The sequence below is a fragment of the Streptomyces sp. NPDC107562 genome (assembly GCF_055657325.1).
Window position 1 is genome coordinate 110,944 of the sequence record NZ_JBVKBE010000015.1, and the last position, 57,671, is coordinate 168,614.

The window sequence follows — 57,671 nt, forward strand, 5'->3', positions numbered from 1 at the left end:
CGCCACCGGCTCCCACGGGCGGCCCGTCCCACTCCGAGACTGCTCCCAAGCCTTCCTCCGGGTCCGGGTCGGTGCCCAAGCCGCCACAGATCGCCGAGCCGGTCGCCTACGCCAAGGCAGCGGCTCAGATGCTCTGGTCCTACGACACCCGCGACACCAGCCGTGACCAGCAACTCGCTGGCATGCGCGCCTGGATGACCACCGAGACCAAGTACGCCGACTGGACCTCGGTCGCCGGCCAGGTCCCCGACCCGGTGCTGTGGTCGCGGATGGCCGACCAGGACCAGCACGCCACCGCCCACATCACCGAGGGCCACTACCCCGGCGCGTTCAAACAGGCGCTGGCCGAGGATCCGTCCGCGATCACCGAGGCGTACATCTACGTCGTCACCGTCAACGGCAAGCAGGCCCTCAGTTGGAAGCAGGGCGGCGGCGGAGCCGAGGAACGCGCCGTGACCCTCGCCGTGCAGTGCCGCCCGAACCACGACTGCACCCTGGCCGCCATCGCCCCGAGCGTCACGCAGTGACCCGCGCCTGAGACACGAAAGGAGGAGTAACTCCTCGTGGGCTTCTGTGATTTCCCCTTGGCGGACAAGCTGTGCGCCGTCGGCGACGCGGTGGATTTCGCCTCGGACCCCGGCAAAGCCATCGGTGACTGGATGGCGAAGTCCGCCGGTGAACTGGCGGCCGCAGCTGCCGACCTGGCCGCCGAGGCCGTCAACACCACCACCAAGGTCGATCTGAACGCCGGGTGGTTCCGCGACAACTACGAAATGCTGTTGCCGCTGGGCCTGGTCCTGCTGGTCGCCACCTTCTGCGCGCAACTGGTCCGGGCCGCCATTAGACGCGACGGACAAGCCCTCACCCAAGCATTCACTGGCACCGCGTCCGGAGTCCTGTTCGCCTTCTGCGCCATCGCCCTGACCACAGTCGCCATCGAGGTCGTGGACGCCGTCAGCGACGGCCTGTTCAAAGCCGCACACCTGGACCTCGAATCGGCCGTGCGCCGCGTGGTAAAGGTCAGCCAAATCGGGGCACTGTCCGGTCTCGGCTGGCTCGTCCCGGTCGTCACCGGCCTCGGCGCCGCCATCGGCGCCTTCCTCTACTGGTGCGTGATGGTGGTCCGCAAGGTCGGCATCCTCGTCATGGTCACCCTCGCGGTCTTCGCCTCCGCCGGCGGCGGCTGGGAAGTCGCCCGACGCTGGCGCAAGGGCTGGATCGAAGCCACCGCCACCCTCGTCGTCAGCAAACTCTTGATGACCGTGATCTTCGTGCTCGGCATAGCCGCCATGGGCAAGACCGAAGCCAAGGACGGCATCGCCGCGCTCGCCGACGTCATGTCCGGCATCGTGATCATGCTCCTGGTGCTGCTGTGCCCGTACGCCGTCTTCAAGTTCGTGCACTGGGCAGCCGACAGCACTGACGGCGAGTCCATCCACCGCACGGGCGGCGCCGGGGCACAGATCGCGAAGGCCCACGCCGAGAAGGCCGCCCGCAAGGCCGCCGCAGCTGCGGCCACCGCCGGAACCGGTGGGGCCGCAGCCGGATCGCGCGCCGCACCGCAGGGTCCCGATGCGGGCGGAGGATTCCCCGGCGACGTCGCCGCCAACCTGACCGGCGGAGGCGCAGAAGGCAAGGACGGTGCGCAGGGCGGCGGAACGGGAGGCTCGCCCGGCGGCGATGCCGTCAAGTCTGGCCTAGAGAAGGCCGTCCAGCCCGCGCCAACCAGCGTGTCCGACGACACCAGCGGCCAGGTGGGAGGCAGCCCCGGCCCAGGCGGATCCGGCGCGAATGCCGCGTCCGGCCAGGGCGGCGGATGGCAGACCACTCCGCCGACGACGACACCGCCTCCGCAGGGCGCACCCCCGTCCTCCGGCTCACAGAACGCCGCGTCGAGCGGGTCGGCTCCGCCGCCGCCTTCGACCGGCCTCTGACCCCTGCCCGACTCCCGGGGGCGGGACGTGCACACCACCTCCCGCCCCCGGACTCCACCCGCGCCACCAGGACCCGCCCCCATGACTGATCCTTCTGTCGCCCCGGTCACGGTGAAGTTCCCACACCGGAGCCGCCGCGGCATCCTCCTCGGCCTCTCCCTGCCTCAACTCGTCCTCGTCTCCTGCACGCTGGCCCTGCTGCTGATGACGGTGATCTCCACCGGACTGCTCGGCGCCCTCGCCCTGGCACCGCTGTGGGCGGCATCCGGTGCACTGGTCGCAATCCGCCGGCACGGCCGCTCCCTCATCGACTGGGCACCGATCGTCACCCGGTACGCGCACCGCCGCCGCACCGGCCAGGCCCTCTGGCTCGCCCGGCCCGTCACCCGGCCCCGACAGGACGGCATCCTCCATCTGCCCGGCGCCGCCGCTTCCCTCAAGGTCGTCACCCCCGGCGATTCCGCCAACGGAGCTGCGGCCGTCCACGACCCGCACCAGCAGACCCTGACCGCCATCGCCCGCGTCAGCAGCCGTGCTTTCGCCCTCCTCGACCCGGCCACCCATAACCACAACGTGAGCAGCTGGGGGCGCGCGCTGGCAGGCATCGCCCGCAACGGGCACGTCGCCACCGTGCAGGTGCTGGAGCGCACCGTGCCCGACAGCGGTGACACGCTCACCCGCCACTGGACCCAGAACGGGCAGCCCCAGGCCCCCGTCGCCGGACAGGTCTACTCCGAACTGGTCGCCTCAGCCGGACCGGCCGCCGCCCCGCACGAGACCTACCTCGCCATCTCCCTCGACCTCAAGGCCGCCCGGCGCCTGATCAACCAAGCCGGCGGAGGACTGCCCGGGGCGTTCACCGTCATGCAGCAGACCACCGCCTCCATCGCCCAGGCCGCCCGCAACGCCGGCCTGATGGTCACCGGATGGCTAAGCGCGCGGGAGATCGCCGCCGTCATCCGCACCGCCTACGACCCGAAGGCGCTCGCCGCGCTCCAGCAGTGGTCCGAGACCGGCCGTGCCGAGGCCGACCCTGCAGCAGGCGGTCCCGTCGTGCAGTTCGAGGAGTACGACCGCCTCGCCACCGACAGCGCGCGGCACGCGACGTACTGGGTGGAGAACTGGCCGCGCACCGAGATGGGGGCCGGGTTCCTGCACGGGATCATGTTCACGGCCGGCGTGCGCCGCAGCCTCTCCCTTGTTTACGTGCCGCAGGGGCTCGAGTCCGCACTGCGGGACGTCCAGCGCAAGAAGGTCGCGATCATCGCCGACGCCAACGAGCGCGCCCGCCGCGGACAGGTCGACTCCGAAGAGGATTCCGTCGAGTACGCCGACGTCAAGACCCGCGAACGCCAGCTCATCGCCGGGCACGCGGACGTGGCCCTCACCGGCCTGGTCACCGTCACCGCCGAGACCGACGCCCTCCTGGACGCCGCCTGCGCACAGATCGAGACCCACGCCGTCACCTCCGGCGTCGACCTCCGCAGACTCAACTACCAGCAGCCGGACGCCTTCGCCCTCTCCGCGCTCCCACTCGCCCGCACCGCCCTGTGAACCAGCAGCTCCCGTGCACGCCCTGGCCCACTGCACTCCGGATCACCCGCGACGGAACACCCGTCGCCGCCCTGCCGACCGGCAGGAAGGACCACCACCTTTGACCTCTCCCCCGCGCCCCGACGACGCGCACCCCTACCTCCGCGCCGCGAGCGCCGGCATCCGCCACCACACACGAAACCTGGCGCCCTCGGACGCAGATCCGCCCAGGCCCGTGAACCGTCTGCACATCGACGTACTGCACGCCCACCTCACCGCCCTGCTCCAGCTCCTGGACCGGCTCGCCGACCACACCCGGCCCCCGCACCCAGCCGCCGGACGCCACCTGGCCACCGCCCACACCAGGCTCTGGCAGGCCACCACCGAAGTCCACGCCGCCTTCCACCTGCTGCCCGGCACAACCGAGGCCACCACCGCGACGAGCGCCTGTCATCCGGAACGGCTCCCCGAGGGCCCGCCCGTGCTGACGATCTGCCAACGCCACCTCGCTGCCGGACACGTCGTCCGCCGCAAGACCACCCCCACCGACCTCCGCCCGCACGCCACGGCCTGCGTGCGATGAGCACCACCCGCAGAATCGAGGGCCCCCGATGAGCCACCGGCCCGCCCGTCGCGCCCGCCGCGCGTCCGCCAGCCCGCTGTTCACCCCCCACGGCACCGACCGCGCCAGCCGCAAGGCCGCCCGCCGCCAGCTCGCCGAGGCCGCCGCCAAAGCCCGCGCCGAAGCCAGCGCCCACCCGAGCGAAAGCACCCGCCCCGAGCAGCAGATGCCCGCCCCGCTCTACCCACCGAGCGGACGCCCCGGGCCCACCTCCGCCCGCGGGAACCGGCTGAAACTCCCCGCCCACCGCATGACCACCGCCGTCGCGGCCGGCGCATACCCCTTCCTCGCCGAAGGCGGACTCGGCGCCGAGGGCATCTACATAGGCCGCGACGTCCACGCCGAAGCCTCCTTCGTCTTCGACCCGTTCGCTCTGTACGGCAAGGTCGAGGGCTTCACCAACCCGAACCTGCTCCTCGCTGGCGTGATTGGCCAGGGCAAGAGCGCGCTGGCCAAATCCTTCGCGCTGCGATCGGTCGCCTTCGGATACCGCGTCTACGTCCCGTGCGACCCAAAAGGAGAGTGGACTCCGGTGGCCGAAGCCCTCGGCGGCCGGTCCGTCGCTCTCGGGCCCGGACTGCCCGGACGCCTGAACCCCCTGGACGCAGCCCCTCGCCCACAGAGCGTGTCTGAGGCCGACTGGGTCGGCGAGATCCGCAAGCGGCGCCTGCTCCTCCTCGGCTCCCTGGCCCAGACCGTCCTGGGCCGGGACCTGATGCCCATGGAACACACCGCCCTGGACGTCGCCCTCGACGCCGTCGTCACCCGCGCCGCCGACACACACCGCACCCCGCTCCTTGGTGACATCGCCGCCACCCTCAACAACCCGAACGGCCTCGACGAGGCCGCCGGGATGATGTCGGGCCAACTCGGCGACGCAGCCCGCGACCTGGCCCACGCCATGCGGCGCCTGGTCCACGGCGACCTGGCCGGCATGTTCGACGCCCCCTCCACCGTCGCCTTCGACCCGAGCGCGCCGATGCTCACCATCGACCTCTCCCGCCTCGGCGGCTCCGGAGACGACACCGCCCTCGTCCTCGCGATGACCTGCGCGAGCGCCTGGATGGAGTCCGCCCTCTCCGACCCCAGCGGCGGCCGGCGCTGGATCGTGTACGACGAGGCATGGCGCCTTATGCGGCACGTCGGCCTCCTCCAGCGCATGCAAGCCCAATGGAAACTCTCCCGCGGCCTCGGCATCGCCAACCTCATGGTCATCCACCGGCTGTCCGACCTGCTCACCGCCGGTGACGCCGGATCACAGGGCCGCGCCCTGGCCGAGGGCCTCCTCGCCGACTGCTCCACCCGCATCATCTACCGCCAGGAGACCGACCAGCTCCACGCCGCAGCCTCCCTGCTCGGCCTGACCTCGGTTGAGATGGACGCCATCGCCCACCTCAACCGAGGACGCGGCCTGTGGAAGGTCGCCGGCCGATCCTTCATCGTGCAGCACCTCCTGCACAGCCACGAACTGGCGCTCTTCGACACCGACGCCCGTATGCACTGAGGAGCAAAAGGCCCGTGAAGCCCTATTTCCAACGCGACCTGATACCGCGCGACGACGCGCTCCACCTTATCGGCGCACTCAACGCCATGAAGGACAAACTGCACGACGCCGCCCAGCGGTGGGAGCTGCTCGACGAGAACGGGCACGTTCCGGCCGCGCCGTCCTACACCGCGCTGCTCCAGCACGCCACCGACGCGCAGGACCTCTCCCACGATGTCCTCCGGCTGGCCGCTGACTTCGTCCACAGCCCCCACCACACCACCCGGACCGGCCAGACCGTCCTGAAGCAACTCGCCTCGGCGGCGACAATCTCCAGCCACGCAGCCCCACACTTCACCGAGACCGCGGAGAACGCCCTGGCCCTGCCCCGGACCGCCAACCCCACCGACCGGCACTACCTCACGAATCGCATGGTCATCGACCACGCCTCAGCACGCGCTTTTCTCCGGCGTGCCTCGGAGTCCCTCCGCGACGCAGCCAAGGAACTCGACGACCACCTCGGCGTCCAGCGCTTCCTTGCGCCACTGACCCGCCGGGAGGGGCCGCCGGAGCCTCCGCCGTCCCGGCCTGGCGGTCTCCACCGCTGACCGCGCCAGAGCCGTGAACTGCTCGTGCAACAGATCGCCACCCCGGCGCAGTCCGCCCGCAACGACCTGCAGCCCGCATCATCCCGAAGGACTCCTGCATCATCCCCCGCGACCCAGACTTCGAGCTCTACGACAACGTCGGCCGCGACGCCGACCAGATCCATGCCGCCCGGTACAACCTCGCCACCCGCGGCGACCTGAAGCGGTGGGCACGACGCGACGCACAGCCCTTCCGCGCCGCGCACCCCCTACCCGACCAGCCCTGGCCAGCGCCCGACCTCACCCCGTACCTGGACGCCCTCGCCGCAGCCCAGACCCCGGCAGAGATCGACGCGGTCACCGACCACGTCCTGGACGCCGCCGAACCCGCACTGCGCGCCCTGAGCGACTACCTCGTCGCCGCCGCCCGGTGGAAGCAGGAGAACCGCGACGCGGCCAAGGGATCGCCTTCGCACCTGCTGATGACAGCGGCCAGCCGGGCACTGTCCGCCCTCGCTCTCGCCGACGAAGCCGGTCTGAACAGGCTGCGCGCCGCCTATGACCCGGCCCCCGCCCCCACCGCGCCGGCCAACGCCTCGCGTGGAGCTACCGCGAGCCTGCCGCCCGCTCCCCCCTCCACCGGCCCCGCGCCTCGCCGCTAGCTCTTCTCCATCGGCCGTGCCCGTGCGCTCCCTGACCCAGTGCACTCCGGATCACCCCGACGCCACAGCCGTCGCCGCTCTGCCCGCCGGCAGGAAGGATCACACCCTTTGACCTCTCCCCCACGCCCCGACGACCCGCACGCCTACCTACGGGCCGTAAGCGGCGGCAGCCGCAGGAGGAGCCATGGCCGCTGACGAAACGAGAATCCCGGAACCCGGCCAGGTACCGCTCGCGCCGCTGCCCGACCACCGCAACGTGCACACGCCGTGGTGGCAGGAGCTGTGGCGTCGCCACGCACACGTCATCACGCCGCTTCGGGCACGCGGACTGCAGTGCGACATCGAATTCGGCCTCAGCACCTACAACGTGCGCGTCTCGCTCCCCGACGACAGCTACCTGGTCATCAGTCCGCCGCACGACCCGCCCTCCGAGCGGCCGCCCGGAGACCCAGAGGGCTGGATCGCCACTCGCGAGCACCCCGACGACCAGACGCTGTTCGAGGTCATCTACGACTCGGCGCCCTCCAACGATCCCGGTGCTCCCCAGCGGCCCGAAGCCCGCCACGGCGGCAGCGCCCAACCTCTGATCGAGGCGATCGACCACCGCCTCGCCCAGCTCGGGCTGCTACCGCACCCCGTCTTGCCCCACGAAAACTCACACGTGCCCCCAGCCCGGGCCCTCCCGCCGGCATCGCCGAAAGCCGCCCCACCGGCCAGGCGCACTCCCTGATTCCTTCCCCCTGCGAACCCTTGGAGCCTCCATCCGCACCGCCCGCCGTACCCTGCCGCTGATCATCGGCGCCGCCTGCCTCACCCTGGCCCTCGGCTGCTCCGGCGAAGACGGCCCCACCCAGGCCCGGCAGACCCCCACCGCCAGCACCACCCCCAAGCCCGCGCCCGCTCTCAGCACCGCCCAGGCCCGCGACGTCATCACCCGCTATTCCAAGATCAACAACGAGGCCAACGCCGACCGCGACCGGCGCCTCCTCGACACCGTCGAGGACGGACCCCTGTACGCGATGTCCGTCTCGGACTACACCGAGACCGAAGGACTCCCCGCCAAGGACCGCGAGCCGTACGAGGCGTGGTCCTACGACCTCGCCAGCGCCAAGCTGTACATCCCCCGCCTGGCCGACGGACAGGAACGCTGGTTCGCTGCCGCCCTCTCCAGCGAGAAGGGCAAGGCCCCCTCTCGCCTGGCCGTGTTCGCCGAACAGCCCCAGCACAAGCGCTGGGAGATGGTGTCCGTCGTCGACCTCGACAGCCAGAAGCTGCCCGACGTCCCCTGGACCGCGAGGGATACGCGACGGCCGTCGCCGCCAACGACAACAAGCAGCTGGCCGCCGACGCCGACCTGCTGCGTACTGCCGTGCTGGACAACTTCACCACCGGAGGCACGAACACCGGAAGCAAGGTGTTCGCGCCGACCAAGGCCAGCAAGCGGCAGGTCAAGGTCCACAGCGATGCCGCAACACGCTTCGGCGACCAGGGCACCAGCGTCTTCGACGGAGCCGACAACCGCTTCACGGACGCCTACGCCCTCAAGACGGCAGACGGCGGCGCGCTGGTCCTCTCTCCCACACGCACACCCAGACCGACGCCGTCGCGCACCCCGGCCTGCAGATCAACCCCGGCAAGGGCGACCGGGCCTGGCTGCACGATGTGCCCCGCATGTCCATCCAGTACACGTTCGTGTGCAACGACGCCGCCACCGTCCCCGCGAAGGCCGAACCCTCCCGCCTGATCGGCTACACCTGCCCCCGCACCGACGCCTCCGGCCCCCCGGTCCCCTCCTGGTCACACCGCGCGTAGCCGCACCCGCCCGCCACTTCGACGGCCGCCGAGGACATCCCCCGCCCCCTGCTCGCTCCGGAGAACGCCCTGTCCACGCACTCCTTCATCGCCCGCCCCACCGCCGGCACGGGGTACAGCGGCATCCACGTCCAGCTCGACGGCGTGCCCAGCCACCACCTCCCGCTCCTCCTGGCCGCCTACCAGTACAAGTTCGGACGCGACGTCGAGGCCATGGCCCAGCACCTCATCGACGACATCGCCGTCGGCTGGGACGAACTCGGCACCGACCTCCTCGACGGCGCCCCGCCCACGCTCGTGGCCGCGTTGACCGGCGGCGAACACTGGCCCAGCCGGACCCTCGATCACCTGATCACTCCGGACGGCTCGCCCCCGGTGCGCATGACGGTCACCGACACCACCCCCGGCGGCCTGGGCATGCCGTGGGGCTACGTCCTGCATCCGCAGGGCATCGAAGTGATCAGCATGGCTCACACAGGCACGGGCCCCCTCGTGGCCTGGGACACCGACCCCAGCACCCCCTTCAGCGACCACCCGGCGCACTGGCCCGCCATCACCACACGCCGGACGCCCAACACCTCGCGCACCGCGCGCCCGCCGCGGCCCGCTGCCGGTGCAGCGCCGACCGGGCCCCGCACGGTTGCCCGCCGCTGACCCCCACCGCTCTCATTGCCGGAGACTTCCCTGCCCGCTCCCCTGATTACGGTCGTCATCGCCACCCGCCTGCGCGACGACCGCCTCGACTACCTGACCGCCATGCACGCCAGCCTCACCCGGCAGTCCGTGCCGTGGGAGGCCGTGATCGCGCTCGACGGCACCACACCCGAACGCCTACCGGCCGCGCTCGCGCAGGACTCCCGCATCCGCACACTGACGCTGCCCCGGCCGGTCGGCGCCGCCTGCGCCAGGAACCTGGCCCTCACTCACGTGCGCACCCCCTACGTCAACTGGGCCGATGATGACGACCAGTTCACCGATGACGCCATGTCCGTACGGCTAGACACCCTGGAATCCACCGGGGTCGGCTGGTGCGCGGGCTGGAGCGAGGACCAGCACCCCGATGGCTCGACCCGTCTGTGGCGCTGCCCGACCCCGCCCGGCCGGCACGAGGCCGGCGACGTGTGGACCTATTGGAAGTCGCCGACGGACACGATCCCCATCGGGCCGACCACGATCCTCGCCCGCACCGACCTCGTGCGCGCCGCGCCGATGGGCGGTCTCGTCCAGGGCGAGGACTATTGCGCGGCCCTCGGCGTCACCACGCTCGCACCCGGAATCCTGCTGCCGGTCCCTGTGTACCGGTACCGCAAGCACCCCGGACAGATGACGGCTCAGGACGGATACGACCAGCTGGAAGCGGCGGCCCGGGAGCACGCCTGGGCGTACGGGCGCAGCCTGCGCGCCGTCCTGCAGGGTGGCGAGGACCTGGTCCGTGGCTGAGGCCCAGATCATCCTGTCGCACAGCCGGGAGTCGGGGATCGTCGCCATCGCCTCGGGCGAGCAGTACCCGTCGGCGCACACCGCCCTCGCCGAGAGCGGCTTCCAGCGAGACGACGACGGCGTCTGGCACCTGCCCGCGGACAGCACCCAGACCACTGTGGTCGATCTGGTCACGTGCGCGAAGCGGCACCGCGCCAGCGTGCACACGAGCAGCCGCCGGTTCATCGGCGACGCCGCCCGCGACCTCACGCGCCTGCTGCCCGGCCAGTGGCACGCCTCGGTCGAGGTCAATGCGCACCCGGCCTGGCAGGAAGACCTGCTCCCGTGGATCTGGGACAGCGGCGAACTCAGCCGCGCCGTCCAGAGCGAGCGGATCCCCTACGCCGCGCTCCTCACCGACGCGGAGCAGGGCACCACGCTGCTGTTCATCAAGCGGCCCGGCCGTCAACTCGACTACCTGGTGGGCGCCTTCTCGCCGGAAGGGGTCGAAGGAGGCTACGGCGATCCCCACGCTCCGCCCAGCATCGTCCTGCCACAGTTCCCCGGGCGGGCTGCCCAGGCCCTCACCGACCGGTACCTTCCCTCCTACGAGCAGGCCGTCCATGCCCGCCAAACGGCGTCCATCGCCGGCGTGCTCGGGGACATCCGCTCCGAGCACTACACCTGGCAGGCCATGAACGCCTCCGGCCGCTACAGCGACGCCACCCCGCTGAGCGCCGCCGCCCTCGGCGCCGCGACGGAGCTGTTCCTCGACCACGCCTGGCGCCGTTTCCTGACCGTCGTCGACCACGCCCCGACACTGCTCGACCGGTGCCGGCCCGCGAACAGGCCGTGGCCCGACGACGCCGCAGCCCTCTCCCGTCTGGCCGACGCCGTGATCGATGCCGAAGCCCTGCTCGACGAGATCGTCCACGGTGGTGCCGTGCCGGAGCAGGAGCGCCTAGCACGCGCGTGGCCATCGAGACCTGGCTCACCGACGGCGACGCGTTCTTGCGCCAGGCCCGCCTGAGCGCACCCCACCGCCGCCCGGCCCTCCCCGTCACAGCGCCAGCCCGCCCCCTCGCTGCGGCCCGGTCGGCGTACCGCAGCCACTGACCGTTCCCTCGACAAGTCTGGAGATTCCCGCCCCTTTGCAACCCAGCACCCACTTCTCCTTCGGCGACCACAAGGAACACGGCTTCGTCGCCTCCTTCACTTCCTCGATTCCCCAGCACCTCGCCCACTGGTTCCTGGAGCGCGAGCAGTTCGAGCCCGTTCCCGGTGAACCCGGGCTGTACCGCCTCAGCGATCCCGAGCGCGACGGAGTCCGACGCACCCGCCAGGCCGTCCACGACCTTCGCCGCCACGGTTACACCGTGCAGGCCGACATCCGCCTCAACCCGGCCCTCTCCGCCGGTCCGCCGCGCCCCGTCCGGCCCCCCGGGCTCCAGGAGCGCCGCAGCAGGCTCGTCCAGGCCGCCGCCGGCCGAACGACGCAGCGCTCCACACCGCCCACCACTTCCCCGCCGTCGGCCCGGCCGATCCCGCCGAAGCCCACCTACGCTCCCACCGTCCACCTGACGGCCGCAGCCGGCGGGCGGTCCCGATGACACCCGCGAACAGCCCGGCCCCCGACAGTCCTTTGCCGACAGCGTCCGCACTGGCCGGCAAGGCACGCGACTTCCGGCTGCGGATGGCCGTCATCGACTGCGAGACCGATGCCGCCCTCGACATGACACGCGACCGCCACGGCCGCACCGTCCACGCAGACGCCGCCGCAGCCGCACGAGCCCACCGTGACAAGGCGGCGGTGGAGGCGTACGTCACCCACCTCGCCCCGCACGCTTAGGCTCTCCTCGATGCCGCCCGACTCGCGCTCGACGAGTCGCCGCCCGCCCGGCACCTGGCCGGGTGGCGGGCCGTCCTGGACGGCCTGGCATCGTCCGCCGCCGAGATCCGCCGGGCCCTCGACCGGCCGGCCGCGCCCGGCTCCCCCGGCGAACGTGCTCAGCACGCGGCTCTGTGGCCGCACCTCACCGCCTGGGCGGACCACAGTCCGATCGCCAGCAATCTCGCCGACCAGCGCGAGGGCCAGCACCACCAGGCTCCGCTGACCGACGAGGAACAGCAGCTGTGGACCGACAGGGCCCGGGCCGCACAGACGCGTGGCGCGCTGGAGCTGACCGAGTCGTGGTATGCCGCCGACGGGCAGCCGATCACCCTCGCTTACCTGGTCGAAAACGACGACTCCACAGTGGTCGCACTGCGCGGCGACCCGGGCGTACCGGGCTGGCAGGTGATCGGGCACTTCGCCCACGAATACGAGGCGGGCAAGGCCCTGCCCGCTCCGGTTCCGCCCGGCGTGCTGCGCTCGGACATCTCCCGGTTCAACCGTCCGGCACCGGCCCCGGAGCTGTCCCTGCAGGACCTCATCCGCGACGTCGTCGAAGGCCACAGTGCCGGTGACGCATCGAACGCTCTCCTGGGAGCCGTCCAGCGCGGCTACGCCGCCGGCCCGATGGTCCGCCTGCAGGAACTTCTGGAGACGACCAGCCAGTTCGCCAGCGCCCTGGAGACCGTCCAGGGCCGCCAGATCGCCGCCCGCCTCTCAGCGCTGGGCCGGCAGATCGAGTTCCTCACCCGCGAAGTCGAACAGGCAGCCGAGGACCTCGGTGCGACCGTCGCCGTCCTGCCTCCGCACCGCACCCCCGTGCTGCGCGCCCGCCCGCGCCCGGCCGTGGACACCACGTCGCCCGCGCCGCCGCCCCGCGCCAGCATGACCGCCCGCCACCGATAGGAGATCCGCGTTGCCCGAAGCAGCAGCAGAGCCGTTCATGCCGATCCGGCACACCATCACCGGCGAGATCACCACCACCGGCTACAACGCCGCCGCCCGGCGGATCCTGCTCCAGGACGGCTTCGAAGAAACGCCAGGCTGCGCCTGCCAAGCGACGGAACCCGGTACGGAGCTCACGCACGGGCCTGCTCGCTAGCCAGCCAGCTGCTCATCGCCGGCCATCCGGTGCCCTTGGACCGAGCCCTCGGCCGGCCGGTGAGCGCCGACGGAAGGCCCCGGTCGGCCAGGTCGCCGATGCCGGCACAGCCCGTAATCCCCTCCGAGAGCGGCCGGCCTCTTTAGCGCATCGCCCACCCCGCCCCCACCCACACCTGTTGAAGGGTTCTCGTTTTGACCACACCCGGGCCTACCAGACCAGCGCGCACCAAGGGCGGCGAACTACGGGCCAAGGTGGCCCGACTGCTGACCGACCGGCCGGCGGACAAGCTCACCATCGGGGACATGGCCAGGCAGCTGGGCCACTCCCACGGGGCCGTCCGCAACGCCGCCCTCACCCTGGTGCGACGCGGCGAGGCCGACCAAAGCGGGACCGGACAACCGCAGTTCCGCGCGAACGCGAAAACCGCCGCAGCCGCGCTGAGGGCTGTGATCAGCCCACCGGGCACCCACTCTCCCCGCGCCCAGGTGGCCACGACCCGTACGACCTACACCGCAGCAGCCGCGCCCAGGCAGACCGGCCCGATCCGCCGCGCGGGGGGCCAGCTCTACCACCCCCGGGAGCTGGCCGATCTGCCCGACGTCGAGGCGTTGAATCGCTTGCGCGACGCCGACGTGCCCGTGCTGCTCTACGGCCCTCCGGGCACCGGCAAGACGAGTCTGGTCGAGGCGGCGTTCCCGGACTTGCTCACCGTCGCCGGCGACGGCGACACCACGGTCGGCGACTTGATCGGCGAGTACACACAGGACGACGCGGGAGCCTACGTCTTCCAGTACGGTCCGCTGGTCACCGCGATGACCGAGGGCCGCGCCCTGCTGATTGACGATGCCACCTTGATCTCACCAAAGGTCCTGGCGGCGCTGTATCCCGCGATGGACGGGCGCAGGCAGATCCAGGTCAAGGCCCACAAGGGCGAGACCATCAAGGCCGAGCCGGGCTTCTACGTGGTGGCAGGCCACAATCCCGGCGTCCACGGGGCGGTATTGACGGAGGCGCTCGCGAGCCGGTTCAGCGTGCAGATCCAGATCGGCACGGACTACGACCTCGCCCTGGCCTTGAGGATCGATGCCCGGGTGGTCCGGGTCGCCCGACACCTCGCCCAGCAGGTCGAACTCGGCGAGCTGGGCTGGGCCCCCCAACTGCGGGAACTGCTCAGCTACCAGAAGACCGAGGCCGTCCTCGGCACCAAAGCCGCGCTCGCGAACCTCGTCGGCATCGCTCCTGTGGAGGATCGCGACGCCGTCGCCGACGCCGTCACCAAGGCTGTCGGCATCAAGAAGATCGCACCCCTCACCCTCGGCAAGCAGCTCCCCGCCTCAGCCGCCCGGCAGCCCCCTAGCAGCACCGGCTCCGCACACCGGGGCCGCCCGCGATGAGCGCCCACCACCACATCCAGTCCACGCCGGAAGACGACGCCGACCTCGCGCGCTGGGACGACGACGGCGCCCCGCCCGCGCAACCCCGCTCCTCCCCGGCCGCGTGGCTGCGCGTGGGAGCCGAACTCGGCGACCGGCTGGTCGCCCTCTCCGGCCGCCAGGACCTCCTCGTCACCTGTCGCCCCGGCACGCGCAGCGGCGCACCGGCCGCGTTCTTCCCCACTCTGGGCGAGGTCGAGTTCGACGCCCGCCTGTTCGCACCCCTCCAGCCCCACGAGATCCATCCGCGGATCGTGGGCGACGAGGACCGGTATCCCGCCGCTTGGGGCGTGTTCGTCCACGAGGCCGCGCACGCGGCCCACTCCGTCTGGACACAGCCTGCCGGAGCCAACCCCCGCGTCGTCGAGGCCGCGCTCCTGCTGGAGGAGAGCCGCGTCGAAGGCGCGCACCTGATCACGCGGCCCACGGACCGCACGTACCTGCGCACCAGTGCCCGAACCCTGGTCATGCCCGACATCGCCCACCCCACCCTCCAGGGCATCGAGCAGGCCGCCGCCGTGGCGGCCCTGATCCTCGGCCGCCGTGACGTCGGCATCCTGGATGTCGGCGAGACCCGGGCCGTCGCCGATCTGTGCGAAAAGGCGCTGGGCGCAGACCTGCTGACCACCCTCACCCGCATCTGGGCCGCAGCTCACCAGTGCGCCGACCACGACGCCACGACCATGCTCGCGCGCGGTCAAGAATGGTGCGACGCTCTGGACGCCGCGGCCCCCGCCCTGCCCGTGCCGGAGAGCCTCTCCGATCTGCTGTCCGGCGCGGTGGGGGTCGTCATGGACAGCACGGCAGCCACCGACGCGGCCGACCTCGCGGTACAGGACGCAGCGGCCAACGCCATGGCGTCACGGTCCAAGGCGCAGGCTCAGGACCGCGCCCAGCGAGCCGCTCAGCGACGCAAAGCCGCCGCCACCGCCAAGTCGGTGTTCAACGCCCGTAGCACCACCGTCAACCCCGACGGCACACCGGCGCCCTCCGGCAACCCGGTTACCGGCACCCGCAGGCCCACCGCCGCCGAGCAGAGCGCCGCCGCGCGCCTGAGCCGCGCCCTGCGTGCCGCCGCCTACCGCGAGCGGACCGAGGAGCGGACCACCAGCCCCACCCCGCCCGGCCGCCTCAACATGCGCGCGGCCCTCGCCCGCGACGCTCAGCGCGCGGCCGGGTCGGTCCCCACCACAGAACCGTTCACCCACACCCGCCGCCGGAACTCCCCCACCCCACCACTGCGTGTGGGTATCGCCGTCGACGTCTCCGGCTCCATGCGTGCCGCCTGCGCGCCCGTCGCGTCCGCTGCCTGGATCGTGGCACGCGCAGCAGCCCTGACCGACCCAGACTCCCGTACCGCCACCATCGCCTACGACAGGCACCTGACCGCACTGACCCGTCCCACCCACCGAGCACCAGAGCGCGTGACGACGTTCGATGCCACCGGCGGCCACCACAACCTCGGCGACGCCATCGACGCACTCGACCACGGCCTCGAACTCCGCCGCCCCGGCGCCGGCCGCCTCCTCGTGATCGTCACCGACGCCCGGTACGGCAGCGACGAAACCGCTCAAGCCGTCACCCGCGTCAAGCAGCTCACGACCGCCGGCTGCGCCGTACTACAGCTCACCCTCACCGCGGAATCCCGCCACTTGCCGGGGACCACCTTGCTGCACCTGCCCCAGCCCTCCAGCGCTCCCGTCGCCATCGCCACGGCGGCCACAGACGCCATCCGCAGGACCCGCTGAGACGACGCAGAAGGCGGAAGCGTCCCCGAGACCACCACCAAGCACTCCAGGCCACCTCCGCCCGCCGCATGAATCGTGCAACCCCAACCGTCAACGAAAGGCACTCGATTTGAAGCCCCAGACCAGCAGCCCGACCTCGAACGTAACGCCCATCAAACGGAATTCCCCGGGGGTGAGTACGCACTGGACCGTGGAGCACGCCTGCTCCCACCGGGTAGATCATGACCTGTCCAACCGCCCCGCCGACAAGCGGGCCGGCTTCGCCCGTTGGCTCGCGTCGAAGGACTGCAGCGACTGCTGGAAGGCGGCGCGCGACGCCGACTCCGAGTCCAAGGAAAAGTGGCTCGCGGAGAAGCGCGCCGAGGAGCAGGAGGCAGCCGCCACCTGGGCCAAGCAGTTCGACATGCCGCAGCTGGAGGGCCCGGAGAAGGCCCTGGACTGGGGTGAGCGCTCCCGCCATCAGCTGATGACGGCCGCGCACACCGCCCTGGTTGTCGAGGGCAGTTGGGACGACGCGGACTGGGCAGAGCTGGAGGAGAAGGCCCGCTCTATCACCCGTGCCGGATGGTGGATCGACCAGCGCGACTCCGAAGGCACTGACCTGCTCGAACTCCTCGACGCAGCCACCGAGGCGGACCGCGGGGCGGAGAACCCGTTCCGCTGACGACGGGGCAACATAGCCGGGAAACGCCGGTTAGCCAAACCGGCGTTCCTCCGGACTATTGATGCTCCCACCCCGCCAGCCATCGCGTGGAAGGAACCGCGTGCTCCCTCCGTCCAGGGACCATCAACCCACCCCCGTCACCGCCCTCACCCCCGACCCGCTCACTCCCACCCGAGATATCACCCACACCCACTTTCAGGCCGGAGACACCGTCGTCGTCCTCAAGGGGGTGGCCGGCGGAGAACTGTGGGGTGACTCCATGCGCATCGTCGCCCCCTCCTGGCACACCCCCACCGACGAGGACGGATGGCGACTACGTGATCCCACCGGCGGTGCCCAGTCCTACGTCACCGCTCACCCCCGCTACCTCGTGCACCTCTCGCGCCGCTGCCCGGACTGCCTGATCTACCTGCGGGCCATGGAAGACGCCCTCCTCGCACGGTTCGCCGACCGCGACGAGCTGATCGACTGCGGCTGGTACACCACCACCGCTCTGGGCCAGCTCGTGCACACCGCAGACGCCAGGGGCGGCCGGTGACTTCCCCCACGGACCGCGCCGACCGTGCCGCTGCGCTCCGCAAAGCCAGGGCCCGAGCCACCGCAACTGCGGACGATCCTTCCTGGCCGCTGCGCCTGGCCGAAGACCTCCACGGCATCCGGGCCGACTGGAAAACCTCAGCCGAGGTGTGCGCGGATGCCGCCTGGGCGGCACGGTCAGCCGGCCGCAGCGTCCTGGGCCTGCTGTCCCCGGAGGATGTCCTCGCGACGCACCGTGATCCGATCACCACCCGCACATTGGCGCATCTGTACCTGAGCGCCCTGCGGTTCGACTTCCGCTGTCCCACCCTCCAGCGCCTCGTCGAGCAGCTCGCGCAGACCGCGCGTCAGCCGCTGGACTGCTACACCCGTGCCGTGTACGCCTTCGCGCTGCTTGGCCAGTCCCGCCCCGAGGGCCTGATGGTCATGGACGAGGTCCTCGCCACGGCCGAGGAGCACCCCAAGACCTTGCACGTCCTGCTGCACGGGCTGTGGCTCGGCCAGGACCTGGACGAGGGTGCGGAGCGTCTCCTGGCCCTTAGCTTGCGGCCCGCCCTCGCCACCGGCACCGACCCGATCGTCCTCTTCCGCACGGCGGGTGCCCTGCGCCGGCTGGGCCGGTACGACGAGGGGCTGAGCGCCATCGACAGGGCGATCGACTGTCTGCCGCCGGGAGACATCTCGGTCCACGCCGACCTGGTGCGCGAGCGCTCGCTGCTCTGTGCAGCCCGCGACCTTTATCAGCGCCGGTCACCCGCCCGCGCGTCGAGCGGGGTGCCGTCGTGATCCCTCGCCTGCACCCAAGGGCTCACTCGCCGCACGAGCCGCTGGCCGAGGCGCTCGGGCGGCCCCTTTCCCCGAACGAGGGCCTGACGGAGTACACCGTGGTCGCCCACTGCCCGGGCCTGGACTACTACACCCCGGACGACGAGCAGAGGACCTGGACGTCCGTTGAGTTGGCCGAGCACCTCGAAGGCCCGTACCTGGAGCACCCGTTCGCTGCCAGCCCGGACGACGACCGGCGCGCGATCCTCCATCTCGACGTCCGGCTCCATCCGGACGACCGGGAGCTGACCGGCCCCGAGTGGTCCGAAACTGCCCACCGGTTCGCGCGGGCCGCTGGTATCGAGGTGCCCGGCGCCGCAGAGCACGGGTGGCGGTGGATCGCTGTCCAGGGCCAGCCCGGACGTCTGGATCTGATCGCCAACCTGATTCACCTCGACGGCACTTTGCGCACCCCTCCCGCCGACATCCTGCGACGGCTTGCGGACGAAGCACGCCGTATCGAGCAGGACCTGAACCTGATTCCCGTCCGCACCGGCACCACGCAGTGGTCCGCTGCCCGTACGGTCCCGACCGCATCGGCGCAGCTCGCGGGCGTCCTCGCGCAGCTCGCCGACGAACAGGACGGCCCGCTGGCCACGGTCCGCGGACTGGTCGAGCACACCGCGTACCGGATCGCCCGCCAGCCGGGGGCTGCCGGCACGGACACGGCGCACCGTCTGGAGCTGATCGCCCGCCGCCTTCATGCGATTCAGCAGGACCTGGACGCCACTGCGGCCCATCTGGCCCAGCGTCGGGCCGTCGCTGCACCGGCCGCGGCCCGGCGCACCGCCCACCGATCTTTGTAGGAGAAGCGTCTCTTTGCCCCGCACCACCGGCCGCTTCCTGGATATCCGCCGTGACCCGCACTCCGACGAGGTCCTCGCCCGCGGGGGCGACGCTGAGGCGCACAGCATCCTCCAGCGCGCGGGATTCGTCGCTGTTGTCCGCCTCCACGAGAGCTACCACCGCGCCCCCGCCGGCCTGACCGAGGACGAGGAGTCCCGTCTCGCCATCGATGCCGTAGGCCGCCTTCGGGCTGTCGGGTACCACGTCGACTGCGACGAGCGCTTCGACACCGAAGCCCGCCCCGCCAGCTATCCCACGCTCGGCGCCTCGGTCTCCCACCTCGCAGAACGCCTGCGCGAGGCCACCGACACCGCCGAGGCAGCCGACATACTCACCGAACTCACCGCGCCCCACGACGGCATCCTCGCCGGGTTCGAGGAAACCCTCGGCGCCCTGGCCCAGTTCTTCGACGGCCTCGGCGACGCGAGCGATCCGTAAACCGCCGGGCGCCTGCGCTACCTCGCCGACGCATACGTCCGCGTCATCCGCTCCGACCTCGCGCACACCCGCGGACGGCTGGCCGACCGGCACGCCCCTCACCCCGGCCGCCGCGCCTGCACAGAGCAGGTTCCCGACCATGAGCCCGAACGCTCCGCGGTGTGCGCCTGCCCGCCCCCGCCGCGTGCCCTGCCAGCCCCGGCACCGCCACCCGTCGGTGCCACCCACCTGCGCCGCTAACGCCCCTGCAACTGCCCAAGGACACCATGCACGACCACGACATATCCGAGCGCCTTGCCTCTTACGCCGACGTCCTCGCCGGCGAACTCCCCGACACCTGGACCAGCACCCACCTGACGGGCGACGACAAGGACGACCTCGCCGAACTCACCGACCGCATCTGGGACCTGGACCTGGTCGCCGCCTCCCTGGCCGAACATCCCCTGCAGCAGGCCGCCGTCCTCAGCCGCCCCGACGGCGCCCAGCTCGTGCTGATCGACCGGCACGACGAACGCGACGGCTTCCTCCTCGCCGCCGTCGCCCCGCACGCCCTGCCGGACGAGGCGTACCGCGCCGTCCCCGAGCCCAACGGCATCGCCCTGACCGATGACCCGTTCCTCGGCGCCGAGCAGGTCGCCGGCGATCTCCTCGTCCGCTACGACCGTGCGCTCGCCCAGGTCCGGCACAACGCCCTGGACGGCATCCAGCCCTCCCAGCCGGACCGGGTCGTCCTGACCTGGCAGCCGGACGGCAGCGTCGCCACCGCCCCCGCCGACGACCGGGCCGGCACCATCCTCGCCGCCCACGGCTTCATCCAGGACCCGCACAGCGGCATCTACCGCCTGAGTGGCGACGACACCCAGGCCCAGGCCCGCGCGCTGCGCGAGATCGGCCCGCAGCTTGACGCGCTCGGCATCGGCACCGCCCTCCAGCACCACGCCGGACGCCAGGCGCCCACCTCCGCCCGGGCCTCCATGCCGCCGGCCCCCGCCGGCGCCCGCACACCCACCGCCAGGGCGCGATGAACCAGACGGAGCCCGACTTCTGGGTCCTGGAGTACGTCACCATCACCAAGGACCCTCGCACCGGTCTGGTCGTGGCCATCGGCGGCACCGAGCAGGCAGCAGACATCCTTCAGCGGACCGGCGGCTTCCTCACCTCTCCCGGACCCCGCGGTGACTACCACCGTCTTCCGCACGGCCTGCCCATCGAGCAGCAGCGCCTGAAGGCGACCACCGCCTCGCACGCCCTGCTCGCCGCCGGCCACAGCGTCCACCTCGACCCCGCCCTGAACATGCTGGCCGCCGCCGACGGCGACCGTGACGCAGCCCTGCGCTACCTCACCCAACTCGCCGAGCGGGCCTCGGCCGCCGAGACCAGCAGCGCGGTGGCCGAGGTCCTGACCGAGGTCGCTGCGCCCGTGCACGGGCTGCTGCCCCTGACCAGAGAAGTGATCGTCCGCGCCTGGATCGCCGCCAGTGATCTCCACGGCGCCGCGCCCGGCGAGGAACCCGAGCCCGTCGCACGACTCGGTAACACCGCCAACTCCCTGAGCGAAGCCGCCCGCGTCATCCTGCACGCCCGCAACCACGCCGCCCGCCCGGCGCAGCGGCCCGCGGCCGCACCGGCCCCGACACCGGCAGCGGGCCGTGCACAGTCCCAGGTTTCCCGCCGCCGCTGACCCCGGAGAAGAAACGTATGGCCAATCTGGCCGACGAGTACGGCACAGACGTAGAGATCTACATCAAGGCCCTGACGACCACCATCCACGCCGACACCCCCACCGGCGCCCCCGCCGGCCTCCACGACCTGCTGGAACAGCTCGGCCTCGAACGCCACGAATACCCCACAGGCGAGCCGCTCTACGTCTGGCACACCGTGCCCGATCACCTCGGTGCCGAGGAGCAGAAACGCCTGGCGAACCGCGCCATCCCCGCCCTGCTCCTGGCCGGATACACGGTCAACTGCGACCCCGAGGTCTTCGACGAGGCCCTCTACCAGCAGGCCGTGCACCGTCTCCGGGCGCGCGCGGCCCGCCCTGCCCCGCAGCAACCGGCGCCCGCCAGTCCCTCCTCGTACTCCGCACCGGCCCGCCGCACCCCGTAAGCCCGGGCGGCCCCGGCACCACGCCGGGGCCGCCCACCGCCCCGCCGCCCGATTCCACGGAGAAACCCGTAGCAGAACGCACACCCGCACCGATCAGCCATCGGCTCAAACCCCGGCTCGCAACCGCCCTGTTCCGCCGCTATCTACGCGCCTGCATCACGGCCGGCCCCGACCGCGCCTCCCCACTGGCCGGCGTCCGCCCGGAAGCCGTCCCCACCGAGGCGCAACGCGTCGGGCAGCGCCACCACCACTGACCGTCCACGCACCCGGAGGAGCATGTCCCACCCCGCCCCCTACCCGGTGAGACTGGCCGACGAGATCACCCGCCAGCTCGGCCAGCTCTCCGACCACCTCTCTCAGCTTCCCCCGCCCCAGGCAGCGCAGGTCATCGCCGGCGTCCTCGACCCGGACAACGGAGTCCTCGGCGGCGTCACTCACCTCGTCATCACCGGCAGCCACTTCGCCAAGATCGAGGCGGAACGAGGCGCCCTGCCAGCGGAGGTATGGCTCGCCTTGGGCCGTGCCGCCAACGAACTGCACGACATCAGCCTGGACCTGGACGAGCACCAGGACCTCCTCCAGCACCTCGGCACCCGACCGGCCACCAGCGCGGCGAAGCCTCCGGCTCCTGCCCGCTCGTCGTACGGCGGCGCCGGTGAAGAAGAAGCAGTGGCAGGGCTGGGGGCCGGGCGAGCAGGCCGAGCAGCACCACCTCGTCCAGCCCCGTGCCCTGGCCGGCGGCGGTGACGTCCGGCACGTCTCGGAGTTCCTGCGCGCCTCGGGCTGGCGGGACAAGTCCAAGAAGGACGGCCCGCTGCTCATGGAGAGCCCGGACCGCACCGTCCGCGTCGCCTACGACCCCTACATCCTCCCAAGTGGATGGACCATCCACGGCCGGGCAAGTGGGCAGAACGCCGAGTGGTCTGCGCACCTGGGCCGGCAGACGCCGGTGGAGATCGTCGCCGGTCTAACCGACGCCCTCACCCGCCCCCGCTCCGCACACGCCCCCAACGTCTGGGAACCGTTGCAGGAGCAGAGCTGGCACACGCGGTTCGAGGGCCAGGACTATATGGCGACCAGCCCCGACGGCACCGCGTGGATGCAGTACCACCAGCGCGCCTCCGGCTCGGCGATGTGGTGGACCGGAGCGCAGGACAAGCAGGGCAACGGCTGGACGGCCAACTTCACGCCGAACACGCCGATGCACCTGATCCAAGCCTTCTCAGCCGAACTTGCCGGCCCCGACCCCGTGATGCGCCCACGCGGACGTGTCCCGCACAGCACACAGATCCGGACTTGGTCGGTCTCCGTCAAGCCCTCCCAGCTCAGCGCGTGGCAACAGGCCCGGATCACAGCTGCCCGCGCCGCCACCTGGGCCCGCAGCAGCGCCCGAAGCGCCCGGCCACACACCACCGCCCGCCCCTATACCCCGTCCGGCGGTGCCCGGACCCGCCGCTGACCACCCTCCCCCTCTCAAGGAGTCCGATGCCCGCCCCCACCCCTGAATCCCTGCGCACCCTGACCGAAACGCTGTCGGACGTCACCGAGTACCTGCGCGAGAATCCCGACTCCGCCGAAGCCCTCGCCCTGGTCGAGCCGCTCCTCGACGAGTACACGGGCCTGCCCGTCCAGCTCGCCGACACCCTGCGTGCCCTCGCCCGCACCGTCCAGGAACACCAGGCCATCCCGCGCACCGCGCACGTCAACGTCCTGATCGCCGAGCTGCGCTCCGCCGCCTGGGAGCAGACCGATCAGCACACCCTCCACTACGTCCTGGACGAGCTGCGCGCGCTGCACGACGACGCCGAGAGCGAGCAGGGGTGCAGCCGGTGCCGGTGAGCGAACGGCAGCTCTCGGAGTTCGCCGACAAACACGCCTGGCAGATCCCCTTCGACACCAGCCCTCGCCACCTCGCCGGCCCCGGTGACGCCCGGCACGTCACACACGGTCTCGCCGCCGCCGGTTGGACTCGCACCTCCGATCCGTTGAGCCCGCGCATGGTCATGACCAGCCCCAACCACCGCTACAGCCTGCGCTTCGCCCCGGAGTCCGGGTACATGTCCGCGTGGTGGCACCTGACATGCGAACCCTTCGGTGCCGAGCCCTACTGGTACGCCGCCGTCGGCGAACTCGTCCCCGCCGAGGTAATCGCTGCCGTAACCGACGCCCTGGTCATCCCGCCACCGGCCGCACAGCCGGACCCATGGCAAACACTCGACGCAGCGGGCTGGGCTCGCGACGACAGCGGCGCAGCCCGCTCCACCGACGGCATGTGCACCATCGAACACCGCCCGGTCAGCGAACTCCACGACACGCCGGAATGGCACATCGAAACCCACGAGACCAACTTTCACGAGCTTGGCGGCCGACGCATCTGGCACGCGCACTTCCACCAGAACGTCCCCGCCCACTTGGTCAACGCCTTCGTCACCGCGCTGACCGACACCGCTCCACTCCAACGCGGCATGCACGAACCGACCGCCCATTACAGGGCCGTTCAGGAGCCAAGCCCACTCTCCCCTCAGCAGGTGGTCGACGCCCACACCGACCGACTCAAGGCCATCACGGCACGCGTCCGCGCAGCCCGCCGACGTCAGACGAAGCCCGCACCGGCCCCGGTGCACACCCGAACTGCCCAGCCGGCCGCCCGCCGCTGAACCGACAGGAATTTCCCATCTCCCCCTCTCACCGCCGCACCTCACTGCGGCGCCTCAACCGCTACCTGCGCCACAGTGAACGGATCCTGGCGTCCTGGGACGCCTTCACCGCGTTCAACACGGACCTGGACGGCTGGCCCTTCGACCAGGACGCCTACGGCCGCCGGGCCGCCGTCCGTGACGCAGACACCGCCGCAGCGTTCGCCGGCATCCGTCCTGGCGCTCGCCAATTGCTGGCCACCGCCCGGCTCCAGCTCCAGCACCTGCCCGCACACCTCACGCGGGACAGCTGGCCCGGGCAGCTGACCATCCTGGAGGAGGCACTGAGCCATCTCGACGCCTTGGACGCGCAGTGGCGCCAGACTCGGGCCCAGCTCCCCGAGGGCGCCGGTCCGGGCAGCGACGCGTACGTCGACGCGCTGGATGAGCACCACGCATAGTGCTGGAGCTATCTGGACGACTGGGCCTGCCACGGTCGCGTCATCCTCGACATCCAGGCCGCCGCACGCCGAGCACCGTCCCGGCCGAAGCGCCCGCAGCTCCCCGCCCTGACGTCCCGGCGCAGCGGACACGGCGCGAGGGGGCGGTGACCATGCCCGAGGTCCCCGTCAACGTCGACATCGACTACGTCGCCCCGCGCCATCTGGCTGGCGGCGGTGACCCCGCCTGGGTCACCGTCCCTCTCCACCGTGCCTGCGGCTGGAGCTACGGTCACGACCCCCTGATGCCCCGCGTGCTGCTTTCCAGCCCCGATCAGAAGGCCCTCCTGCGGCTGGAGCCTGACCCCGACGGACGGTGGTGGACTCTGCATCACGCCCCCGCGCCGGACCGGCCCGCCTGGTTCGCCAGCTTCGATGCCCGCACCCCCATAGAAATGATCGCGACGTTCACCGATGCGCTGACCGATCCCACTGCCGATCCAGCAGACAACTGGGATCCGCAGGAGCCGCTTCTCAAAGCAGGCTGGATTCCGGCCTACAACCACCACCGGCTCGCCTCACCCGACGGCACCGTCCGCGTCGAGGCCGACGAGACAACCCGGGCCTGGTGGGTCGACACCGCCCTTCGCGACTTCCGGACTCTGCTGTGGCAAGCCCACTTCAGCGAGCACACCCCACCCCACCTGATCACCGCGTTCACCACCGCACTCACCGACCCCCGACCGGTGCCGCGCACCGCCAGCCCCTCCAGCCTCCCAACTCGCAACCCGGACCTCATCACCCGCTCGCACCGGGAAGTACCCGCCCAGCAGGTTGCCGGCGCCCTGGAAGAACGCATCCGCTCCCTCGCCGCAAGCCGATCCGGCCCGCCGACGACGAGCACGCATCCTCCGCAACGGCCGCAGACCGAGCGCCACCGCCAGCGCTGATCCCTCCGTCCCCGCCCGGAAGCTCATAGCCCTTGCCCCCCTCCTCCTCCAGCAGCAGCACCGACGGATACGACCTCGTCCTGCGCCTCCTGCTCGGCGTGCTCGCCGTCGTCGTCCCCCAGTCCCACCTGGCCTGGCTGTGCGGCAACATCACCGCCTACCTCGCCGGCACCAGCTGGGCCCCCTACCAGCCGACCAACGCCCTGCTCCACCCCGAGCGGGTCTGGCCCGCTCTGGGAGAAACGTCCCTGCTCATCGGGGCACGCATCGTTCCCGTTCTGCTCCTCCTGGCTCTCGGGGTGACGACGGTCGCCCTGTGGCTCCGGCACAAGAACCGCGGCGGCGGCCGGAAGCAGATCACCGGCATGGCCAAGGCCCGGGACATCGAGCCCTTGATGGCCAAGGCGATCACCGACAAAGCCCGCTCGCTGCGCCCGAGCCTGAAAGACGCCAAGCACATCGAAGCCCGCGACACCGGCATCCTCCTGGGCAACCTGCAGAACACCCGGCACGAGGTGCGCATGGGCTACGAAGATGTAGCCGTCGCCATCATGGCGCCCCGCTCGGGCAAGACCACCTCGCTCGCCATCCCCTCGATGCTCGCCGCGCCCGGCCCCGTCCTCCTGACCTCGAACAAGGCCGCAGGCGACGCCTTCACCGCCACATACGAGGCCCGCTCCCGCGTCGGGCAGGTGTGGACCATGGACCCCCAGCAGATCGCACACGCCGCACGCGAGATGTGGTGGAACCCCCTCGCCAGCGCGAAAACCCTGGACGGGGCGAACCGGCTCGCCGGACACTTCCTCGCCGCCTCGGTGGACGCCTCCCAGCAGGGCGACTTCTGGTCCAAGGCCGGCAGCAACATCCTCTCCCAACTGCTGCTGGCCGCAGCGCTCGACGAGCGGCCCATCACCGACATCATGCAGTGGCTCGCCTTCCCCGCCGACCGCACCCCGCTCGACATCCTCCGCGACCACGACTTCGCCGCCGTCGCAGCACAGCTCAAGGGCACCGTCGAGGGCCCCCCGGAGACGCGCGACGGCATCTACGAGACCGCCCGCCAGTACGCCGCCGCACTGCTGAACAACGAGATCGCCGCCTGGGTCACCCCACAGAACGACGTTCCTGAGTTCCGCCCGTCGGAGTTCGTCACCTCCACCGACACACTGTTCCTGCTGAGCAAGGACGGCGGAGGCGGCGCCTCGGCACTGATCGCCGCATGCGCGGACTCCGTGATGCGCGCGGCCACCGCCCAGGCCGAACGCGCCGGCGGACGCCTGGACCCGCCCATGCTCGCGATCCTCGACGAGGCCGCCAACGTGTGCAAGATCAGCGACCTGCCGGACCTGTACTCCCACCTCGGCAGCCGCGGCATCATCCCGATCACCATCCTGCAGTCCTACCGCCAGGGCCAGAAAGTTTGGGGAGACGCGGGCATGGACGCCATGTGGTCCGCCTCGACCGTCAAGGTCATCGGCTCCGGCATCGACGACCCCGACTTCGCGGACAAGCTCAGCCGCTTGATCGGCGACCACGACGTGGAGACCACGTCCACCTCGCACTCGGAGTCCGGGAAGTCGACCTCGGTCAGCATGCGCCAGGAGCGGATCCTGCCTGCCGACGCGATCCGCGCCCTGCCCAAGGGCACCGCGCTGTGCTTCGCCACCGGCATGCGGGCCGCGATGCTCGACCTGCGGCCGTGGTATCGGGAGCCAGGAGCGGAGGAGTTGTCCGCGGCGTCCGCCCGCGCGTCGAAGGCGATCACGGCTCGCGCCATCGCGAAGCACGCGCCGACGCAGTCCGACTTCGGGACGGCCGCGTGAGCGACGCCCCGCACCTAGTACCGGTCCGCTCCCGTGAGGCGAAGGACTTCGTGCGCGCCTGGCACCGTCACCATCCGCCGCCCGCGGGCCAGATCTTCGCGGTCGGCGCCGCCGACGAGACCGGCACGCTGCGCGCCGTGGCCATCGTCGGCCGGCCGGTGGCCCGTCACCTGGACGACTGCGCCACCCTCGAAATCACCCGGACCGCCAGCGACGGCACCCGCAACGCGAACTAAGACGGCACGCGCAGTGAGCCGTTGACCATGCCGCTCACTCCAGCCGTACAGCACACCCTGCCGTTCCTGCCGACCTGCAGGCCGCCGAACTCCCTGGACCACCACCGTGTCACTTCTGGACATCCCCGACGTTTTCATCGGGTCCCCCGACGACGGGCACACCTTCGTCATCCTCAACCGCCGCATCAGCGACGCCGACCGGCTGCTCACCGAAGCCGGCTTCCACCCACGTGAACACCACGGCCGCAGGCTCTACCTGCTGCCTCCGGGTACTGCGCAGGACGTCCACGAGCGCGCCGGCGTCGCGATGTACGGGCTCTTGGCCCACACCCACGACCTCGTCGACCTTTCCTGGACCACCCGCTGGAGTCCCGACCAGCCGGCCGGTGGACCAGACCTGCGCTTCCAGTTCGGTGACGGCACGGCTGCCGTGACCGCCTCGACCACCGCCGCCCGGTTGCTTCTGGAGCAACACGGCTTCGTCTCCAGCAGACGGCGAGTCCTACCGCCCGCGGGACGGGCTTGACGAGCGCGGACTGCTCGGCGCCGTCACCGCTGCCGAGGCACACGCGTACACCCACGGTCTCAGCGCACGTGTCCACCTGGGCATCCCCACACCCTCCGACATCCCCGCCAGTACCCGCCGCCGTTCAGCTCCCGTGACCGGTCCGCGAACCACACCATGGGCCCCTCGCCGCGCCCGCTGACCATCCCCGCCGCATCCGGTACCGCCATCCGAGGAGCCTCCACGTCCTCCGACACCCCCACCGTGCATGATCTCGCCCGTGCCCTCGCCGACCAGCTCAACCCCGGGGCCGCTCCCCGGGACGTGACCGTCAGTTTCGGCGCCCGCCGGCAAGCCCCCGTCGAGTACCGCAGCCGCGGTCGGGGCGGACCCGTGACGGTCTACGCCCAGGCACTGCACGCCGCCCTCTACGGCCTTCCCACGCCCGACGAGTCGCTGCCCACCGCCCTGGACGCGCTTCTGCAAGTCACACACACCGCGACCGCCCCGGAACAGAAGACCGCCGTCCTGCTGCAGGTCGCCGAGCAACTGCGCAACGCCGCCGAGATCATCCAGCGCTACCAGTACCGAGCCCAGTGGGACCGGTTCCCCACCGATGTCGCCGAGCAGCTCGCTACTGCTCACGACCAGGCCCAGCAGATCGCCCAGGCCCTCGACCGCGTGGCCCCCGCCTTCAGCCACAAGCCCACCACGCCCCGTACCCAGCCCGCCCACTCCCGGAGCGCCACCACCCCCGTGGCCTCCCCGCCATCACGAGCCCCACACCACCGCTGACCTGCCGCGACAGCCCGCCCTCCGAGAAAGACATCTCCTGGCCACCACCGACTCCCTCCAGGCCCTCCTCGCCCAACATCGCTGCGCGCTCGGCGTGTTCGTCCCCGCCGGACTGCATCCGGCCCGCGCCGAGCGCCATCAGCTCGACCAGATCGCAGGGGCCGGCGCCGATCTGTTCGAGATCGGCCTCGCCCACCATGACGCTGGCCTCGACGGGCCCGTCATCCAAGCGGCCTACCGCCGCGCCCTGAGCCGCGGAAACGTCCTCGCCCGCGCCCTGCGCGCGGTCGAGCACGCCGCTGGCCTTCGGCCGACCGTCGTCATGACCTACTGGGATCCCGTCAGCCGGCACGGCCCCGAACGCCTGGCCCGGCTGCTCGCTGACGCGGGTGCCGTCGGCGCCATGGTCGTCGACCTGCCCGACGACCAGGCAGAGCGCTGGCAGGCCGCAGCGAAGGCCGCGAACCTCTCCACCCCACGCCTCGTCCCGCGCCACCTCGCCGACACCGGCCTCTCCACCGTTGCCGCCGGCGCGTCGGGATGGCTCTACGCACCCGCCAGCACCGCCCCCACCGGCTACCGCGGCCCACTCGACGTCCCCGCGCTCGCCGACTTCACAACACGCCTGCGCGCCGCGAGCCCCCTACCCGTCGTATCGGGCGTGGGCATCTCCACCCCAGCCCTCGCGGAACGCGTCGCGCCACTGGTGGACGCCGTCGTCATCGGCACCCCCGTCGTCCGCGCCCTGATGACCGCCCCCGAGCAGGCCCCGGCACTCACCGCCGCGTTCGCCCAAGCCCTGAACCCGTACGCCACCACGGAGACCCGTGCCTGATCCCGCCAACCCGGCCCCGGTCCTGGCCCGCATCTCGTCCGACGCTTCCTGTCTGCACCAGGCCCTGCGTGCCCTGCCCGCCGAACGAGGCGCATCCACACTGGCCGCGCGCCTCACTGACGCCCAGGACCTCGCCGGCACCGCTTTGCGGCTGTTTCTCACCCGCAGCCGCCAGGCGTCGCGGCCCTCCCCTACGGACCTGCTGCTCCTCCACCGCGTCGCGCAGATCGCCAAGGCCGCCCAGGACGCCGCCGCCGAACTGACGGCTGCTCTTGCCCGCACCGTGGAGAACCAGCGCCGCCAGGCCGCCGCCACATCACGGCGGGTCGTCCTAATCGGGCCGGCACCGCAGCAGTTCATCGAGTCGGCCGCCGACCTCCTCGACCGCATCCCCGCCCTCTGCGACGCCGTATCCCGCGACCGACCGGAATACCCCTGCCGCTGACGCGACAGCCGCAATGCGAGCGCGCCCTCCCTTTTCCCTACACCCAGGACAGACCATTTCAGATCAGCCCCGATTCCGCGCCCTCTCCCTCGGCGCGGGAGTTCAGTCCAGCACGCTTCTCGCCCTGTCAGCCGAGGGCATTCTCCCCAGGGTCGACTGCGCGATTTTCGCCGACACCGGATGGGAACCCGAAGTGGTTTATGCACACCTTGACCGCATGGAAGAAGAGATAGCCGCGCCCGCCGAAATACCCGTACTCCGCGTGTCGGCCGGAAATATCCGCGACGACGCACTGAACCCGGATCACCGTTTCGCCTCCATGCCGCTCCACATCCTCAATCAGGACGGGCGACCTGGAATGACCCGACGGCAGTGCACCGGGGAATATAAGGTTAAGCCGATCAAGCAGAAGGTTCGCGAACTACTCGGCTACCCCTACCCGGCCCGCATCCCGAAGGGCGTTTTCGTCGAGCAGTGGGTAGGAATCTCCACGGGTGAATGCCACCGCGCGAAGGACGCGGACGTCAAGTACATGCGTAACCGGCATCCCCTTCTCGACATGTCCTGGAGCAGGGCCGACTGCGTGCGTTACCTGACCTCTCTCGGTCTCGCAGATACGCCTAAGTCGAGTTGCCTGGGATGCCTTATGTGGAATCGAGCGTGGGCAGCCTTGAGCCATGGTCGACGTCCCGTGGGGCAAGTTCCCCATCCTGGCAGAGGATCAAGAGGCCCCTCGTTGGCTGCAGTTCATGGCGAACATCGGTCGGGCACCCAACACGATCGACGCGTACGGCCGTGCGGTCGAGGACCACCTCCGGTTCTGTGCCGCGGAGGGTGCAGAGCCGCTGTACGCGAAAGCGGACACGGTGGCGGCGTGGATCGGCGAGATGCTGGAGCGACCACCCAGCAAGCTGTGTGGAAAGGGAGCCGCCCGGGCGGCTCCCGGGCTGGCGAACGCGACGATCCAGCAGCGGATTGTGGCCGTCCGGTCGTTCTACGAGTTCCTGGTGGAGGACGGACTGCGCGAGCGCAACCCGGTACGCCGTGGACAGACGGGCCGAAGCGGACGGCGGCCCAAGAGGGGGCTGGTCCGGCGGGTTGAGCAGGCGCCATGGATACCTGCCGAGACCGACTGGCAGCGGATCCTGGAAGCGGCCATGGCCGAACCGCTTCGGAACCGGCTGATGGTCTCGCTCGCCTACGACGGCGCTCTCCGGCGCGAGGAACTCGTCCAACTGTCCGGAGACGACTTCGATCCCGCTTACAGTCTGATCCGACTGCGGGCCGAGACGACCAAGTCCAAGAGGTCCCGGGAAGTCACCTACGGTGCGGCCTCCAGCCAGTTGTTCATGGCCTATCTCGGCGAACGCCGCAACTCCTTCGGCCGGCTCACCGGCTCGCTACTGCGGTCCACGTCGAACCGGAACCCGGGCGACCCTCTCAGCGCGTCGAGCTGGTCCAAGATCGTCGAACGGATCAGTCGCACCTCCGGAGTCACACGCCTGTCCACGCATACGTTCCGACACCTGCGGCTGACGGACCTGGCTCGCGCCGACTGGACCATCGACCAGATCGCCCAGTACGCCGGCCATCGCGACCTGGCCACGACCATGCGCTACATCCACCTCTCCGGCCGTGAACTCGCCGCCCGGTTTCATCGCGCCAACACCACCCTTCATGCCGACCGCGAACGGCTCCTCGCCCGCCTCCTGGAGACACCGTGAACTCGAAGCAGGCACATCCGCTGACCGAGCACCTACTGCCCGACCTGATCCCCAAGGAAATCGCCGCTCTGGAGCACATCGCCCCGCTCAACGCGATGCACGCGAGGGCAGCAGCCGACCTTGCCCGTCTGATCATCCCGATCGACAAGGTCACCACCACCTGGGACCCGGGCAAGGCCAACTCAGCACGATTCCGCCTTCTGAAGGAGGTCCATCGGCAACAAAAGCCCTACTGGACGTGGGACGAGGCCACATGGGTGGAGGCTTCCGCGAACGCGGGAAGCTTCCGGTTCCACCTCGTAGCCCTCGGGCACCAGCTCGGCGGCCACCATCGGCTTCACGACACCGTAGGCATCACCAGCCTGGCTCGACTCGCCGACCTCACCTTCGGTCGCCGCGCCGTACAGCCTGCCGTGGAAGACATCGAAGCGACCCTCACCGCCTGGCGGAACTCCACCCACCTGCTGGCATGGCAAGTCCGCAACGCCCTCCTCGACGTCCTGCTGAGCAACAACAGCCCCCATCTGGAGGACCTCCGCCTGCCCCTCCTGCACGACCTGCTGGAGCACTACAGGTCCATCGGAGCCACCAGCCGGCGGCGCGGCTTGTTCAAGATCTCCAGGGTCCTGGCCGACAAGGGCATCATCCCGTCGCCTCTGCGCACCAACCAGGACAAGGCAGGACCGGAGGAAGCCTCGCTGGCCACAGTCCCGCCGGAGTGGCGTGAGCCGGCGCTCCGCTGGATGAAGCTCGTCACGCACGAGCCTGGGACAAAGAGGCCGATGCTCTCGGCCATCCTCGTCGCCGGCCGGTGGGCCGCCGAGAAGCACCCGGAGGCCGTCGCTCCTGAGCTGTGGACCCGCGACATCGCTGCCGAGTACATCGCGGACACGATGACCGCGGTCGTCGGGCAGTGGGCCGGGCACAGCCGCAACCGCAGCCGCGTCGGCCAGCCCCTCAGCCCCGGCGGGAAGGCAACCCGCATCGACAGCGTCCGGGGGTTCTTCTCCGACCTCATCGAATGGGAGTGGATCAAGCCCCGGTTCGACCCGCGCCAGGTGCTGAGCATGCCGCTGTCCCTTCGCGCGCTCATGGGCCCGAACCCGCGGATCATCGACGACGCGACCTGGGCCAAGCTGATGGCGGCCGGACTGACCCTCAACAGTGAAGACCTCAAGCCGTACGGCACGCCGCGTGCCCGCTCCGCGGGGTGGAAGGCCACCTACTACCCGGTCGAGATGGTCCGGGCCATGGTGGGTGTCTGGCTCTTTGCCGGCTGCCGTATGGATGAGCTGCGCCGCCTGGACCTGGACTGCATTACCTGGGACGAGGGAACGGACGAGCGGACCGGCGAGACCTACCCCATCTGCTTGCTGCACATCCCGCAGAACAAGACGAGCCGTCCGTTCGCCAAGCCCGTCGACCCACTGGTCGGTGAGCTCATCGACGCCTGGAAGCTGGTCCGGCCACCCCAGCCCGACCTTGCGGACCGAAAAACCGGCCTACTGCGCCAGCACCTCTTCTGCCACCGCGGTCAGCTCGTCGGAAGCGCCTACCTCAACGACAACATCATTCCGGCCCTCTGCCAGAAGGCCGGAGTGCCACAGCAGGACTCCCGCGGCGCCCTCACCAGCCACCGGGCCCGCAGCACCATCGCGACGCAGCTCCTCAAGGCCCGTGACCCACTGACCCTCGGCGACCTCCAGCAGTGGCTCGGACACAAGCACCCGGCCAGCACCCGCTACTACGCCAAGATCCTCCAGCGCACCCTGACCGCCGCCTACAAGAAGGCCGACTATTTTGCTCGCAACGTCCGCACCATCGAAGTCCTCATCGACCGCGACAGCATCCTCACCGGCGCCGCCACCGGCGGCGAACAGCCGTGGAAGTACTACGACCTGGGCGACGGCTACTGCAGCTACGACTTCTTCGCGAAGTGCCCCCACCGCATGGCCTGCGCCCGGTGCCCCTTCTACGTTCCGAAAGAGTCCAGCAAGGGCCAGCTCCTCGCCGTCAAGGAGGGCATCAACACGATGCTTGAACAGGTCGACCTGACGGACGACGAACGCGCGGCCCTTGAGGGCGACCGCGACGCTGTCGCCGCCCTGACCGAACGACTTGCTCACGTTCCGACTCCAGCCGGCCCGACTCCCAGCGAGCTGGGAAACAGGTCCGCCTTCATCCCCCTCACGCAACTCGCCGACACAGTCACGAAACGCCCGGCTAGCGACAAAGCCCCAGAAGGATCAGCAGACAAGTAGTCCGCACTCACGCAGAAGGCGGCCCGGACCCACGAAGGAGCTGGAGGAGTACGCCGGTGACAGCGGCTGGCGCTGCCACAGGATCGATAGGAAGCGGCTGGGCCTCGTGCACAGCAGCATCTCCGTGGACGTCGAGCGGCACAGAATGCCAGCCGTCCCTCATTCGCCAGAACACCAGCAGCCCATACGGCCACAAATCGCGGCCCTCCGTCCAGTAGAGGGCGACCGCTCTCGACTCATCCCATCGCTCATCCGGAGCGCAGCCGAAGCCGTGAAGAGCTTCCACGACGGCACCGACGTATCGGACCATCTCCGGGTAGTCGAGCAGCTCCGTACCGTCCGCGGCAGCCACGGTCTTCTCCATATCGCGAGGTCTGCGGATCACAGTTCCGCGGTCCATACACCCTCGGGGTGGTCGCCCGGTGGCAGCCACAGCCGCGGCTGCGAATGCCAGTAACTCTCCTCGGCCTGTTCCTCCCAGTAGAAGCGGCCGCCCGCATCGGGCCACGCAGCTTGCAGGAAGGGGAAAGGAGGCCGCCGGTAGAACCGGATCGCCCTCCCGAAGAACGTCCTGTACCACCGCAAGTCGACGGCCCTGAGCACCAATCGATGGCCCTCGACCACGCCCTGATGCTCTTGGCCAGCCTCCAGTACCGCACCGCCAGCGGCCCGGCCTCCGACCGCGTTGAGAATGCGGTGCATGTCATGGACGTCGAGCCCGAACATGGCGAGCTCAGGAGCACCGTACGTGTGCGCCAGGCCGACGGTGTAGGCAAACCCGGGGCCGACCTCGTCCTCGGGAACCATCACGACGTGCCAACCGTGCTGCCGCACGTTCTCAATGATCGTCAGGTCTACCCGGTCCGCTTCGTCCCGGTCGCCATAGTCGTGGCAGAGGACGCAGCGGCACTCGAATGAATCACGGGACATGCGCTGAGGCTACGGGGACCACCTGCAGGAAGTGCAGGCAGGCCCCGCGAGCTCCCTACACGGCGCTCTCGTCGATGAAGGCCATGAAGGTGCCATGCCCCGCGCCTGCCAAGTTCAGCAAGCCCCAGCTTGAGGGCTTGCCACGCGTCCCCTTCGCACCCCCGTACCCCCTATCGAAAGGTCACATCCTTGTCTCGATTCTCAATAACTTGCCCGTTCCACGGGAATGCGCAGTGGCGGCATATCAGGGACACTTCTCCGTCCGAGTGGGCGGACGTCGTCGAATTCGACGCGGCCATCCGACAGGGCAACGCCCGTGCCAACGCCTCGGGCAGCCGCCTGATCGGCGAGGCGTTCCTGCACCGCTCCCGCGTCCCGCTCAGCGAAGCCCCCATCGATCACGTCACGGCTGCCGAGCGGGCCGCCCTGCGGATTAGCGCGGACGACGCCGACGCCCTGGAGAACGGTGTCGAGGACGGCTGCTCGCCCTGGGCGTGCCGCGGCGACGCCGACGCGTTGACGCAGGACGACTTCGGGCTGGCCACGTGATACTCGACCTCTTCGCGGGGCCGGGCGGCTGGAGCAGAGCGCTGCACGTCCTGGGCGCGCGCGACGTCGGCCTGGAATGGGACGAGTGGGCGTGCAAGACCCGCGCTGCGGCGGACCAGTTGACCATCCGGTGCGACGTGGCGAGGTATCCGACCTGGCCGTTCATCGGCCGCACCCGCGGCGTGATCGCTTCGCCGCCATGTCAGGCGTGGAGCATGGCCGGCAAGCGCCTCGGCCTGCTCGACCAGCCGCTGGTGCACGCAGCAGTCGAGGACCTAGCGGCCGGGCGGGACACCCGCGAGCGCCTCCTCGCCGCGTGCCGTGACGAGCGCTCCCTGCTCGCCGCCGAGCCGATGCGCTACTTGTACGCGCTGAATACAGTCGGCGAGCCCGACTGGGTCGCCATGGAGGAAGTACCGGACGTGCTGCCCTTGTGGAAGCAGTACGCGGCCGTCCTGCGGGGGTGGGGGTTCTCCGTCTGGTGCGGGATCCTCAACGCCGCCGACTTCGGCGTCCCGCAGACCAGGAAGCGAGCGATCCTCCTGGCCTCCCGCGTCCGTACGGCGCAGCCGCCCACGCCCACGCACGCCCGGCTCGCCGAGCCGGAATCGCTGTTCGGTCCGGGCCGTGCCCGCTGGGTCAGCATGGCCGAAGCTCTGGGATGGGGCGCGACTGACCGGCCCGTCCCCACCGTCTGCGCAGGAGGTGGGCACGGAGGCGGACCCGAACCGTTCCCGTCGGGCTCCCGCAAGACGCTGTCCGATGCCCGGGAGCGCGGCACTTGGATGCCCCGGCCGGACGGGGTGGTTCTGCAGTCCCGCCGCGAAGGCACGGGGTGGGCGGCCCGGCACGGCACCCGAGACAACCGTGCGGCCGACGCTCCGGCGCCCACGTTCACCGCCGAGGCCCACCGCTGGTCCTGGTCCCTGCGCAGCAACAACCAGGCCAACGCCACCGTCCGGTCCATCCAGGAGCCGGCTGGCACGCTGTTCTTCGGGCACCGCGCCAACGAGTGCACCTGGGTCGCCGAACCCGCCACACCGCCAGCCGAAGAAGCCGATGCGCCGGCCGTTCCCGAGCCGATCCGGATCACCGCCCGCGAGGCCGGCCTCCTACAGACCTTCCCCGCCGACTACCCCTGGGCCGGCAACAAGGGCCAACAGTTCTCCCAGATCGGCAACGCCGTACCCCCGCTGCTCGCCGGCCACCTCCTCGCCCCGCACCTCGGCCTCCCCCTCGACCCCGACGACTTCACCCTCGCCGCCTGATGCCCCACACCCCCGGTCCCGACGAAGACGACCTCGCCGCCATCGCACCGCCCCAGCCGGTGTTCCACGTCGAGCAGGCCCTCCTGGGGGCCCTCCTCCTCGACCCGCACCGCCTGGACGACGTGAGCGGCATCACCGCCGACTCCTTCTCCACCGCCGCGCACGCCGCCCTGTACGCCGCGATCAACACCCTGCCGCGGCCCGACCCCGCCGAGCACGCGAAGAACACCACGTGGCTCGACCGCGTGCTCACCGCGGGCCGGGAGCAGGCGCGCGGTCTGACCGCCACCTACCTGCACACCCTCGTCCAGGTCTGCCCCCGGCCCAGCCACGCCCCCGCCTACGCCCGCATGGTCGAGGCCGAACACGCCCGCCGCCGCCTGCTGACGGCCGCCGAACGCCTCGTCCACACCGTCCACGACGTCTCTCTCCCCCACCCCGTCCAGACGGTGCTCACCGAGGCCGACTCACTCGCCGCGGTCGTGGACGACATCGCGAACTGCTTTCCCGCGCGCTCTGACGTCCTCCCCCGCACCCCGGCACCGCCCCCCGCAGCCCCTGACCACACCGAGGCGGTCGAGGAGGAGCAACTGCTGCTCGCCACCGCCACCGCCCGCCCTGACGAGATCGACGCCGTGCGGTGGCTGGTCCCCGACGACCTCACCCTGCCGCTGCACGTCGGCCTGTGGCAGTGCCTGACCACCCTCGCCCGCCGCAACGAGCCCGTCGACCCCGTCACCGTCCTGTGGGAGGCCCAGCAGCGCGGCCTGCTGGACGGCGCCAGTGAACCAGGCGAGGTCCTGCGCATGCTGGCCGAACCGGCCGGATCCGTCGGGCACTGGGGCGAACGCGCCCTGCAGCGCTCCCTCCTGGCCACGGCCGAGCACACCGGACGGCGCATCGAGGCGTACGCCGGCGACCCGACGAACACCCCCTTCCAGCTCGTCGTCGGCGCCCGCCGCGCCCTCGCTGACATCGCCGCCGTCCGCACCCGCTGGCAGAACGCCACCGGAACCACCCCGCCACAGCAGCGGCAACCGGCGCCTGCCATCCGCGCCGGCCCGCCGACCACCACGGCCGCACACGCCGCCCGATCGACACGAGCAACCCGATAGCTCCCGAGTACGCCGGTGGCCGGACCCGAAGGCCCGGCCACCGGCAGAACAGATGAGACCCCCACGTGACTCCCGCCATCGACGCCCATGTCCGCCTCGACACCCACCCCACTCACCCGAGCGCCGTGCAGGCTCACGTCACCGGTGGCCAGGCCACCGTCGCTCTCACGGCCATGGAGGCTGCCGGCTGGAGCGTCGCCGCCACGGGCGTCCTGGTCCTGGCCCGCATCGATCACGAGGAGCCCTGCTGGGCCGCCGACGCCGCCCAGCACCTGACCGCCGAAGGCATCACCCTCGAGATCACCCCACGCCTCCAGGAGGCCATCGACGAGGAATGGACCTGGCCGAACTACCCGATGCCCTGGTGCACCGGCAGCGAAATCCGCGAGGTCTCCAACCAGGCGCAGAAGATCCACGACTACATCCGCAACGGCCACCTCCTGATCCACGCACACGCCCGCGACGGCCACACCACCGTCGCAGTCGGCACATACCTCCACCCAGGTGGCAAGTCCGTCTACCTGCACGGTGAGGATCATCTGCGTCAGATCGCCGATACGTTCGACTCACCCGCGGAGGCACTGGTGGCCTTCGAGAAGGTCCACGCGGCCGAGATGCGCCCCGGCCCGGCGCCCTTGACCGACACCGAACGCGCCGCCATTGCAGCGCGTTCCGTCTTCGACGTCACCACAGCCAAGCCCGAACCGTCCCGCCCCCAGCTGGAGACTGTCCCCGTCTACCTGGCCGATGCCGGCGACCACGACGCGCTCCTCGACACCTTCCTCGACACGCACGGCGAGTTCGAGAAGTGGCGGACCTGGTCAGACGAGACCACCCACGCGATCCACGAATCGCAGACTCTGCGCATCGAGCGGGTCCACGAAGCCCACCCCCGCGAGACCGCCTGGACCGTGGCCGCCTACGAGACGCCGGTGTCCGACCGCATGTGGCACCTGACGGCCACCTGCCCCCGCCCCCATGCTCCAGGCTCTGCTGAACCACCTCGCCGACGGTGACGGATGGGACACCGCCCTAGGGAGCCCCGTGGACGAGAAGACTGTCACCGCCGCCACGAAACCCCTCGCTGGCGCCGGATGGAAACACACCGTGGACGGACGCTGGCTCCGCTGGACGAACGCCTCCCAGGATGCCGGTGTCCAGTTCGACGCCTTAGCCGCCCAGCAACCGAACAGCCCCCTCGCCACCTGGACCCTCTGGGCCGGCCCCACCATCGACCAGCCCACCTGGACTATCCACGCCTCCCCCTACAACACACCCGCCCCCATGATCGCCGACCTGACCGAGGAACTCGCGCACGGCACCGGCACTCGGCAGTTCAACCCCAGCGTCCAGCGGCAGCCTCCGCGTCCCACCGCCACCGAACCGGCCATCGCGACGACCCTCGCCAGATCTTAGGCGAGCCGAAGTCGCTGACCAGCACACTCACGCACGCGAACAGCAGTGTGGCCCTGCGGACGGGGGATGCCTCAGGGCCACACTCGCACCGTACCGCGTCTATCCGTTTCACGGGGGCTCACTCTCGCTGAATGCCGATGAGGCCCCTGCCCGCCATCGCCACTGCTGAGCTCGCTCATCCCCGTCCCTGCTTCAAGACTCCCGGCATTAAGGTAGGGGGACTGTGCTGGTCGACCAGGGACAGCCAGATGGAGATAGGCGCGGCTCATAGCGGGGAGCAGCAGATTCGTGACAATGGCGTTCGAGCAGGGGCAGCGCGTGAGCCTGCCAAAGACTGTGCCAGGCTGGGTCACGATCGATCACGCACGGAAGCTGCCCGACGGGAGCTGGTCGCTCTATGTCATCGATGATGATCAAGGTCTCCACAAGGTAGAACTAACCGCCGACGAAGCCGACCGAGTCCAGATTCTGGCGAAGGACGGCAGCGCACCTTCGGCACGGATCTTGGCAGGCATGTGGACGCAGTGGATGGCTGCTGCTGCAACCAACGCGAATAGCACGCTGCTGGCTTCATCTCCGCTGAACCCGTACGCACACCAGGCCAATGCCGTCTATGGGGCCATGCTCCCCCAGCCGTGGCTGCGTTTCATGCTCGCCGACGAGCCCGGAACCGGTAAGACGATCATGGCCGGACTTTACCTGCGAGAGATGCAGAGGTACGGACTCATCCGGAAGGCGCTGATCGTCGCCCCGGCCAACCTGGCGTCCAAGTGGCAAGCTGATTTCGATCGATTCTTCGACGGCGGACTCCGGCGGATTACCTCGGACACGGTCCGTGAGCATGCTCTCGATGTGACGCATGACATGTGGGTCGTGTCCCTGGAGCTGGCCGCGGTCAACGGTGCCGTCCAGGAGGCCATCCGCCCGGACCGTGCAGGCTGGGACATCGTCGTTTTCGACGAGGCGCACAGGCTGACACCTACGGCCCAGGCATACCACAGGGTGGGGCGGCTCTTGTCTCGGGCACCTCGCACGCTCCTCATGACGGCGACGCCGCACCGTGGCTCGGAGTGGCTCTTCCGGCATCTGCTGCATCTCGTCGACCCTGACATCTATCCGGATCCGGGCGATGACCAGTCGCAAGACCTGCCAAAGCTCACGCCCGGCCCGATCCATTTCCTTCGCCGCATGAAGGAGGATCTTGTCGACTATGACGGTCAGAGCCGTCTTTTCAAGCGCCGTCGGGCGACGAATCACCGGATTCCGCTGAGTCGTCAGGAGCACTCCATCTACAGCCAGGCGCTGGCGTTGGTGGACCGCTACATGCTTCCGAACGCTCAACCGCTTGCCCGGATGGTGTACGGCAAGCGGGCCGCCTCTTCCCTCTTTGCCATTCGTGAAACCCTGCGGCGCCGGCACGAGCAGATGGGACGGCTCGCAGCGGCCGAAGCGTCGGTCCTGGCGGACCCCTATGGCGAGGATGAGGCCGGCCGCGAGGAGGCCCAGGTCGTCAACGCAGACTCCACCGCAGTGCGTGCGGAGCGCAAGGCTGTCTCCGATCTGGTCGAGCAGGTGGACCAGATCCTCCAAGACCCCATGATCTCGCCCTCGAAGTGGCGAGTGCTTGTCGACGGCTGTCTGGCTCCGGAAGGGATCTACCCCGGCAACGGTGAGCAAGCCGTGGTCTTCACCGAGTTCGCGGACACGGCACAGTGGATCACGGAGCGGCTTGAGCACGAGGGCTATAGCGCGCGCATGTACTCCGGGCGGCAGCCCAATGCAGAGCGTGATGCGGTACGGGCCGCGTTCATGCGCGGTGACTTCCAAATCATCGTCTCCACCGACGCCGGCAACGAGGGCATCGACCTGCAGGTCGCACACGTACTGATCAACTACGACATCCCGTGGTCTCTCGTCCGCCTGGAACAGCGCATGGGCCGCATCCACCGCGTCGGCCAGACCCGCGATGTCGAGTTGTTCAACCTGGTTGCTGTCGATACCCGGGAAGGTGCCACCCTCCACCGCCTGCTCGACCGGTTCGTTACGGCTGCCAACGAACTCGACGGGCAGATGTTCGACAGCCTCTCGCTGGTCGCCGAACTTGCTGGCATCCGGTACGAGGAATGGCTTCAGGCTCTCTACGGCGACGACGAGGAGCGACGGCGCGCCGCAGAGGACGCCGCCCGTCGCATCACCGTCGCCGACCTCCGCCGCCGGGCACAACAGGTCCGGGCCCAGGAAGCCGAACTGGCCAGCAAGGTCGAAGCGATGGCAGCACTGACCTTGCTGCAACAGGACCTTCTCGAACGCATCAACCCGGCGATCGTCGAAGCCTTCCTCAAGCGGCTCGACTCCGCGGGACTGCTACGCGTGCAGAACACCGCGGCCGGTGACGGCATCCTGCTCCTCACCTCGGACATCGTCCTGCCCGCCGGCCTCGGAGGCGAGGCACATGCTCTGGTCGCCACGAGCAGCCAGGCGCTCAAAGACAACGCGGGGAGCGCCGACACCTCCCGCGCCCTCGCGCTCGGTCCGGGCAGCCTGGCCTTCGGTGACCTCATCGACCACGTCTCAGAGGCCCTGGCACCCGACTTGTACCGCGGTGGTGCCGCCGAGGATCCCACCAGCATCAGCGGCTACGAACTGCACGCCTACGAAGCCACGCTGACCGAAGTCGGAGGCCGACGCCGCACAGCCTGGGCCGGCCTCATCCGCGTCGACGAGACCGGCGACGCCTACCCCGTCCGCTGGGAGACCCTGGCCAATCTGGTCCCGACCACCAAGCCGGGCGGTACCCCTCATCCCGCCCGCGAGCAGCTGGCCGAGGCGCGTGCCAACCAGCTCGCAAGCGATACCCGCACGAAGTACCAGGAAGTACGTGACGACTGGTTCGCTTCAGCCCGTCGTGACCTGGAGAACCTGCCGATCGATCTCACCCATCAGATCCGCGACCGGAACGAGCGCCTGGCGCTGCGGGACCGGCTGCGCGACCAGGCGCAGCAGCGCCTTGAAGAACTTGAGCGCCTGAGCAAGGTGGAAATCACCCAACCCGCCTGCGTGGCGCGCATGCGGGTCTATGCCGGCGCGGTCGAGACGTCCACCGAGGAGAAGGACTCCGAGCGCATTGCCATGCGCCACGTGCAGCGCCTCCTGCAAGAGGACGGCTGGGTCGTTTCGGACGTGCACGCAGAGAACCGCGGATACGATCTTCGAGCGGTGAGGGGCCGCGACCAGCGCCTAGTTGAGGTCAAGGGAGTATGGGACTCGGCGGCCTCACGAGGGATCCGGCTGACCGGCAACGAGGTGCTCATGGCCATGCAGCACCGGCGGGACTTCTGGCTGTACGTCGTCGACCGATGTTCTGACGGTCGGGGCACGCTGTTCGGCAGCTTCCGTGACCCGATTACCGTCTTCGCAGGTGACATCCGCGGAGACGCCGTATTCCGGATTCCGGGATCGTCGCTGCGCACCGCCCGTGACCGCCATCAGGAGAGTTCCGAATGACACGCATGATCGAACGCTGGTTTCCCTGCACAGAGGTCAGTGATGCGTGCTCGGAGGGCTGGGGCAGCGGCAACACCGAGTCGAGCCTGTGGGTGTGGTTCGCCAAGCGTCCCGTAGCACAAGCGAAGGCTGCTGTCCTGACTAGCCTCCTGCCATGGCCGGAGGACGAGAAGGAACAGCGGGATCTGCAGGGGCTGGTCCGAAAGGCCCTGACGGGACACGCCGTTGCGGCCAGCGAGATTCAGCAGATCCTCGACAAGGAGTACGAGCAACCTCCTCGCGTCCTGGACCCCTTCTCGGGCCGGGCCATGATTCCTCTTGAGGCTGGGCGCCTCCAAGCACAGGCATACGGCATCGATTATTCGCCTTTTGCCGCTCTGGGCGGCGCACTCCTGTCGGACTTGCCGTTCCGTGACTGGTCTCAGGAACCGCCCCTTCCTTTCACCGACGACGAACAGCGCCAGGTCGAGATCGAAGACAACTCCGATCGGATCGTGACCGATGTGGCCAGGTTCATCGGAGAAGTGGGTTCACGTTTCCGCCAGTCCATGGACGAGTTCTACCCGAAGCATCACGGCGCTTACCCGTGGGGCTACCTGTGGGCGTCAACCCTTCCCTGCCAGGAATGCGGTCGTCGCTTTCCTCTGGTCGGCGAACTCGAACTGCGGCGGGCCCGTCCGAAGAAGAACGACGAAGGCCAGAGCTTCCGGATCGTTGCCGACCCGCAGTCGGGCGTGTGCGAAGCCGCCGTCCACGACGGACCGCCCACCGGCACACCTACACGCGTGCAGGCCGGCAAAAGCAAGTACTCGGCAACGGGCCGCGTCGCCGTCTGCCCATTCTGCAGCCACGTCCATTCCAAGGCTGTCCATACCCGCCTCAGTGTGGAAGGCCAGCGCCGCGACATGCTCCTGGTCGCCGCAGACATCGACCCGGACGACGGCACCAAGGTCTTCCGCCCTCCCACGGACAGGGAAATCGACGCTGCCCGGCGAGCGGCAGACGCGCTGAAGAGCGAGTCGCCGTTCGGGGTACTGCCCGCGCGTCCTGACGAGACGATTCCGGATGGCAACACATGGACCATCCAATCCGTGAACTACGGTGACCGCACCTACGGTGACCTCTGCGAAGCCCGACAGACGCTCGGGCTGGTACGGCTGGCCCGCGCCATCAACGAGGCGACCGAAGACTGCCTGAAAGCCGGCCTTTCTGCCGACTACGCCCGAGCGCTGGCTGGCTATGCCACAGCAGCAATGATGAGAAAGATGCGGCGATCCACCCGTGGCGCCCGCCTGCAGAAGGCAGGCGGGGCTCAAGTCGGTGACATCTTCGTCAACCAGTCCGCGGTCTCCTTCTCCTATGACTGGTTCGAGAGCGGCCTGTCAGGCGGTCCGGGCTCGTGGGAATCCCTGTCTCGGCAGACCATCACCACGCTGCGCAACATTCGCCAGCGAGCGACGGCGTTGCCAGCGGTGATCCAGCGAGGCACAGCGACAGCCATCCCGTTCCGGCCCGGCTCCATGGACGCCGTCGTGACGGACCCGCCGTACGACGACATGATCGACTACAGCGACTCCAGCGATCTGTTCTACGTGTGGGCCAAACGGGCCATGTACACCGCCGATCCCATGCTGTCGATGACGATGCATCCCGGCGGTGTGCAGGAAAAGAACGACGACATCACCGTCAAGCGGGGCGGGAGCCAGGGTGGGGACCACCGCACGCAGCAGCACTATGACGACAGCCTCGCAAGGGCCTTTGCCGAGGCCCGCCGGGTCGTGACCGAGGACGGCGTGGTCACCATCGTCTTCGGGCACGGTGACTTGGAGGTATGGCGCCGACTGCTCAGCGCCATCACCTCAGCCGGCCTGGTACTGACCGGATCGTGGCCTGCCAAGACCGAAGCGGGCGGAGCGTCGGCCACGGCCGCGAACATCGTGACGACACTGACGATGGCTTGCCGCCCCGCTCCTGCGAACCGGCGCGAGGGACGCCTCGCTGCTGTGGAGAGTCAGGTCAAAGCCGAGGTCAAAGCCCGTGTCGAACTATGGGACCGCTCAGGGCTCGCCCACACCGACATGCTCATGGCCTCCGCAGGGCCCGCGATGGAGGTGACCGGCCGCTACTCGCAGATCCTCGACGTCACAGGTGATGAAGTCGACCTCGAACGGTTTCTGATCGTGGCGCGCAAGGCCGTCCAGGAATCCGCGGACATCAAAGTCGTGTCCTTGCCCCTGGATTCGTTCGATGCCCGCACTCGATTCGCGCTGTGGTGGGTACGCCTCTACGGCCAGCAGTTGGCGCCCAAATCCGAGCTTCGGTGGCAGGTCCTGGCCGCCGACCTGGAAATGGCAGACGTGAAGGACCTCCTTCACCAGGGCGACAAGGGCTGCCGTTTGCTCACGGCCAAGGAGTTCAGGGGCTCCATCACGCCGGACTCCTCGGTCATTGACGTCGCCTTCGCCATGGCGCAGGCATGGCCAGACGGTCTCGACGCTGTGGCCGAAGTCCTCGTCGATGCCGCACGGGACAACGACGACGAGTACTTGTGGTCCGCGATCACCTATCTGGCGAACAGGCTGCCCGAGGGCGAGGCCGATGCCTCAGCCTGGAACAATTTGCAGCGGGCTCGGCGTGGCGTTGATGTGGCCGCCCGGACCATCGCGAACACGCAGATCCGCACGGCCCGTGAAACCGCTGGCAAGGACACCCACCCCACCCTGTGGTAGTCCACCCTGATGCGACGCAATGACCAAAGATCAATGGAAAGCGAGGAGTTGGAGTGAAGCAGAGCGGTGTGACGCCGTGGTGGAAGGCGCTGCGGATCCGACCTGAGATCCTGGACGCCTCGGGGTCCATCGCCGATGTGCAGATGTCGCTGTACCACGCCGTGTACGGGACCGGAGATCAGCGCCCCCAATATGCCGACGCGTCGTACTACGGGGAGATCACACACCCTACGGGAGCGCTCACTGATCTTCTCGCGCGGATCGCCATCCGGCTCGGCGGGGGAAGCGACTACACCAAGGTTCCTGCCCTCCTGCGACTCGACCAGGGCATGGGCGGCGGAAAGTCTCACGCCTGCATCGGCGCGTACCATCTCGCCGCTGCCCCGCTCAACCTGGCCAAGACGGACGTCGGCAAGGCCGTTCTCCGCCAGGCGGAATCCATCCTCAATCGCCCCCTGCCCAAGAACCTCGACAACCCTCACGTCGTGGTGCTCCCCTGCGACAACATGACACCGGGCGCTACGGTCGTCGAGCATGATGGCCCCACCAAGAGCCTTTACGAGCGCTTCCTGTGGCGGCTCTTCGACGGCGATTACTCGCGATACACCGCCTATCGCGAGCACTTCAGCAACGTGTCCAAGATCTCCGAGGCCATCAGGTCGCTCGACAGGCCCGTCCTGATCATCGTCGACGAGATCATGAACTACTTCGGCAACGGGCTCGATGGCGTGGGCGATGAGGCTCTCACGGCACAGGACCAGGCTTTCATGCGCGCCCTTCTGGACGCCGTCACGAAGACGCCGCACACCGCGATGCTGGCCGTCATGATTGCCTCCGACAAGGACTCCATCTCCCTGAGCCCGGAAGGGCAGAGCCGGCGTCTCGATCTTGAGCGCCTGCTTGAACGCAACGGCAAGCCCGTCGGCGCCCATGAGAACGACGATTTCGCGGCAATCCTGCGGCGTCGCCTCTTCACCCAGCCGCCGGCCAAGGAAGTGGTCGATGCCACCGTTCGTGAATTCAAGGAGGCCATGGACAACGGGCCTTGGAAGAACAAGGTCTACGACGGGCTGCATGCGCCTTGGACGGTGAACTTTGCTGAGGAAGTGAGCCGGACCTATCCCTTCCATCCGCAGCTCATGCACATGGCCGAGCACGAGTGGGCCAACCGCACTGGCTTCCAGAAGGTCCGCTCGACGATAAAGGTCTTTGCCGCGGCCGTCTACGCCCTTCAGCAGCGCGGGAAGGAAAAATCATGGGCGCCGCTACTCATCGGTCCGGGTGATCTCCCTCTGTCCAACACTCAGGTACGCGAGTCGATCATCGGGTCCGGCCTGATCAGCGATACCAAGACCCAGAACAACTACCGCTCGCTCGCCCAGAACGACATCGTCGGCGTCAGGGACGCAAGCGGAACGGCTCGCCTTCTCGACCTGAACCGAGGCACAGAGGACAGCGCGCTCTGGCACCACTCGAATCCCCGCGCCGCCGAGCGCGCCGCAACAGCCATCTTCCTCACCTCGATTGTGTCGGGACGCAGCCAAGGTCGTCGCGGCGCCACCGATGCCGAGGTCAAGGCCGCAACTGCCGTGCCGGATCCGGCCTACATGTTCGCCGATGCCGACGCCGTCCTGAAGGACCTCACCGACCCGGATACCGGCCTCGTGAGCATCGAAGTCACCCCAGGGCAGAAGGGTCAGCAGCCTCGGTACTTTCTGTCTACCGAGCAGACGCTGCTCATGCTGCAGCGTGCCATGAGGGACACCATCACCGACGCCGAACGCGATACGGTCATCGCCGAGTTCGCTGAACACCTCACGGATACCGGACCGTTCGACCGCAAGCTGTTCGTACGCGCCTCGACGGATCGCCACTCGGCCCGGGAAGTTCTGGCCACCGCTGGCATCGATGACGCCCGGGTTTCGCGTCTCGTGGTACTCGATCCTGCACAGTTCACTCTCCGAAATGGCGCAGATCGCGCTACTCGCGAAGCCGTTCAGGCCGCTGTCGGACTCGGTGCCGACAAGCTGCCTGCGCGATGGGCGTCCTCGGCGGTCTTCGCCGTAGCCAATACACAGCAACGGCATGCTGCGCGCCGTCTCGCGACCGCCTATCTCGCAGCTGAGCGCGTCCTCGGAGTCCAGGAAACGCAGGACGACGCGGACATGAAGGCCAAGGCCATCACCGAACGCAATGACGCGAAGCGCAACCTTGAGACGACTATCAAGCGGGCATTCCAGCACATCCTTTTCCTGGCCCAGCCGGACGACGACACAACACGCGGTGTCGACGAAGTGACCTTTGACGACAAGACGGAAACCGCCCTCCACGGCACCATCGTGTGGAAAGCCCTCGTCGAGAAGGGCAAAGCCTTCGATCAAGGGACGTTCTCCGCAAAGGCGCTGCTCCACAACCTCCGCGAGAACGACTACGGCCGGCCGATCGATGAGCTACGAGACTCTTTCTGGAATACACCGCGGCTTCCCCTCCTGCACGGCGGTCAGAGTGACCTACGACAGGCCCTCTTCGACGCCGTCCGGGCCGGCCTGCTGCGCATCGTCGACAGCGAGGGAGAAGAAGTAGCAGTCACTGGCGTCTCGGAGATCAACCTCTCCAGCCAACGGCTCCGGCTCGGCAAGCCCATGGCACCCACCGCGGACGACGAGGCGCAGCCCGGCTCGGAGGACAGCACCCCCGAGCCTGGTCCCGTCCCTGGAGCCGGTCGGCCAGGGGGCCAAACAAGCCCCGGCGAGCCCGAGGACGCTCCTACTACCCCCCAGGAGAAACAGATCGCGTTCTCCGTGACACAGAGCATGCTCAACAACACTGGCAATGCCGAGGACTTGAGCCAGCTGTTCCGTCAGCTGTACGACATCATCGACCGGGGTGACGTCTCGTTCCTGCAGGCCAGCTTCCAGATGGTAGTCAACGCCCAGTCCGCCGACGGCCTTGCCGATCGGATTCGCGAACTGGGCTCGCCTGTCCACGTCCGCGATCTCTAACAAGGTCGGGAGCAAAATGGGCAATCCGCCGCAGGTAGCTGGGCGCAACACGGGCCACCTGCGGCGGAAGGTTCCACACCGGAATCGATATCGGTCGAGACGTGGTCACTACCCTCCGGCCGTGGGCTACTACGGCAATGCGCCGGAGCCCCGCTTATCGGCGGAGCCCGATATGCGCCTAATCAGGAGGAGTTCGACCTCCGCCGCCAGTTCATCATCCCTGTGGCACTCCTCCTCACCGAGATCAACGCGCGTGCGTACCTCCGTCGTGGCAATGGCACAGGCGCTGGCGCCCGCCCACGGTCCGGTGGGCTCCGGCACGGCTGCCGCGACGAGACACAGAACGGGCCCCGTTAGATGCAAGCAAGGGTCGCCCTGTGGGGCGGCCAGAGTTCAAACAGAGGCCGGGACCGAGGCTTGCGTGGGCGCAAGGCACCGTCGGTCATAGCGTCGAGGTAGCGCTCGGCATCCAGGGCGGAGGCAGAGCCGATGCCGACAGCGGTGACGAGGACATCGCGGATCTCGCTCACACCGTGGCTTACAGGGCGATCTCGGCGATCAGGCCCTCGACCAGGGCCTTGATCTCGTCCCGGACGGCCACTACGGCACCGCGACCATTTGCGACGAGAACGCGATATGTAACCCAGCGTATCTAACGGGTACGGTCTTCCTATGCCTATGGGGGAACACGACACACGGGGCCCGTCTCGCGCTGGAGCAGGGGTAGGGGTTGCGAGCGTCGCCGTGCCATCGCAGGCGGGACCGAACCTGATGGAGTTCCAGCTGTCGGTCGGCGAGGGCAAGATCCTTCAGTTCAAGAAAAAGGCTCAGATCGCTGCTATCGCCGAGCTGGTTTGGAACGCTCTGGACGCGAACGCGACCGCAGTGGACGTCGAACTGCGTCGCGAGTGGGACGCGATCACCGAGATCGTGGTCACCGACAACGGCCACGGCATGACACTGCAGCGGGCCCGCGCGGCGTTCGAGGGATACGGCGAGACCTGGAAGACCGGCAAGACGCACACCGAGGGAAACACGCGCATCCTGCACGGCCACAACGGCGAGGGACGCCTGTACGCCTTCGCTCTGGGGGACCAGTTCACGTGGGAGTCGGTGGCTGAGGTCGACGGCGCCCTTGCCGGCGTCCGGATCAACGGTGACGCAGACCACGCCACCATCTGGCGAGTCGTACAGACCGAGCCTGTCCGAGACCAGACCGGCACCATCGTTCGGATCAACGTCCCCCAGGGCAAGACCCTGCGCGGCCTGGAGCGTCAGGACGCCGCTGCGAACCTCACGGCGAAGCTGGCGTTCTACCTCCGGGCCTACCCAGACGTCTCCGTGACGTTCGACGGCAAAAGGTTGGATCCCAGCAACATCATCGTCGGCGAACCCATCGACCTGCCGCTAGATCTGCCAGAGGAGTACGCCCAGGAGGACCCGGCCCCCGTCGTGACCTTCGTGGAATGGAACCAGCGGATGAGCGACCGCAGAATGCTCATCTGCAACGCCGAAGGCATCGCCCTGTACGAGCAAGGCCGGGTCTGGGCCGACAGCATCGTCAGCTTCACGCCTTACCTGCGCTCCAACCTGTTCAACGAGATCTCCGTCGACGACCTGCACGGCCTGCCCATGTCACATGGCAGCCTCCTGGACGCGGCCACCAAGGCAGTCCAGGAGCACCTCACTCTCCGCGGCGCACAGATTTCCGCAGCGGTGGTACGGCAACTCAAGGAAGAGGGCATCTACCCCTACCCGGAATCGCCCTCCAGCCGCACACAAGCGATCGAGCGCCAGACCTTCGACGTCGTGGTGACCGTTGCCCGCGATGCCCTTCCGACCAAGGGCGCAGCTCGTCGGCTCTCTGTGAGCCTCATCCAGACCGCTCTGGAGAGCAGCCCAGGAGACCTGCACACCATCCTGGAAAAGGTCCTCGCCCTCAGCGATGAAGACCGCCGACACCTGAAGAACCTATTGGACAGCACTGACCTGACTCATGTCATCGGGGCCGCTACCACCGTCACCAACCGCCTGAACTTCATTGGCGCCTTACGGAAGATCCTCGCTGACCCTCACCTGCGCAAGGACCTCCGCGAAGTCGACCAGCTGCATCCCATGATCGCCCAGAACCTCTGGCTGTTCGGCGAGGACTGGAACATGGCCATGCCCGAGGTCGGACTCACCAATGTGCTGCACGCCCACCTAGAAGACGAGCTGGGTGCCGGTGTCGTGCTGGAGAACCAGCTCGACACCGTCACCCAGCCAGACGGGCGCACCGGCCGGGTGGACATCCTGTTGTTCCGCAGCCGCCGCGACGACAGCTCCACGGAACGACTCGTCATCGAACTCAAGCGCCCCACGGTCAAGGTCGGAAAGAAGGAACTCGACCAGATCACGGGCTACGCCCGAGCCATCGTCGACGACCCGCAGTACAAAGGCGTGAACTGCAAGTGGCGCTTCTACCTCGTCACCTACGAATACTCGGACAAAATCCACCGCGACATCCGGCAGAAAGAGAAGCCAGAGGGCCTCGCCGACGACCACCACGAATACGAGGTCTGGGTCAAAAGCTGGGGCGAACTCCTCGATGGGGCGGAGAAGAAGCTGCTGTTCTTCCAGCGACAGCTGAACTACGAGGCCACCGACGACCGCGTTACGCAGCACCTACGCGAGAGCTACTCCCGCTTCATCCCGGAGTCCCTCGCTACAGAAGACCAGTCCGACACAGCGGCGTTCAACGGCAACACGGGCAGTGAAGCACTGGACTGTTAAGGGGGCTGCGGCGAGCTTGCCGCCGGGCGCGGTCAGTTAGGGCGGGCCACGGACAGGGACCGCGAGGGAACATAGCCGAGGATCGCCGGTTGGCCAAACCGGCGATCCCACGCATCATTGATGATCCACTGCCATTACCTGCCCGTACGTCGGAAGGCACGACCACCACAACATCCACAGCAGCCCAGTCCCGTACGCCCTCACGTCACAAACACACCGGCCGGCTACGCCGCCGCGTAGCTGGCGCAGAAGAGGTCCACGGCCCGCTCCATGTCCCGCTCGGAGCGCAACTGCACCTCCAGGTCGCCCGTGCCATGGTGGCCCAGCCCCGTCACATCCCGAGTGAAGCCAGGCATGAGGTCGACCTCCTTCGGGTCGGCCTTGAGATAGACGAGGAGCTTGGTCTTCTGCGGCGGGCAAACGCAGGCGAAGTTCCGCAGGCGCTGATAGGCCCGGTACTGCTTGCGCTGCACCCGGCTGACGCCGTCCCCGAGGCCGAGCAGCACCTCATCAACCGCCTCCGCCAGCTCCGCCAGCGCACCGCCCTGCTCTCGGGCGGGCGGCAGCCCGGCCGCGCTCCGGCGAACCCGCCGCGCGGCCTGCCTCCGCCCGGTGACGGAAGCCACGGTCTCAAGTCCAATCAGGTCCTTGCCGAAGAACCGGTAGCGGACCAGGTCGATGCTGCGCCGGTGCTCGCGTACGGCGTGCCCGTCGTAGCGGGTGAAATCGCCAGCGACACAGATCAGCCGGGGTGCGCTCCACAGCACCTGGGACGCGGCCGATACCCCGAGCCGGTCGCGGACCAGGGTCCGGAAGGCGTCCTTGTGCGCCATCAGCCACGCCATGTAATACAAGCCCTGATTGATCACGCTGGCCGAGGTGCCGCGCTTGAACTCCACGACCACCGGCGCCCCGTTCTCATCGAGCCCCAGCGAATCGATTCGGCCGCCGTCAGCACAGTCGATGACGTACTCGCTCGCCAGGAACCGCACCCCCAGCATCGTCTCCATGTGCGCCTCGACGAGGCCCTGCACATCCGCCTCGATCTCGGCAAGACGCGGCGCGACCTCCGTCACGCCGCCATTCGTCGTGTGGAACAGCTTCAGGCCCGACACCTTCCCCTCCTCGGCTCGAAGATCGAGAACGCAGGAGAGGGGTAGATCTATTTCCGCGCGGGCGCACCGAACAGGTGAGGAGATGTGAGACGGTGACCACCTGGCACAGTCGCGAACCCCTGCATCCCATCCGTCCCAGAGGTGCCCTCGTCCCACATACGTCCCACAAAACCCCTGACAGCATGTCAGTGAGGAAGAAAGTGGCAGGTCAAAGCACCTGCCGACGAGATGCGCCAGGCGCCTTCTAAGCGCCTGCCCTGTTGTCAGCGGTGGCAGCCAGCAATCACTGGTCTCGACGACGGCCGAACGCTCAGCCGACGCCGACAGGGACTCGAAGTTTCGTGCAAGAGAGCCGTCCAGCAGCCTCGTAGACACGCGGGAGGACCCCTACGAGGCAATGCCCAACTCTGGAAGATCCCGTCCGCCGAACAGGTCGTCGAAGCGGCGGGCTCCTTGCGTAGAAATCAGAAAGTACGGGGCCCCGGAGCCGACAACGCTGTGCGGCCCTTGCTGCCCCGCGATGAGGACATCATGTGGCGCCCACACGTCGAGCCCATCGAACACGTAGTAGACCGGGAGACTGGTCCAGGCAATGAGCTTCTTCAGCTGCCCATCCTGTGGGTGAGAAGCCATCGTGTGTTGACAATGCCGCCGAGCAGGACGGTTGCCTCCGTGCTGGCCCGAACCGGCGCCTCGACGTCACCCGATCGGTTACCGTTCTGAAGAAGCTCAATGAGCTGCAAGTGCGCCAGAACTGCTGAGCGTTCAACGGCATGACGCCCTGTTCGCTGGCTGGTCATCCCACCCTTACAGTCGATCAGCACCAGGTCCCGTGCCTTCGCCGCAATGAGATCCGGAAACCATAAGAGAAAGCCGTCGCTCTGCGCCCGTGGCACTTCCGTACGCCCCCTGAGCGTTCGAAACTGCGACAACGGCCGATCCTCACGCACACAGCCGCGACTACATGCGGACGGTGGGGTCTCAACTCGCCGGAGCGGAGCCAACACTGTAGTTGCTTCGCGATCTGGTGCATTGCCAGTGCCCACTCACTCCGCAACGACGGCATCCGGCTCAGAAATCACCCACTACGGAAGCTGGACGGCGTGCCTGGCCGTTCGCCCTCCCTGACACCTTGACGACGCCTTCATAAAGAGAGCTGGACGTGCACACCCAGCCAGCCAACCGCCTTCAAGTCACGGACGAGCCACTCATAGGCAAGCTCAGTCGCCGGGCGGGATGAGCCAGTGGACAGTTCGCGATCTACGTAGTAGGGCCGATGGAAGTTCGTCTTGGAACCGACCGGCCCACCGGGGAACGGCGAGGTAGGGCCGAACCCCGGCTCGGTCCACAGGTCCAGGTCCACCTCAGGTGGGTCATTGCGGCGCCCTGCGGCCTTGGGACGGAGGGTATGGATCAAGCCGCTGTGCGACCCGTCCGTGTCGTCCTCCGGCATGACCACCATGCCTTCGGCGCTCACGGGCAGGGCGCTGTACAGGCCCAGCGCAGAGGCGAGGGACGGGAAGTTCAGTTCGACCAGCTGTCGGTAGCCGATGAGGGCGTCTCGCAGAATCTGTCTGGTGATCCCCAGCGTCAGCAACGGGGAGTACCCCTGCCACATCCGTCCACGCCGCGGGATTTCCTGATCCGGTTCGCCGTACGGTCTGCGCAGCACCTCGTCGGTAACACCGGCCAACTGGGAGTGCAACCACCGGATGTCCGCCCAGTCGTAGGTGTAGCCAGCAACTTGACGGGTGTACCGCACGGATGTCCGCACATGCTCCATCATCGCCTCAACTCGCCGGCGCACTTCAGGCACAGAGACGCCATCGCGGGGCACGTTTCCCTGGCGGAGTCGCTGCGCAAGGTGCCACAGCCGCTCATGGGCCAACGGAGAATCCGGCGGCACCAGAAGAGCACCACGTCGGACTACACGCTCAAGGGGCTCGCGGATCCGACCGCGGGCCCACTCCCACCTGCCCAGCGGATCACAGGGAAAGAGGTGCTGACTCCACCATCGCCATTCAGGGTCTTCACGGTTCGACGGGTGCGAGGCCATTGGAGTCACCGCGGGCGGCTCGGAGGAGTATCTCGACGGAGAGATGGCCACCCAGCCCTCCTTCGCCCACACTCCCCACCGAGGCAGCCGTCCATCCCGCATATCAACAAGCGAGCCGCTCAGCGGACCGAAACCCTCAACAAGGGCCTCGAGCGCCTCCCGCAGCCAAGTGCCTGCGATTTCAGCGGTTCGGAGTTCGTCGTCCGCCCGGCCCAGTCGGGCGATGGCGGTCCTGGCCCTGTCTTCAGCCTCGCGCATGCCATGGTGTTGCTTCTTGCCCCGGGCGATCTCGTCGAACGTCCAGGAAGCGGCCGCAGGGTTGGCCCGAGCAAGGCGGAGCATAAGGTTCTCCGCTTCGTCCGGGGCACTCGCGCTCACGGCGAACGCGATCGCGTAGCGCCACCGGCGGAAAGCGTCGGCAGTGACGATCTCCTCCGGCAGTACGGAGCCCTTGCGCAGGGCCTGGGCGCCGAAGTGCTGCTCGAAGACAGGCAGGGCGAAGCGGAGGCTCTCAGCTTCCTGGACGACCAGACCGGTTTCGGTCAGCTCCCACACCTCGGCTTCATGCCCGAAGTGCTGAGCGGGGACTGGACCGCCGGCATTCAGGACGTGTACGGCGAGACGAGCAAGGCGGTCCCAGGTCTGTGAGGATGGGGAACCCTTGCGCCGTCCTTTGATGACGGACGCGGCCAGACCGGACAGCAGCTCCAGGCTGGTCACCCGTGCGTCTTCACCGGCCAGGAGGCGGGAGGCGACGGACAGGGCTTGAAGGGGGCTGGTCAGCAGGTCCTGTACTTCTCGCTCTTCGAAAAGCATGCGCGCGTCGTCGCCGATCACAAGGTCGAGAAGTTCCGCGCCTCTCCGCACTGACCACGGGGCGACCTCGTGCACCACAGCCCTGCCCAGCTCGATTCCAGGTCTGCACGTGGCGAGCATCCGGGCGGTCGGGTGGGCGGCCAGCAAGAGCCTGACCTCGTATAGGAGCTGTGCAACCTGCTCGGGTGAGATCCGATCGAGATCGTCGATCACGATACGTCCGAGTCCACTCGCCGGCTCGCCGCCCGCGCGTGTGATGGCATCCAGCAGATCTGGAACGGCCTTGCCCGCATCCACCCATACAGGGATCACGACATCGGGGTCACCCGCTGCCTCGCGGAGCCCTTCCCGCATCTCGGCTTCCTCACTCTTGCCGGCTCCCATGGGCGCGACCAGAACCGCCAGAGTGCCGACGGGGACAGTCACCACCGGCAGTGAGGACTTGTCAGCCCAGTCCAGAACGGCATCGGCACGCTCCTCGGGCACAAGGCTCAGTCGTGCCTCACGGCGGTGCTGCGAAGCACGGGCTGCATCAGTGAGGGCATCTGACCTGGGCTTGTGTCCGGCGGACACGGCGTCGAGCAAATGTGCGAGGACGTCACCGGAGGTGATGGCACCGGCGTAGGTACGCGGATGGAGTCGTACCGATCCAGGTAGCGGCACAGCTGGTCGTGGTGCCACACCGCCCAGCCCTTGAGCCCAAGGCGTGCCGCATACGTGGACACGAATTGCTCAATCCGAGAAATGCCTCCGCTGCCCGGCACGGGAGTCAGGATCACATTGGTGGTGAAGATCAGATACTCGGGCAGCCGCTCCCGCTTCGAAGTCAAGCTCAGCCACGCTTCGAATTCCTCTTTGACCTGCCCCTTCAGCCACGAGACAGCATCCTGGGGCTGTTGATCCGTGCGCTGCCGGAACTTGGCCTGCACGACACCGTAGCCGTCCCATGCCTCAAGCTCGCTCGGATAGGGCACCCGCCCCTCGAACGCTGCCTCACGCCCGCCGTCCTTGCCGTCCCCGAAGGCGGAGACGCCCGGCCCGAGGATCTCCTGGGCCAGGGCCTGCGACACGTGCTCGAACTCCCGGGTGCTCAGCCCGCTGAGGTTGTAATCCACCCCGCAATGATGCCGCTGCGGCTATCTCCCGACCGCCCAACGGAACTTTTTCCCCGGCCGGCCCTCTGCGACCACGCCGATTCACGTGGCTTGACCAGCCCAGCAACACGCCTGACAGCCCATCAGAACGAGCGTCAAATGAGCGTCACGAGCGTCATTTCAGCGTCAAGATATCGCCCGTAACGCCCACACCGCACATAATGCGCACACACAAAACCCCAGGTCAGGGGCCCTTTGCCGCCGACTCAAGGATGGCAACGCACTCCACATGGTGCGTCATCGGAAACACGTCACACGACGAACCGATCGTCAAGATCGAGAGAGTCCGCTGACTCTCGTCGGTCGCCTCCTCGAGCTGCTGGCCGTTCACGCGCGGGACTGCCACCTCGATGGATTTGGCGACCGACGGCCGCGGCGGACGACCAGCCAGCGACCGCTCTCGTCTTGCTGACCAGCGAGCTCGGCTACGTGTTGGTCCATCTCCGCCTCCAGGCGGGTGCCATCATCCGTCGGGTGACCTCGCAGATGATCAGGGAACCGGCCTTGGTGGTGCCGTCCTCGTTCGCTGGCCGTAAGGGTCGCGACAAGTTCGTCTCCGCAAGAACAAGCAGAACGCCACAAATCCATGGTGGTCACGGACAGTGAGGGCCGGGTGCTGTTGGTGCAATCCAGCATGGCCCGCAAGCTGCGCGGACATCGCCCAAGCCTTCCAGTTGGGGCTGGTCAGCCTCCTGGCAGAACGGTCTTGCGGTTGAGGTTCTCGCCAACTCGGGCACGAGGGACTGGGTGCTCAGATCGACGGACGAGCGGTAAGAGCACCGTACCGCAAGCCCATGAAGGGGGGTACGAGGAGGTGCATGAACGCCAGCACAATGCACACTCTCCGCGCCGAATCTGTGTCCAGCACGGCATCGCGCATGCAAAGTACCGGCGCGCTCTGGCCCACCGCCTCGTCCGTCGCGAGCATATGAGCGACGCCATCCAAGCAA

Annotated in this window: 47 protein-coding genes and 6 pseudogenes (1 of these 53 running past the window's edge); 49 read left to right on the forward strand and 4 right to left on the reverse strand. The window is 68.9% G+C overall.

The features are described from left to right. The 40 genes and pseudogenes from ACZ7LV_RS31950 to ACZ7LV_RS32145 all read left to right on the forward strand — a co-directional run. Nucleotides 1-527, forward strand: partial view of a hypothetical protein gene (locus tag ACZ7LV_RS31950; protein ID WP_471944495.1) — the 3' portion only. 166 nt of this gene lie to the left of the window's left edge; only the last 527 of its 693 coding nucleotides appear in the window; its start codon lies off the left edge, out of view; it ends in the stop codon at nt 525-527. Nucleotides 528-563: 36 nt separating this feature from the next. Further along, entirely contained in the window at nt 564-1,934 is a 1,371-nt protein-coding gene (locus ACZ7LV_RS31955; RefSeq protein WP_471944497.1) for an SCO6881 family protein, read from the forward strand. Nucleotides 1,935-2,015: 81 nt separating this feature from the next. Next, nucleotides 2,016-3,488 carry an SCO6880 family protein gene (locus ACZ7LV_RS31960; RefSeq protein ID WP_471944499.1) on the forward strand — a complete coding sequence of 491 codons (1,473 nt, stop codon included), beginning with the start codon at nt 2,016-2,018 and terminating at the stop codon, nt 3,486-3,488. Nucleotides 3,489-3,588: 100 nt separating this feature from the next. Further along, nucleotides 3,589-4,050: a DUF6238 family protein gene (locus tag ACZ7LV_RS31965; RefSeq protein WP_471944501.1), complete on the forward strand. Its 462-nt coding sequence runs from the start codon at nt 3,589-3,591 to the stop codon at nt 4,048-4,050. 28 nt (nt 4,051-4,078) lie between these two features. Then, the gene (locus tag ACZ7LV_RS31970) at nt 4,079-5,593 is read left to right on the forward strand and encodes a VirB4 family type IV secretion system protein (protein ID WP_471944503.1); all 1,515 of its coding nucleotides are present in this window, start codon (nt 4,079-4,081) and stop codon (nt 5,591-5,593) included. A gap of 14 nt (nt 5,594-5,607) precedes the next feature. Beyond that, the gene (locus ACZ7LV_RS31975; protein ID WP_471944505.1) at nt 5,608-6,180 is read left to right on the forward strand and encodes a hypothetical protein; all 573 of its coding nucleotides are present in this window, start codon (nt 5,608-5,610) and stop codon (nt 6,178-6,180) included. 825 nt (nt 6,181-7,005) lie between these two features. Next, nucleotides 7,006-7,551, forward strand: a complete 546-nt coding sequence (locus tag ACZ7LV_RS31980; RefSeq protein WP_471944507.1) for a hypothetical protein — start codon at nt 7,006-7,008, stop codon at nt 7,549-7,551. Nucleotides 7,552-7,768: 217 nt separating this feature from the next. Continuing rightward, a pseudogene (locus ACZ7LV_RS31985) lies at nt 7,769-8,044 on the forward strand (DUF8094 domain-containing protein); the annotation flags it as partial. 113 nt (nt 8,045-8,157) lie between these two features. Continuing rightward, nucleotides 8,158-8,633: pseudogene (locus ACZ7LV_RS31990) on the forward strand (DUF8094 domain-containing protein). A 144-nt stretch (nt 8,634-8,777) separates the two neighbouring features. After that, nucleotides 8,778-9,287 carry a hypothetical protein gene (locus ACZ7LV_RS31995; RefSeq protein ID WP_471944509.1) on the forward strand — a complete coding sequence of 170 codons (510 nt, stop codon included), beginning with the start codon at nt 8,778-8,780 and terminating at the stop codon, nt 9,285-9,287. A gap of 42 nt (nt 9,288-9,329) precedes the next feature. After that, nucleotides 9,330-10,073, forward strand: coding sequence for a glycosyltransferase (locus ACZ7LV_RS32000; protein WP_471944635.1), 744 nt, complete (start codon nt 9,330-9,332; stop codon nt 10,071-10,073). Continuing rightward, a complete protein-coding gene (locus tag ACZ7LV_RS32005) occupies nt 10,066-11,082 on the forward strand; it encodes a hypothetical protein (protein ID WP_471944511.1) in 1,017 nt (338 codons plus the stop codon). Before ACZ7LV_RS32000 ends, ACZ7LV_RS32005 begins: the two co-directional genes overlap by 8 nt. A 121-nt stretch (nt 11,083-11,203) precedes the next feature. Next, nucleotides 11,204-11,662, forward strand: a complete 459-nt coding sequence (locus ACZ7LV_RS32010; RefSeq protein ID WP_471944513.1) for a hypothetical protein — start codon at nt 11,204-11,206, stop codon at nt 11,660-11,662. Next, nucleotides 11,659-12,849, forward strand: a pseudogene (locus ACZ7LV_RS32015) (hypothetical protein). The gene ACZ7LV_RS32010 and the pseudogene ACZ7LV_RS32015 overlap by 4 nt, the downstream one beginning before the upstream one ends. Before the next feature lie 37 nt (nt 12,850-12,886). Beyond that, nucleotides 12,887-13,108: pseudogene (locus ACZ7LV_RS32020) on the forward strand (hypothetical protein). A gap of 191 nt (nt 13,109-13,299) precedes the next feature. After that, entirely contained in the window at nt 13,300-14,442 is a 1,143-nt protein-coding gene (locus ACZ7LV_RS32025) for an AAA family ATPase (RefSeq protein WP_471944637.1), read from the forward strand. Next, complete coding sequence (locus tag ACZ7LV_RS32030) at nt 14,439-16,229, forward strand: vWA domain-containing protein (RefSeq protein WP_471944515.1); 1,791 nt, start codon at nt 14,439-14,441, stop codon at nt 16,227-16,229. Before ACZ7LV_RS32025 ends, ACZ7LV_RS32030 begins: the two co-directional genes overlap by 4 nt. A 172-nt stretch (nt 16,230-16,401) precedes the next feature. Further along, nucleotides 16,402-16,893, forward strand: coding sequence for a hypothetical protein (locus ACZ7LV_RS32035; RefSeq protein ID WP_471944517.1), 492 nt, complete (start codon nt 16,402-16,404; stop codon nt 16,891-16,893). A 100-nt stretch (nt 16,894-16,993) separates the two neighbouring features. Then, nucleotides 16,994-17,431 carry a hypothetical protein gene (locus tag ACZ7LV_RS32040; RefSeq protein ID WP_471944519.1) on the forward strand — a complete coding sequence of 146 codons (438 nt, stop codon included), beginning with the start codon at nt 16,994-16,996 and terminating at the stop codon, nt 17,429-17,431. After that, a complete protein-coding gene (locus tag ACZ7LV_RS32045) occupies nt 17,428-18,216 on the forward strand; it encodes a hypothetical protein (protein WP_471944521.1) in 789 nt (262 codons plus the stop codon). Before ACZ7LV_RS32040 ends, ACZ7LV_RS32045 begins: the two co-directional genes overlap by 4 nt. Next, nucleotides 18,213-19,061, forward strand: coding sequence for a relaxase/mobilization nuclease (locus ACZ7LV_RS32050; RefSeq protein ID WP_471944523.1), 849 nt, complete (start codon nt 18,213-18,215; stop codon nt 19,059-19,061). Before ACZ7LV_RS32045 ends, ACZ7LV_RS32050 begins: the two co-directional genes overlap by 4 nt. A 13-nt stretch (nt 19,062-19,074) precedes the next feature. Beyond that, nucleotides 19,075-19,539, forward strand: coding sequence for a hypothetical protein (locus ACZ7LV_RS32055; protein WP_471944524.1), 465 nt, complete (start codon nt 19,075-19,077; stop codon nt 19,537-19,539). 266 nt (nt 19,540-19,805) lie between these two features. Further along, entirely contained in the window at nt 19,806-20,564 is a 759-nt protein-coding gene (locus ACZ7LV_RS32060) for a hypothetical protein (RefSeq protein WP_471944526.1), read from the forward strand. After that, nucleotides 20,561-21,220 (forward strand): hypothetical protein, encoded by a 660-nt coding sequence (locus ACZ7LV_RS32065; RefSeq protein ID WP_471944528.1) that lies wholly within the window; start codon nt 20,561-20,563, stop codon nt 21,218-21,220. The genes ACZ7LV_RS32060 and ACZ7LV_RS32065 overlap by 4 nt, the downstream gene beginning before the upstream one ends. 17 nt (nt 21,221-21,237) lie before the next feature. Beyond that, nucleotides 21,238-21,645 (forward strand): hypothetical protein, encoded by a 408-nt coding sequence (locus ACZ7LV_RS32070; RefSeq protein WP_471944530.1) that lies wholly within the window; start codon nt 21,238-21,240, stop codon nt 21,643-21,645. 276 nt (nt 21,646-21,921) lie between these two features. Beyond that, nucleotides 21,922-22,304: pseudogene (locus ACZ7LV_RS32075) on the forward strand (hypothetical protein). Next, the gene (locus ACZ7LV_RS32080) at nt 22,301-23,104 is read left to right on the forward strand and encodes an SPDY domain-containing protein (protein ID WP_471944532.1); all 804 of its coding nucleotides are present in this window, start codon (nt 22,301-22,303) and stop codon (nt 23,102-23,104) included. Before ACZ7LV_RS32075 ends, ACZ7LV_RS32080 begins: the two are co-directional and overlap by 4 nt. A gap of 26 nt (nt 23,105-23,130) precedes the next feature. Next, on the forward strand, nt 23,131-23,484 hold the full coding sequence (locus ACZ7LV_RS32085) for a hypothetical protein (RefSeq protein ID WP_471944533.1): 354 nt from the start codon (nt 23,131-23,133) through the stop codon (nt 23,482-23,484). Between the two features lie 158 nt (nt 23,485-23,642). After that, entirely contained in the window at nt 23,643-24,302 is a 660-nt protein-coding gene (locus ACZ7LV_RS32090) for an SPDY domain-containing protein (RefSeq protein ID WP_471944535.1), read from the forward strand. A gap of 230 nt (nt 24,303-24,532) precedes the next feature. Beyond that, nucleotides 24,533-24,742, forward strand: a complete 210-nt coding sequence (locus tag ACZ7LV_RS32095) for a hypothetical protein (protein WP_471944537.1) — start codon at nt 24,533-24,535, stop codon at nt 24,740-24,742. Between the two features lie 152 nt (nt 24,743-24,894). Further along, a complete protein-coding gene (locus ACZ7LV_RS32100) occupies nt 24,895-25,671 on the forward strand; it encodes an SPDY domain-containing protein (RefSeq protein ID WP_471944539.1) in 777 nt (258 codons plus the stop codon). A 32-nt stretch (nt 25,672-25,703) separates the two neighbouring features. Continuing rightward, nucleotides 25,704-27,494: a type IV secretory system conjugative DNA transfer family protein gene (locus tag ACZ7LV_RS32105; RefSeq protein ID WP_471944541.1), complete on the forward strand. Its 1,791-nt coding sequence runs from the start codon at nt 25,704-25,706 to the stop codon at nt 27,492-27,494. Next, nucleotides 27,491-27,730 (forward strand): XF1762 family protein, encoded by a 240-nt coding sequence (locus tag ACZ7LV_RS32110; RefSeq protein ID WP_471944543.1) that lies wholly within the window; start codon nt 27,491-27,493, stop codon nt 27,728-27,730. Before ACZ7LV_RS32105 ends, ACZ7LV_RS32110 begins: the two co-directional genes overlap by 4 nt. A 106-nt stretch (nt 27,731-27,836) precedes the next feature. Then, nucleotides 27,837-28,256, forward strand: a complete 420-nt coding sequence (locus tag ACZ7LV_RS32115; protein ID WP_471944545.1) for a hypothetical protein — start codon at nt 27,837-27,839, stop codon at nt 28,254-28,256. 243 nt (nt 28,257-28,499) lie between these two features. Then, a complete protein-coding gene (locus ACZ7LV_RS32120; protein ID WP_471944547.1) occupies nt 28,500-29,030 on the forward strand; it encodes a hypothetical protein in 531 nt (176 codons plus the stop codon). A 94-nt stretch (nt 29,031-29,124) separates the two neighbouring features. Further along, nucleotides 29,125-29,865, forward strand: a complete 741-nt coding sequence (gene trpA / locus ACZ7LV_RS32125) for a tryptophan synthase subunit alpha (RefSeq protein WP_471944549.1) — start codon at nt 29,125-29,127, stop codon at nt 29,863-29,865. After that, the gene (locus ACZ7LV_RS32130; RefSeq protein ID WP_471944551.1) at nt 29,858-30,310 is read left to right on the forward strand and encodes a hypothetical protein; all 453 of its coding nucleotides are present in this window, start codon (nt 29,858-29,860) and stop codon (nt 30,308-30,310) included. Before trpA ends, ACZ7LV_RS32130 begins: the two co-directional genes overlap by 8 nt. Before the next feature lie 13 nt (nt 30,311-30,323). Continuing rightward, nucleotides 30,324-30,953: pseudogene (locus ACZ7LV_RS32135) on the forward strand (adenine nucleotide alpha hydrolase family protein); the annotation flags it as partial. Nucleotides 30,954-31,059: 106 nt separating this feature from the next. Further along, the gene (locus ACZ7LV_RS32140; RefSeq protein WP_471944553.1) at nt 31,060-32,034 is read left to right on the forward strand and encodes a tyrosine-type recombinase/integrase; all 975 of its coding nucleotides are present in this window, start codon (nt 31,060-31,062) and stop codon (nt 32,032-32,034) included. Next, complete coding sequence (locus ACZ7LV_RS32145) at nt 32,031-34,295, forward strand: tyrosine-type recombinase/integrase (RefSeq protein ID WP_471944555.1); 2,265 nt, start codon at nt 32,031-32,033, stop codon at nt 34,293-34,295. Before ACZ7LV_RS32140 ends, ACZ7LV_RS32145 begins: the two co-directional genes overlap by 4 nt. Before the next feature lie 381 nt (nt 34,296-34,676). On the opposite strand, the gene ACZ7LV_RS32150 is transcribed toward ACZ7LV_RS32145, so the two are convergent. Next, nucleotides 34,677-35,225 (reverse strand): DUF4262 domain-containing protein, encoded by a 549-nt coding sequence (locus ACZ7LV_RS32150; protein ID WP_471944557.1) that lies wholly within the window; start codon nt 35,223-35,225, stop codon nt 34,677-34,679. 189 nt (nt 35,226-35,414) lie between these two features. On the opposite strand from ACZ7LV_RS32150, the gene ACZ7LV_RS32155 reads away from it, so the two are divergent. The 9 genes from ACZ7LV_RS32155 to ACZ7LV_RS32195 all read left to right on the forward strand — a co-directional run bounded on the left by ACZ7LV_RS32155 (nt 35,415) and on the right by ACZ7LV_RS32195 (nt 51,580). Further along, nucleotides 35,415-35,774, forward strand: coding sequence for a hypothetical protein (locus tag ACZ7LV_RS32155; RefSeq protein ID WP_471944559.1), 360 nt, complete (start codon nt 35,415-35,417; stop codon nt 35,772-35,774). Continuing rightward, complete coding sequence (locus ACZ7LV_RS32160; RefSeq protein ID WP_471944561.1) at nt 35,771-37,042, forward strand: DNA cytosine methyltransferase; 1,272 nt, start codon at nt 35,771-35,773, stop codon at nt 37,040-37,042. Before ACZ7LV_RS32155 ends, ACZ7LV_RS32160 begins: the two co-directional genes overlap by 4 nt. After that, nucleotides 37,042-38,157 carry a DnaB-like helicase N-terminal domain-containing protein gene (locus tag ACZ7LV_RS32165; RefSeq protein WP_471944563.1) on the forward strand — a complete coding sequence of 372 codons (1,116 nt, stop codon included), beginning with the start codon at nt 37,042-37,044 and terminating at the stop codon, nt 38,155-38,157. The genes ACZ7LV_RS32160 and ACZ7LV_RS32165 overlap by 1 nt, the downstream gene beginning before the upstream one ends. Nucleotides 38,158-38,222: 65 nt before the next feature. Beyond that, nucleotides 38,223-39,173, forward strand: coding sequence for a hypothetical protein (locus tag ACZ7LV_RS32170; protein WP_471944565.1), 951 nt, complete (start codon nt 38,223-38,225; stop codon nt 39,171-39,173). A 28-nt stretch (nt 39,174-39,201) separates the two neighbouring features. Beyond that, on the forward strand, nt 39,202-39,573 hold the full coding sequence (locus ACZ7LV_RS32175) for an SPDY domain-containing protein (protein WP_471944567.1): 372 nt from the start codon (nt 39,202-39,204) through the stop codon (nt 39,571-39,573). 294 nt (nt 39,574-39,867) lie between these two features. Continuing rightward, nucleotides 39,868-43,077, forward strand: a complete 3,210-nt coding sequence (locus ACZ7LV_RS32180) for a helicase-related protein (protein WP_471944569.1) — start codon at nt 39,868-39,870, stop codon at nt 43,075-43,077. Beyond that, complete coding sequence (locus ACZ7LV_RS32185) at nt 43,074-45,806, forward strand: DUF1156 domain-containing protein (protein ID WP_471944571.1); 2,733 nt, start codon at nt 43,074-43,076, stop codon at nt 45,804-45,806. The genes ACZ7LV_RS32180 and ACZ7LV_RS32185 overlap by 4 nt, the downstream gene beginning before the upstream one ends. Nucleotides 45,807-45,859: 53 nt before the next feature. Beyond that, nucleotides 45,860-48,808, forward strand: a complete 2,949-nt coding sequence (locus ACZ7LV_RS32190) for a DUF499 domain-containing protein (protein ID WP_471944572.1) — start codon at nt 45,860-45,862, stop codon at nt 48,806-48,808. Nucleotides 48,809-49,579: 771 nt separating this feature from the next. Next, on the forward strand, nt 49,580-51,580 hold the full coding sequence (locus tag ACZ7LV_RS32195) for an ATP-binding protein (protein ID WP_471944574.1): 2,001 nt from the start codon (nt 49,580-49,582) through the stop codon (nt 51,578-51,580). A 224-nt stretch (nt 51,581-51,804) separates the two neighbouring features. Here ACZ7LV_RS32195 and ACZ7LV_RS32200 read toward each other — a convergent pair whose 3' ends face one another. From ACZ7LV_RS32200 to ACZ7LV_RS32210, 3 genes are all read right to left on the reverse strand, one after another. Continuing rightward, nucleotides 51,805-52,695: a DUF5655 domain-containing protein gene (locus tag ACZ7LV_RS32200; protein ID WP_471944575.1), complete on the reverse strand. Its 891-nt coding sequence runs from the start codon at nt 52,693-52,695 to the stop codon at nt 51,805-51,807. Nucleotides 52,696-53,839: 1,144 nt separating this feature from the next. Continuing rightward, nucleotides 53,840-56,053, reverse strand: coding sequence for an NACHT domain-containing protein (locus ACZ7LV_RS32205; protein ID WP_471944577.1), 2,214 nt, complete (start codon nt 56,051-56,053; stop codon nt 53,840-53,842). Nucleotides 56,054-56,058: 5 nt separating this feature from the next. Then, complete coding sequence (locus ACZ7LV_RS32210) at nt 56,059-56,682, reverse strand: hypothetical protein (RefSeq protein WP_471944579.1); 624 nt, start codon at nt 56,680-56,682, stop codon at nt 56,059-56,061. Nucleotides 56,683-57,671 lie beyond the last annotated feature (989 nt).

Excerpts from the sequence above, each read along its gene's own strand:
- ACZ7LV_RS31960 (WP_471944499.1), top strand. The coding sequence starts at position 2,016 with ATGACTGATCCTTCTGTCGCCCCGGTCACGGTGAAGTTCCCACACCGG.
- ACZ7LV_RS31970 (WP_471944503.1), top strand. The coding sequence starts at position 4,079 with ATGAGCCACCGGCCCGCCCGTCGCGCCCGCCGCGCGTCCGCCAGCCCG.
- ACZ7LV_RS31980 (WP_471944507.1), top strand. The coding sequence starts at position 7,006 with ATGGCCGCTGACGAAACGAGAATCCCGGAACCCGGCCAGGTACCGCTC.
- ACZ7LV_RS32030 (WP_471944515.1), top strand. The coding sequence starts at position 14,439 with ATGAGCGCCCACCACCACATCCAGTCCACGCCGGAAGACGACGCCGAC.
- ACZ7LV_RS32060 (WP_471944526.1), top strand. The coding sequence starts at position 19,806 with ATGCACGACCACGACATATCCGAGCGCCTTGCCTCTTACGCCGACGTC.
- ACZ7LV_RS32065 (WP_471944528.1), top strand. The coding sequence starts at position 20,561 with ATGAACCAGACGGAGCCCGACTTCTGGGTCCTGGAGTACGTCACCATC.
- ACZ7LV_RS32070 (WP_471944530.1), top strand. The coding sequence starts at position 21,238 with ATGGCCAATCTGGCCGACGAGTACGGCACAGACGTAGAGATCTACATC.
- ACZ7LV_RS32085 (WP_471944533.1), top strand. The coding sequence starts at position 23,131 with ATGCCCGCCCCCACCCCTGAATCCCTGCGCACCCTGACCGAAACGCTG.
- ACZ7LV_RS32090 (WP_471944535.1), top strand. The coding sequence starts at position 23,643 with ATGGTCATGACCAGCCCCAACCACCGCTACAGCCTGCGCTTCGCCCCG.
- ACZ7LV_RS32100 (WP_471944539.1), top strand. The coding sequence starts at position 24,895 with ATGCCCGAGGTCCCCGTCAACGTCGACATCGACTACGTCGCCCCGCGC.
- ACZ7LV_RS32140 (WP_471944553.1), top strand. The coding sequence starts at position 31,060 with ATGGCGAACATCGGTCGGGCACCCAACACGATCGACGCGTACGGCCGT.
- ACZ7LV_RS32150 (WP_471944557.1), bottom strand. The coding sequence starts at position 35,225 with ATGTCCCGTGATTCATTCGAGTGCCGCTGCGTCCTCTGCCACGACTAT.
- ACZ7LV_RS32165 (WP_471944563.1), top strand. The coding sequence starts at position 37,042 with ATGCCCCACACCCCCGGTCCCGACGAAGACGACCTCGCCGCCATCGCA.
- ACZ7LV_RS32180 (WP_471944569.1), top strand. The coding sequence starts at position 39,868 with ATGGCGTTCGAGCAGGGGCAGCGCGTGAGCCTGCCAAAGACTGTGCCA.
- ACZ7LV_RS32185 (WP_471944571.1), top strand. The coding sequence starts at position 43,074 with ATGACACGCATGATCGAACGCTGGTTTCCCTGCACAGAGGTCAGTGAT.
- ACZ7LV_RS32195 (WP_471944574.1), top strand. The coding sequence starts at position 49,580 with ATGGAGTTCCAGCTGTCGGTCGGCGAGGGCAAGATCCTTCAGTTCAAG.